Genomic DNA, 57,671 nt, shown 5'->3' with positions numbered 1-57,671 from the left:
TTGACGGCTGTGCTGGGCGTGGTGTTGGCCCACACGATTACGCATCCAATCAAAGTGATGACACGGCATGCGACGGAGGTCGCTGAGGGCAAGTTTGACCAGCAGATGCCAGTGTTTGGCGAAGATGAAATCGGCAGGCTGAGCGTGGCCTTTAACTATATGACAGGACGTCTACGTGAGGCTCTGTCGCAGAATGAGGAGGAGAAGGAAAAGCTCTCCTCCATCTTGACCAATATGAGCGACGGTGTGGTCGCTACCGACGATCATGGCCGGGTCATTCTGGTCAACCGCCGGGCCAGCGCCATGCTGGGCGTGAATGAGAATGAAATGACCGGTAGACATATCGCGGTACTGCTGGGGATCGACCCGGAGGAAACCGAGGCCCTGTACAGCGGATCGTCCGCTTCTACGCTCTTGCAGCTGGAGCCGGCCGGTCAGGATGAACCCATCGTCATCCGCGTGACCTTTACACCCATTCATCGGCGGGAATTTGGCATTACGGGCACGATTGCTGTGCTTCAGGACGTGACGGAGCAGGAGGAGATGGAGACGACGCGGCGGGAATTCGTCGCTAATGTATCTCATGAGCTGCGCACACCGCTGACGACGATCCGTAGCTACGCTGAAGCGCTGGATGACGGCGCGATGGCTGAGCCGCAGCTCGCAGAGCGTTTTGTAGGTGTCATCCGTAACGAGACGGAGCGTATGATCCGGCTGGTTACGGATTTGCTGCATCTGTCGCGGCTCGATTCCAATGAGGCGCCTCTGCGGATGCAGCCTGCCGATGTGATGGAGATGCTGGATGAGGTCGCGGATCGGTTTTCTTTTCAAATGAAGCAAAAACACATTCGCTCAGGCATGTTCGTAGAGCAGGGGATTGGCAAGGTCGTGATCGACCGCGATCAGATTGATCAAGTGCTGGACAATTTGATGTCCAATGCGTTGAAATATACGCCGGAAGGTGGAAGTATTCGGATCGAGGCTCGCCGCAACCATGAGGGGATGCTGGCTATTTCGGTGCAGGATACCGGAATTGGTATTCCCAAAAAAGATCTGGACCGGATTTTTGAACGGTTTTATCGTGTGGACAAAGCGAGATCGCGCAATATGGGTGGCACAGGACTGGGGCTGTCGATTGCCCGGGAAATTGTAAAGGCCCATGGAGGTCAGATTTTCCTGGAGTCTGAATATGGTCAGGGAACTTGTACAACCTTTACGCTACCTATGTCGGGTGAAGGGAGGGAAGCACAGTGAAGGAACGTTTGAAGTCCTGGACGCTTGTTTTGCTGGTGGCTTCCAGTCTGGTTCAGACTTATTTTTTGATCTACCGTCTTCCGGGCAGTGATTCTGTACTCACTTCAGAAACGAACTATGTCAAAACTGAAAGCATGGGGCAGGAGAAAAAGATTGAAAATCTTGTATTCCCTGATAGGATGCTAATTCATCAAGGTGAGAAGAAACATACCGTTTTTTATCCGGGGGTTACTTTTTACGATTTGATTTATACACGGCTGGAAAGCCGAAGCTTTAACAATTTCCAACGTCGGAGTATCCAGTCAGCGGACTGGGCACGGATTCGCAGTGAGAATGAGGGGATCGAATTATCATTTTCCGGCGGGGTTCCGGTTTCATTACTGGAGCGGGTCATGCGTCTGACGCCGGATTCAGTATTTCAGGGGGAGACGATTAACCGCATCTGGATCTATATCGACGAAAAGAATGCCAAGCCGCACGCACTCTTTTTCAGTGCCAGAGGTGATGTGGTGTATGAGGCGAACCAGTTCGATATGACGGTAGAAGACATTCGGCAGCATGTGAATTTTGGAAAAAATGCCCCGTTGTACAAGCTGGTGAATAATCAGTATTACATTCCCGTGGATGACCTGGAGACTGTACAGCCTGTGGTATATGCCGGGTTGTTTACGACAGAACAGATGCAGCGGAATTTATTTTTCGATCCGGGCATTACGCGCAATATTCAGGAAAAAGATGGTTCCCAGATTTATACAGATAGCAAGCGTAGCTTACAGATCAAGCAGGATCAACGTTGGATGAGCTATACCGATCCTAGTGCACCGGGAGCGGATGGAAGCAGCCCAATTAGGGACGTGTTGGCCGCAGTTGATTTTGTAAATCAGCATGGCGGTTGGGATGCTGCGTATCAGATGAAATTGAGAAGCAGCGATGAAAATCGCACAAGTGTGATGTTCCAGCAGTATTATGGCGCTTATCCGGTGCTGGACACGCCATCGTTCCGCTTTGGTACGATCTCCTTGCAAATCCAGCAGGAAACGGCATCTGTCTATGATCGTTCGTTGCTGTATCTCAAGGGTGGGGAGCAATCCTCGAAGAAAGTGATGCTGCCAGGTGGTGAGACCTTGGAGAAGCAACTGCAAACGGTAGGCGACGGCAAGTCGATTAGAGATCTAACTCCTGTATATCAGCCAGAGCTGATCAATGACGGATTGAAGCTCATCCCAGAGTGGCGTGTTACGTTCAGCGACGGTTCTGTTGCAGAGATTCATGCTGTTCCTGTAACGACAGCATCCAATACAACATTAAAAAAGTCAGACCAAGAGACAAAGTGATAATAGGAAGGGGGAACGGGAATGGATTGGAGCCGCGCTAAAAACGTACTGATCTGTACATTTTTGCTGCTCAATGTGGTATTGGGTTATCAACTGTGGCATGATGCGCAGGAAACGGCCGGGCCGAATCTGGATTTTACTTCACTGGATGAAAACACGCAGCGTTTAATGGAAGAGAAAAGCATTCAGGTGCTGGCTCCGATTCCCGGAGATACCCCGCAGCTGCCCAAGCTGTCTTACACCTATGTCCATAGTGGAGAGAAAGATGAACTTGTGCAGCTGCTGAGACCGGTGGACAGCAAGCTGGTATTCACTCATGATGCGCTAGTGGAGGCTTTGGAGCCGCAAATCAAGGATATCGATAGCTATCAGTATGATCCGCTGGATGTCCAGGAGGAGTTCGTATCCGGACAGGCAGATGCTTTTGTACTGCATCCGTTGGTACAGGGCAAGTGGCCGCTCTTTAATGTGAAGCTAGCTCTGTTTTACAGCAATCAGAAGATTACAGGGTATCGCAAAATTCAAGTGGAGCTCCAGCCCTCGGATGAGGCAAAGAAAATGCTGCCTGCGTCCAAAGCCTTGGCGAGGCTGATCGATGGCTATTTGCCGCGTGACTCCGTAGTGAAGGATATCCGGCTCGGATATTACGGACAGACCTTTAACTCCGATAGCCAGGTGGCTGCTCCGGTGTGGCGGTTTATGCTGGACAACGGAAAAGGCGTGTATTATGTACAGATGAACGGAGATGTCATTAGTCCAAAGACAGAACATACAGAAGGGTCTTGAACAGATATGGGGATTTCTTTTACCGTGCTGTCGAGCGGTTCGACCGGCAACGCTACCGTTGTACGGAACGAAGACACGACATTGCTCATCGATGCAGGTCTCAGCGCAAAGCGTATTGACGAATTGCTGAAAGAACGCGATCTGAGCGGAGAAGAGTTGGATGGTATTTTGGTCACGCATGAGCATTCCGATCATGTTAAAGGACTAGGCGCCATGGCGCGTAAATATAATTTACCTATATATGCTAACGAGAAGACATGGTTTGCCATCAGCAACGCTGTTGGGCAAATCGCGGATGATAACCGCAGAATATTGGAGACAGGCGCGACACGGGAATTTGAGTCATTGCGTGTAGAGTCTTTTGGCATCTCCCATGATGCGGCTGAGCCCGTAGGATACAGCTTTTATGATGGGGCAGAGAAGCTTAGCGTAGCGACCGATCTCGGCTATGTCAGCGATAAGGTAAAACAAGCGATATCAGATGCAGATGTATTGGTGCTAGAGGCTAACCATGATGTAGAAATGCTGCGTATGGGCCGCTATCCTTGGAACATCAAGCGCCGTATACTCAGTGATATCGGCCACTTATCCAATGAGATGGCAGGTGCGATTCTTAGCGAGCTGTTGACCGGACGGACAAAGCGGACGTATCTGGCACATTTGAGCCGCGACCACAATATGATGGAGCTTGCGAAGCTGACCGTACGCGGGGCAATGGAAGACCGCGGCTGTTTTTACAAGGATAGTGAGTTTCGATTGTGTGATACGTATTATGATCGTCCTACACCTTGGGATAAGGTAAGTGAGCCATAAAGCTGTCCAACTCGGCGGCTTTGCGCTCGACCTCTTCACGGGTCACTATGCCTTTGTCCACCAGTAGCTCAATCAATGTACTTAGCGCCAGTGTATTACGGTAGTGCTCGTCTTTCAAATCCGCAAGCTTGGCTGCCATGCGAACTTCATCCATAGCGGAACGATGGGAATTCATCCTATATTCCTCCTGTAAAAATATTTTTAAAATGGCGTGCAATAAGCTTGGTTCTGCCTGTGGTTTTGCCAAGTGCTGTGATACAATAAAGCTAACAACAGAAAGCTTTCTGAAGGAAGGCTCTCATCGAAAGTATAGGCTGCTTTAAGCGGACGGGAACAAGCCAGAACGTCTCTATGAGACGATCATTTTGTAATAGAATAGAAGACTTGTTACTATTGTAGTCCATTGGTTTGGAAATCATTCCTCTTTTTTCCTCTATTCGGGGTCAGATTCGGCGTGTATGCTAATTTATGAGATTTGGTTGCTTAGGAAGGTTCCATTTGTGGTGATTAATAAGTAGACCGGAACGATTAGTTGCTGAATTCCGATGGTAGGGGATATTCAATCCATTTGAGATGTTCAACGGAGCAGGTTCTCTGTAGCATAGGTTGGCGCAAGCCCGAATAGCCCTAATTTTTTAGTGAGTGTCGGTGCATGACAACGAAGGGGAGAGGATTAGCATGGGCTTGTTTGATGATGATTTTTATTCAACGAAGGTGTCCACACGTGCGGCTAAAAAAACGGCATTTAAGGCGCGTCGCGGAGGACGAGGACGTTGGCCGCACAGGAATCGTCGGGTAAGTCCGGTGCAGGCTGCTGTCATTAGCGGTGCGGTGAGTGCAGTGGTTTCCGTGCTGCTGTTCAGCTTTGTTACAGGTCTGCCCTCCACTACAGCGGTAACCGGAGCAAGTCATTATCCCTTGCGGCAAGCAGCGGGCGATCCGTATGATCGGATTGTGCAGGCGGCAGCCAAGGTACGCCCAGCCGTCGTCAGCATCGTAAACCTGAAGGGGGAAGACGGTAAAAGTACGGAACAATCCGCGCTTGGATCGGGCGTCATTTTCCGTGTGAGCTCAGGCAAAGCCTTTATTATGACAAACAACCATGTCATTGAAGGATCGGATGATCTGGATATTGTAACCGTAGACGGTGTCAGAAAAGAGGCGAAGCTGGTCGGAAAGGATCGCATTAGTGATATCGCCGTACTGGCCGTTGATGATAAAGGCATTAGCACAGTGGCGGATATCGGGGACTCCAACAAACTTCGTCTGGGCGAGACGGTCATTGCGATTGGCAACCCGCTCGGATTGGGAGACACCCTGACCTCCGGCATTGTGAGCTATACGAATCGCATCATTCCGATCTCCATTAATCAGGATGGTGTATATGACTGGGAACAGCATGTGATTCAGACTGATGCGGCGATTAATGAAGGAAACAGCGGCGGAGCGCTGGTCGATCTGGACGGACGGGTGATTGGCATCAATACGATGAAAATCGCCGATACAGGTGTTGAAGGACTGGGCTTCGCCATTCCTGCCAATGAGGTAATGAAGACGGTGAATGAACTGGTTGAGGATGGCAAGATTACCCGCCCTTATTTGGGGGTGTACACGGTGGACCTCAATAATGAATATGCACCGCTGGATGAAACTCAGCGCAAGGAACTCAAGCTGCCTGACAGCGTCAAGGATGGAGCCGTTGTTCTGGAGGCCCATGGTCCTGCCAAGGAGGGCGGCTTGAAGCTGAACGATGTCATTACAGCGTTTGATAGCGAACCGATTAACTCTACGCTTGATTTGCGTCGCTACCTGTACGATAACAAGAAGATTGGCGATGAGCTGAAAGTTACCTTTTACCGGGCAGGCAAGGAAGAGTCAGTGACGTTAAAATTAACAGATAAGCCGGAAGGCTAAGGTTGAATGATAGACTTAACTATAAAGAAGGCGCTCTCCGGCTTATTTCCGGGAACGCCTTTTTTTTGATTTCTGCAGTGCCTTGGATTAAGATGTCGTACCCGTCACGCGGGTTCCGCTCTTGGTGATTTTGTATGTCACTACATCGCCGCTCCAGAAGTGGAACTTCAACGTGACTTCACCATCCTTCACACTGTTGAAAAATTCAGGCAACAGCTTGATGCCATTCGTATCATAGGCAGGGGCAAAAGTATTGCCAAACTCTTTATAAGGTGTCCAATCCTGTGGACCGGCATTGCCTCCATTCGTATACACGGCTTCCATCGTCGCAAGCTGGCTACCACGGAAGTCTGTTGGAATGGTAAAGGCTTGTGTAGTCCCTTCGACGGCACTTAATTTCGGTGTATCATACACGACGACTCTAAAATTCCAATCTGCCCCCTTATTAAACTTGGCGGTAATGACGGCATTCTCACCATATTTACCGGAAGTAATTAGGCTGGTGAGCAAGCTGGCTTTGAAGGTTAATGTATCTCCACTCAGCGTATAGTCGGTGCCCTGTTTCAGCTGCTTGCTGTTGGCATTGAGCGATTTCAACTGGTTGCCGTTCAGGTTTAGAGTGATCTTGGTATCCTGAACAGAAGAGCCTTTCTTCAAGTGAATGAGATCACTAGCTGCATTGGAGGAACGTCCTTTCAGGCTGGCCTTAATGACATTAAAGAGTTCAGGATCAGACCACTTGTAAGTGCCCCGATTCAAATGCTGGCCGTTATCCCAGAGCATGCCTGTTACTTTCTTCTCTTTCATGTAATAAGTCAAAAATTCAAAAAACTTCAGCTTTTCGCCCTGTTCAATAACACCTGTATGTTTATCAAAACCGAGCAGGCCATATTCACCGACAATAACCGGGATTCCCTTGGCTACAAAGGTGTTATAGACATTATCAAAGGTTTGAACAATATCGTTTTGGGCAGCTTTATCAAATGTTGTATTCCCGGCAATGTTTACACTGAAAGGCCAAAAGCCATAATAGTGAACGGTTGCAATCAGGTTGGGATCGTTCAGCTTGGTTATCGTGTTATACAGTTCGTTGATTTTGGCCTGAGCAGGTGAAGTATCTAATCCAGGCAGAACAAGGGGACGAGTGGCATTCTTACCACCGGAGGCGCGAACGATTTTGTGGAAGGATACATTTAGCTCATGAAGCATCTGATTCATTTTCGCTTCATCCGTGGTTCCCCCTTCAGAAAACCGGGGCTCGTTAATACTTTCAAACATCAACTTGTTGGGCTGATTTTTAAAGCGGTCGGCAATTTGTGTCCATAATGCGTTATAGCGTGCTAACACTTCATCATGCTTGGGCTCCATACTGCTTACCCACGTCCATGAATCATGATGGACATTGATCATGACGTACAGATTGGCATCCAGTGCCCAGCGAACAACCTCTTCCACACGGTTCATGTAAGTAGATTCAACGGTATAATGGGGTGCGGCTCCAATATGCTTATCCCAGGTGACGGGAATCCGAATACTTTTGTACCCTTGGGCAGCAATTTGCTGGATCAAAGCTTGGGTAATGCGCGGATTGCCCCAGGCGGTCTCATCTGTCCCGACAGCATCCAGCGAATTTCCTAAATTCCATCCAGGCTGCATGGCTTCCACATATGACTGCATATTGCTTGTGGCAGCAGCTGGCTGTGCTTGTCCGTCCGTTTCAGCAGCAGCGGCAACGGATGCGAACGTGGATAACAATAGGGTGATGGCAAGCGTCAACGACAGCAATGAAATGGGTCTTCGTTTTAACATAACAGGCCCCTTTACAAAGTTATTTTTGAAAGCGCTTTCTAATAAAACACTATCATACTAATGCAATATGGAATACCTGCATAATTCAAGTAAAAATCATGTGTGAATTAGTTATTTTACAATTGTAAGCGTTATTATTGAAAAAATACAGAAATGAGTGTAGAATCTATGACCCTACGCGAAAGATGGATTCGCAAAGGGCTAATGAGTACGGAAGGGAGATGGAGCTAAATATGGGGACATGGAACACCGAAGAGGCCATTCGACGCTGGAATATGCATGCAGAAAATTTTACTGCTAAGTACACTGAAGAAGGGGATCGGTCTCGTGAAGTGCTGCTAAATCCTGCTTTGCAAGAGTGTATGGGACTGATCGCAGGCAAAAGGGTGCTGGATGCCGGCTGTGGCGAAGGTTATCTGAGCCGGAAAATGGCCAGGGCGGGTGCTTTGGTGGAGGCTGTCGATTACTCGACAGAGATGCTGAGGCTAGCCAAAGAGCGAACACCATCAGCGTTGGGAATTACATATCACCATGGCAATCTGGAGAAGCTGGAGATGTTCGGGGACCAGAGCTTTGATCTGATCGTGTCCAATATGGTCATACAGGACTTGGCTCATTATGAGCAGGCGATTGCCGAAATGCGGCGATTATTAGTTCCAGGAGGCCGCTTTATTTTTTCTATTCTGCATCCATGTTTCCTGACGCCGCAGAGTGGGTGGGTGAAGGATGAGACAGGGAAAAAGCTGTATTGGAAAGTAGATCAATATTTCAACGAAGGCCCTTTGGAGCAAGCGATTCCTTATGATCAGGAGGAAAAGCTTTTGTATTTTCACCGTACGCTAGGCAGCTATGTACAGGCCATTGTGGAGTCGGGTTTGTTGTTGGAAGGGATGATCGAACCGAAGCCGTCTGCTGATATGCTTGAGAAATATCCCCATTTCCGTGAAGACCTGAACGTCAGTAATTTCCTCATTTTTAAGACCAAACGTCAGGGATAGTGGGCAAGCCCTTTCCTTTCCGCGTCAAGTGTGGTAGAACAAAAGAAGGCGGTTTTGACACACCTACAACAGGAAGAGCTTCAAACGGAAAGGGATGCAACTGGAATGTACGTGGTATGTAAAGAGCATGTGGAACTGGCAATTGATATGTTCGTCGATGAATACGAGGATGCACCGGATGTCGTCGATCTCAAAGAAACGAAATTTTCGGATTGGGACCCTCCAGTGAAGTGCAAGGAATGTGAGAAAAAAGCAGAGTTTTTGGTCGTCTAAACAACAAGCACGGGCGTTTCGGGCAGAAACGTCCTTTTTGTATATATCCCCACCACGTACTGAGACAGGAGTGAACGTTGGATGGACCCTTTGCTGCATTCACTGTTTCGTCCGCTTCAGGTCAATGGAAGTGATCCCTATGCATATTATATTGAACAAAAGCCGTCTGCTGCGCTGAGAGCTTACGTAGCCTGCTATTGGGAGTCGGGTCCAGCTACTAGAGAAGTTTCCGAACGGAATGTGGCAGTATCGGATAGAGGCGAAGCTTCATTAGGCTGGCTGGAGGAAGAAGAGGCAGTGGACCGGGTATTACCTGATGGTTGTACGGATATTCTATTAGAATACGACCCGGTGGGTAAGCGTCAGGAACTCTCATACTGTGGGACATTTACGAATCCGTTCGTGTCTACCAGACAAGCAGGGTCCGAAACACGTATTTTTGCAGTGCGATTTTTTCCCGGTGGAGCACACTATTTTCACGGCATGCCGACTCATTTGTTTACAGGCGGTAATTATCGCTTGGAAGAGATATGGCCCGAGAATGTCGAGATCATAGGTGAGCGCATTTTGGAGGCACGAGACTTTAATGAACGGGTGCGCATAATGGATCAGTATCTCAACCAGCTTCTACTGCGTCGTAGGACAAGCGATTGTGACCTGATGAAAAATCTGCTGCATCGCATCTTTGTGAGCGGCGGGAGTGTGGGGGTTAAGGAGCTTGCCGAGCGCGAGGCGATCAGTGAAAGACAGCTCAACCGCAAATTTGGACAATGGATCGGGATCAGCCCCAAAAAGTTCAGTGAAGTCGTCCGCTTCCAGAGCGTTCTGCACAGTATTCAGAATGGTGATTCTGTCGATTCGATGGAGTTGGCATTGAAGCATAACTTTTTTGACCAAGCGCATCTAATCCGTGTTTTTCGCAGATTTTATGGAGCTTCCCCGCTTACTGCGGCTAAGGACTTTCGGAAGTTGTCCGATTTTTACAATACACGTTCGGAACCCTCGGCTATACTCAAAATAGGAAGAAGAATGGCAAAGGAGAGATGAGAATATGAGTGGAACACTGCAAGTTCGCAATCATCTGCTGAATGAGTTGGAGACTGGAGTACGGACAGGGGAAGCTTTGATTCGTAAAATACGTCCAGAGGATTGGAGCTTTCGCCCACAGGACAATTTCCGCTCATTGCTGGAGTTAGTGCACCACTTTGTGCTTATTCCAGCTTCGGATCTTGCGATTATGCAGGAGAAGTCCGAGGCAGAAGTAGGAAGCATTGAAAATAGCCTCTCCGGAGTGGAAGATCCCGAGCGCTTGGCTGAGACTTTTAGGCAGAATTTTGAGGCATATAAGGCTTACATTCTTTCGCTTAGTGAAGACGATTATCTGAATCGTTCGACAAAGGCCTTTTATATGGAGCATGGGCATTTGCAGGTTCAATGGCAGATTGAGACTGTGACCCATGTGTTCCATCACCGTTCGCAGATCTACAATTATCTGAAGCAACTGGGGCATGAAGTGAGCTTTTTTATGTTGTACGCTTGAGTATTTTTATGGAGATTTATGAGGGCACCTGTGCGGTGCTCTTTTTTGGTTTTATTTTAGGCTTTTTAGGGTGGAATGACCTAGTCGAACGCGCGTGAAATTTCTTTACTAACACGTCTAAGAATCCCGATTTGTTCTTTATTTAATCTGCTGGTGAGCGCAACAAACTCATCTATCGCCTCTTGCCGAATCATTTCGTCTGTAGTCATATGTTCTTTGGAAAGCATTAATTCACTGATAGACACGTTTAAGGCGGTTAGCACTTTCTCCAGGGTATCAATCGAAAAGTTCCTTTCGCCACGCTCTAGTGATCCGATATATGCATCATCTAATCCTGAAAGCTCCGCAAGTTGTTGCTGTGTTAATCCCTTAGCCTTCCGAATTGCTCTAATTCTTTCCCCAACCGAATTTCGTAATTTTGTTATATTAACCACCTCATAACAAGCTTATGGAAGATGAAGTGTAAAAGTCAGGTAGAAGGGAATAGTTCAAATCTTTTTATGCTGTAACTCAACTAAACCAACAATGTTTTTAGTAATAGTAGTAAGAATTTCGAGTTCTGGTGTTTCTCTTGAATTTATGAGTAACATAAGTTCATTTATGATTTGTTTTCGATCCGTAGGTTCATCGAATTGAAAAAGTTCAAAGGCTGGAACTTTTAGCGCTAAAATAATTTTTTCCAACGTCTCCAATGAAATATTTCGATCTCCACGTTCAACTCCGCCAATATAACTGTAATGAAGTCCTGCGGCTTCTGCCAGTTGTTCCTGTGTCCATCCTTTAGCCTTTCTTAGCTCCCGTATCCGGTTTCCGACACTTTCTGGTAAACTCATGTGATCACCTCCACTTAAGGTTAGAAGAGGAGAGAATATCGTTACAGACCATCTTATGCAAAATAAAAACACTTAAAATTGTACTCTTAAGTACTTTTTATATTGACCTCCTATTCCAATTTCTATACAATTGGCTGTACATGGGAATATGAGGAGAGGCTACTCTTGGAAACTTCTATCCTGAAATCACTCAAACCGGACATCATTGTTGAAATTTTGGAGATGGCTGTGGCTTTTGAAAATTGGAAAAAGGTGATGGAGACGGCGGATATTTTGTATCAATGTGTCCAGCGTATCTACGAAGAGCGGCAGTATCATAAAGCAATGAAATTACCCATCCCGCATGTGAATCTAGAACGTCCGTTGGTATATTATTTTGGGCTCAGTCACCTGATGTGCGGAATGGCTCACCAGCACCAGGGTGCATATGAGCAGGCAAGGGAGTGCATCTATAAGTATGCTGAGCTAGGGTGGATGGAGGATTTAGAGGAAGAAGACAATCAAGTTGTCGAGGAATTCAGGTTTTTAGCCAAAACTAATTTATATGCAGTGAATATTTTGTCTGGCAATATAGGGCTGATCGAGGAGTACGTAGCCTTTTTGCAGGATAATCTAGAGGAAATATTACCGGGGCTCAATACCATATTACAGGCAGCGCTTATGTATCATTTGGATGTGGCAGATATTTTACATACGTTTGCAGAGCAGATTAATGAATTCGAGAGTTATGAAGACGCAGAGAACATATCTTACTATTATAGCTACTGCTATTACTTGGCCTTGTACTATCGGAAGTATGGCCGATTACAGGATGCAGTGGGACTTACTGTGCAGGCGATGCAATTAGCCGATCAGTCGGGTAACGATCGAAATTTCAAGAAATGTACAGTATTGTTCGAATCACTGCGCGGGTCAGCGACAGCGGAGCAAATCAGCGAATATCAACAGATGCTAATACGGTGTCTTGATGAATACGGAACTGAAAGCATTCCATTGTGATGAGGCCTAAATGAATGATCCGCTATAACCTGAACAGGGGATAGGCTCGTAACAGAGAGGAAATAGATAGGTAAGAGACGTTTCAGGTGCTAAAATAACTATGTTACAGGTATGTTTTTAAGTTAAGGATCGTAAATACGATTTTACATTATTATTCGACATAGATAGGGGTATGGAATTTGTTTATTCAGCTTATAGGTGTGGGCAAGTTAAAAGAGAAATATTTGGTCATGGGCATTCAGGAATACGCTAAACGGCTGGGGCCATACATCAAGTTTCAAATGATCGAGGTAGCGGATGAAAAGGCCCCAGACACACTAAGCGAGGCGGAAGTCCGACAGGTTAAGGAGCGAGAGGGCGAGCGCATCCTTGCTCATGTGAAAAGTGAAGCACACGTCATTGTGCTTGCCATCGACGGCAAACTGTGGAGCTCGGAGGAACTCGCAGAGGAATTGGACAAGCTCGGCACCTACGGTACAAGCCATGTTATCTTCGTTATTGGCGGCAGTCATGGTCTCTCTGACGAAGTTCTCCGCCGTGCCCAGCAGAAGCTGAGCTTCGGACGGATGACCTTGCCACATCAGCTGATGCGATTGGTGCTGGTGGAACAGATTTATCGGGCGGTGAAGATTAATCGAGGGGAACCTTATCATAAATAGTGGCAAGAAAGGTTGTAAATAAGGGGGGAGTTCGTTTGTTGAAACGGATAAATTAAGAGGGATATTATCTAATTTATCCGTTTTACGATACAATAAGTGCAGAAGTGTAAAAGTTTTTGAGATGTTTATTTCTGAAAAGTCAAATTCGAGTTCAACCTTATCGACTTTACGTGATTCTCCCTCACGATGCTTGATTAGAATATGGCGAATTAATAGTTGAAGTAACTGTTTTTGTTTCTCCCGTGGCGACTGTTCGTATAATATAAGAAATTGCTCCAGAAGTATTTTAATAAGATCAGGTTCAATAATTTTTGAATCACCAGAATTTCGGGTCGAACTTAAATTAATACTTTTTGTTCTAATTGCTCCTTTTCAGTTTCAACTTTCTGCATCCGTTCTTGTAATACATTCATGGAAAGTGTCCTTTTCTCAAATGCATCTAAATATCGTTCTCGTAACTCTTGTATTTCTGATAGGCGATCGACATTTTGTTTTAGCAATTCCGTAATGGAAAAATGGCGGTTTCATTTTGTGCGGTATCCCTTCTTATTTAAGTGGTTCGCAATAGCTTTCAACCCCATGTTATTCTCATATGAAAAATAAGTTTGACTATATCCGCTTCGTTCTGATTTATGACAAGTTTCTTTTCGATTAAATCGTAACCCAAGATAATACCACCATTCTACGACCCTTCTAATGCCCTTTGTTTCATACCTAATTTAATATTTTCCGATAACGTGTTTCGTTCCATTTCTGCTATAGAGGTCATTATTTGAACGACTAAGCGCCCGATCGGGCTTACTGTGTCAAAGTTTTCCGAATAGGAAATGAATTTCACATTGTATTCTTCAAACTTATCTAACAAACATATTGCGAGAGAGACGAGAGATTTTCCAAACAAGAACCGTATCAAACTCTTTCTTTTCAATATCAGCCACAAGCCGCTACATTGCAGGACGACCCTTTATGTATTTTCCACTAATGCCTTCATTGATGTATTCTTCAACAATTTTCCAATCGTAAAGTTGTGTGAATTGGCGTAAGGTATCTATTTGAGCGGATATACTGTATCCCTCGGCAGCTTGTTCTTCTGTGGAAACACGAATGTACAGTCAAACTCTCCTTATTTCTACCATAGTAATAACCTCCTTTTCATATTAATAATTATGCACAATAAAAAAAGGAAAGGACGGGTCCTTTCCAGAAAACTACAAGGCTATTAATTTGGGTATATAGAAATTTGTTCGAAAATCCATCTCTATTCATAAATAAATGGAATAATAATAATTAAAAAATAATTAACTTAAACTTAAGGAATATTTCGATTACCGGTTAGTATAACCGCCTGTCTCTAATAGTTCATCAAACTTATATACTGTAATGTTTAGTTTTCTAAGAAATTACTTCATTAAAGTGACTCTTCTTAAATAATAGATCATTTGAATGAAACATAGGGTTCGTTGTGTGAAAAGGTAATTTGAATAAGTAAACAACTCTTAATAATGCATTATAAGTGTTAATACTCCATCCAACAGATTACACACGAACACTATTTCCCAAGCTCATTTGTTTCCCCAATTTTAACACATGGAATAGTAGAAAATCTATTTTTAGTAGCAGCAATTCTTTCATATGATACCTTATCTGCTTTGTAGCAATACCATAGTGTGTTTTTCTTTCTTTTTAAGTAGTGCTACTATATAATCAGGGCATTTTGACTATAGGTAAAATGTACTACTTAGAGGGGTGGGTTCTATTTGTCTGCAAATACTGACCAATTCGAACGTGATATTGCGAAATCTATTAAGGGCGTTAGGATAATACCATTTGATATTCCACAGTGGATGAGGGATATAGGTATTCGTCCTGGCGCAAAAATTATTGGTATTGAGTGGGTAGGGAGCTCTGGAGCGAAAACTGATATTTTGATTCGTTTAGAAAACTCTGAACCAATTAAAATTTCGGCGAAATTAAGTAGTGCTGATTATTTTGGTAATTGGTATTCTCATGGTCGAGTTATTGAAGAGTTTGGAGCAGATGCGTTTTATAGACTTGTATCTGATTGTACGAAATGGTCTAATCGGTGGAAGACAAATCCGTCTGCATCTTTATTTGTTGGCGTGAGTATTTGTTTTGGAAGACGGAGCGGAAATACAGCAAGGGAGTTTACTGATGTATTTACATATAATGATATAGTGAAAATTGTGGCGGGATATGGTTCAGGCGATCATATTGCCAATTGTTTGTATGTCTCCTCAAGTGTTCCAAGAAGTATTAATGATTTGGTTTTAAAATTAAAGCCTATTGATAAAGAAACTATATTTCAATTAAGTAGTAACTTCAAAATTGCTTATCGACCTATCAATCCTATGACTGAGGGAACTAATAGAGGAAAAGCTATTTATACTCAGTTTAAACCGTACCAACGTCTGTCACAGAAGACTACTATTAAAACACTTTCTCAATTGATACAGCTTGGTGAGTATGTTGAAGTTGAGCCAAATAGTTTAAATCATAATCGTTTATTAAATGAGTTAGAAAGTAATTATAATATTTTTATACCACGTAAATAAATCATATTAGAGCCTTTTGATATAAAAAGGCTCTAATATTGAATTTTCTTTTTTTATCTATTTTCGTAAATCCATTTGGCAATCGGTTGAGAAATGATCCTGGCTAATTGAACTGGAACTGCATTTCCAATTTGTTTATAAATCTTGTCTAAACGACCATTTTTAGACATTCCCTCATTCTTTCCATCACTAAAATTATACCAATCAGGGAAAGTTTGAATGCGTGCGATTTCCTTTACCGATAGTCTGCGATTATTTTCTTCTCCGTCTGGGAAAATCCACTTGTTCTTATCGACCTTCTCCATTGGAAGTCCACCTGGATGAATGGGAGCTTGTCTACCACTTGCTTGAATAGTAAAACTCTGTTCATTCCAATTTTTTTTGCGATTTCGGCTCATAAAGATGGTGGAATATGAACCTGTGAAATATTCGCCAGGGTTTTCTTCTAAGTCTCCTATTGCTTCCGTTAAAGTTATATAAGGATTCAGGAATAAACCATCGCCATGGGAAGGTTCAGGGAATTCATATTTGAATTTAATATCTTCTCGAACACCTACTAAGAATACCCTTTCCCGAAGTTGTGGAACACCATAATCCCTTGCATTTACAAGTTTGTGATACACACGGTATCCTGCAGCTTCAAAATCTTGACGGATTTGATGGAAAACTTCTCCTTTACCAAGAGTCAGCATCCCTTTTACATTTTCCATAATAAAGAATTTTGGTTGTACTTGCATTAAACAACGAATATAGTGGATATATAAAAAATTTCGAGGGTCATCAACCAATCGTGGTCCAGCCTCGCTAAATCCAGGGCATGGGGGTCCCCCTACGACAACATCAGCTTTTGGAAACTCCTTCACTTTTCGGATGTCTTTATTGTGTATAAAAACAGAATTAGGAAAGTTCTGTTTATAGGTTTCTAGGGCTTCTTTAAAGATATCGTTGGAATAGAGATGATGAAAAATACTCTCTTCTCGAATTGAGTTGAAAGTATCTTTATTTTTAAAAAGTTCGTTGGTTCTTTCTTCCCCAATAATTACATCTAATCCGGCTAATTCGAGACCTAGGTCAAGCCCTCCTGCCCCACAAAATAGACCTAAAACATTAGCTTTGTCAGTTTTAAAAAAAAGATTTTCCATATCGTAATCTTGCGGTTCGTCTATATTTAGATGAGTTTCCTCTTCAATTTTTTTTATAAGGAGATTTTTAACATCATTAATGTCATAATTGGGTGCTGGTTTGAATTTACCCCGCCCTCGTTCTTCCAGTTTTAACATGTTTCATCTTTCCTCCTGATTACAAACTAAAATCCTTTAGTGTATCCTCAATTTCATCCTGCGGAACACCAATATATTTTTTGGTGATACTTGGAGTTGAATGGGAAAAAAATTCTTGTAAGATTGCTAAATTTTTATATTTTTTATAGTGATGATATCCGAAAGTTTTCCGAAGTGTTCTGGAACCAACATGTTTGATTCCCGATATTTCAGCGGCCTTTTGTAGTGTACGGTATGCTTGGGTAAGGGTGATGTATCCATCACCTTTTCTCGAAGGAAATAGAAGATTTTCAGGCTCCATAGAAGCTGTATATTTGTCTATTTCATTTCGTAAGTATTCATTCAAATAGATGGTACGAAATTTACCTGTTTTTTGCTCTTTTATACGAATATGAGTCTTATCTCGAATATCCTGAACCCGAAGGGGAAGAATATCGGACATTCTCAATCCAACATTAATTCCAAAAACAAAAAGAAAATAATCTCTATAAGAACAATAACGAATCAAAGAGTTTTTCATTTGCTGAATTTCTTCTAATGAACGTATGGGTTGTACGTTCTTTTCTTTTGTCATTTTTTTCACCACAAATAAATAATATGATACATTAAATGTATCATATTATTTATTAACCGTCTATATTACGGTGTATTTCTATTATATTAAGATGTTTAATGTACCAATACATATAAGTTCATACATTCATTAAAATAGAAAAAATCATCTGTTAGCCATAAGTTGGATTCATGAGTGCAAAAGGGGAAAGAGATATTCAAAAGTAAATTGAATTAATTATTAAAGACTTTCCTTCATCTAATTTCAATTAAAATAGGGGGTCTATCTCAATTTTGATTACAATTGTTTGCCTCTGTTAATGTTAGGGTGAACCGTACCATAAGTAGCGGCAAGTTTCTTTGGGTTTCGATAAAGGGTTTTATATTTGAGAATTTATAAACTTGCCGTTACAGACAAAGCTGAGAACCATATTACATATTTTGGAGGGTAATTTTACCACTGATACTCAACTAATGGGCTAAGGTTCAGTGAAATGGCTGTTTAATATCGTTTTCTATTTACTTAGCCAGAGTAACACATCCGCTTAGCCTAAAATATGAGAGTCTAGAAATCAAATGAGGTGAGCAAATGGCAGTTGTAAAATGCAGGAAACAGGATATCGATATGTTGGCAAGGTTGCTTCGAGCTGAGGCTGAGGCCGAAGGCGAAATGGGCATGCTCCTTGTTGGAGCTGTTGGCATTAACCGAATAAGAGCGAATTGTTCCGTTTTTAAAGGAATCCGGACAATTCCCCAAATGATTAACCAGCCGCATGCGTTCGAAGCGCTACAACATGGTATGTACTATTAAAGAGCAAGAGATAGAGAACGCCGTCTGGCACAACGGGTTGTGAATGGGGAGCGGAATTGGCCAGCCAAATACTCGCTATGGTACTTCCGCCCAGGATCGTATGAAAACCCCGGACCATGTCCGCCAACTTGGTATAATCAGCCGTTTGTAGGTCGATGGAAGAAACATTGTTTTTATGAACCGACTGCGATTGAATGGGAAAATGTATATAGTACGTTTTAAAATCTGCATAATTGCATCAGACCAAGTTTTATTTCGGCGGGACTCATGCATGACTTTGTAGGTAAGGAATACCTGAATCACAACGCTCCGCCAACCTTACTAAAAACGAACATAACATACTTAGTGGGTGGTTTTTCAGTAACAGTTTGGTTTAATTAGTAAAAAGACAGTTAGGGCACATTGAGTAGCCTTAACTGTCCTTTTATTCATGACTCCAAACAGATTGTAGAAATCGTTAGAAATGACGCCAGCCGCTGTTGACAGCGCCTTGCAAAGAGCCAGAGAACGATAGGGCGAAACTCCGTTCAGAAGAATAATGGATACGATAGCTAACCAGAACTTTCATACAACAGGTCTGCACCGGATGGCATACAGGATGTTCATTCGTGCACCTGCGAAATTTTACCAAAGCGATGGAGAGTGAGTTTTTTTGATTTCGCCGTTGAATTCGAAAATAATATTATGGAATGGTTTGAAGGTGAAAAAATATAAAAGTACCGTAATCAGCTCTTGCGTAGTCTGAAATTTCAAATCTCTATGTTTGTCTCCAAAAACTCAAGATATTTTGGGTCGTCTTCCATAAAAATCTCAATACCGGCGCCCATGTAAGCCCGGGTTAACTCGTCAACCGCCTTTTCAAAGTTTTCCTGTTCATAATATAATTGCCCCAGCCGAAGGTGAATATACGGATTACCCAACCCCTTCGGACACTGTACGGCATTAAAAAAGCACTTGAAGGCCTTATCGTAATTCTTCATACGATAGTGGACATCCCCAATAGCTACATATATCCAAGTAGCGGCTTCCCATTCTTGATGATTTTCAGGCAATAAACGGAGGGCGGCAATATAATTTTGCTTGGCGGCATCAAGATCGCCTGCCTTCACTAAGTCATCGCCTTGTTTACATAGAGCCCTAATTGCGGAATAAGTGGAATCTGAGAGCTGCAAAGTGATCTCTCCTGTTCTATTGGATTAAGGAGTTTTAGCCAATGATCGTTTGTTGGCTTTCATCAAAAATGGTGGCGTCCAGTATTGCCGATAAATAGCCTATCGCCCAAATGATATGATCTGTAAATTCTTCTCCATGATCAGGCGGGAATATGAAGCGAATGCGCTCGACACAGTCTTTGACTTCAGGCAATCATATGAAGAGTCTACCAAATTTTTAAGCCTATTCATAGATTGAAAGCGCATTCTAGTTTATGTGAGTACTATTTTCAAAGGGGCCATGCATGGCATGTAGTATTTTAAATGGCTTGATATAATTTAGAAGAAAGGATGATAGAGATGCCAAATGATAAACAACAGCTTCACAAGGAATCGATTAAGTACCTAACGACTGCCCCCCTTCGCGAAAATGATCCTAAGTTTAGCTGCGTAATAAGTGATGTAGCCTATGAGCTTTTAACCACAGATGAAGTAGGTCTGATAGAGCAACTGTATTTTAAAATGAAGAATATTGCCCTACGAAATAAGATTCTGTATGGTTTAATCCGGTGCAGGAATTTGGAACTGAAGGATTTCTTTCAGAAAGCCTATAAAAAAGAACGATATTTGAATATGAGGCTGCTCGCGATCCATGGATTAGTACAGTATGCGCCAGAAGAAGAGATCGAAAAGGTCACGGACCATTTTCTTAAGATCTTGATAAAGAGGCCGGAGACTACTCCTTATAACTACTATGAATATGAGTTTCTAAGGTCTGCTTTCGGGTTTCCTCTTCTAATTAAAAAATACGGGTATTCCTGTTTTGAAAAGGTATATCAACAAGTCGAGAAACAATATCAGGATATGCCAGAAGCATTTAAGGGGCATTTGACCTTTGATGAAAATGGAAACCAAGTTTCGTTGAGAACTCCGATGAAAATAAAGCAAATGATAGATCGTTTTTATGAATCACGAAATCTTCGATAAGCTGAGTCCAAGAAGTTAAAAAGCAGCGACGACTATAACAATGATGAGGTTTGTTGAAAGGAGAATAGAGATGACCGTAAAGTTTACTTTGAATTATACGGATGGAGATTTCATCGAAACCATAGAAGTTCCAATTTATAAAGCGTATCGCAAGGGTACTTCTTTTCAACTGTATCATTTAAGTCGCAACCCTACTCGTATTGAACACAAGGAATTGTTGGTTATCGATGAATCGGGGATTGCCCCAGAGTGTATGTTTAAAAGTGTTACTGAATTTTGTGAAAAAATTATCCCTTATTTATTGAATAGGAAAAATGAGTCATTGTTTTTATTCGGGGAGTACTATGATGCAGAGAAAGATAAGATGATGGACATTGATGATATTGAGATTCCCTGTTTAATAGGCGGGGCAGCCACCTTACAAGAAGAGGAAAAGTAGTCTGGGACCTACAGAGGTAGTCGCTGAGGAACCTGAATCAATAGATTTTTTAATTAGGATAGTAGTGGTTGTAATATGATATGAAAACATAGCAAATTTCCTTGTGCAGCTTGGACGGTACCTCATTAAGTTTCTTGAAGGAGAGTTGTAGAATCTCTTTGGACAATAAAATGAAAGTTTTAGTTTAGCCAATAGACAGTATTCTTCATTATGCCGATGATGGCTAAATTTTTGGCTAAACTTATTAAATCTATAAGCCTCATTGTTTAGAGAATCTAATACAGTGCACCATTTTTTAACCGCTGACCCTTCTGCAATCCATGCAGAGGGGTCCTTTGCTGTCAAAATGAAGCGAAGGATTAAGGGTCAGAGTATTTCGATTGTGATTTAAAAATTAAGTATTCCCGCCCTAGGGAGCATGGGGTTTGGAAACGTAATCCCATGTGCGTGACTCTTGGTTTCTAACAATTTTACAATTTCCCCATAACTCTGATGTATAGAAAGAGGTGTTTGGCAAACGATGTTGAATAAGTACATCGTGTTACCTCGAGAGGGACTAGATGGGAGTGAGGCATAATGAGAGGTAAGAAGTTCACGATGACGATCAGGAACAAGGTAATTCTAACGATCGTCGTTACTGTAATCACTAGCCTTGTGATCGGAGGCGTTGGGATTTACAATCTGAAGCGGGTACAATCCTCGCTTGAGGAGAGCCTTAGTATTAGGGCGGAAGTCATTGATCTCATTCGTACAGCAGATATCGACCTATATCAGATGCTGTTGGCAGAGCGATCGCTGTACAGTTATGAAGCAGGGTCGGAACAATTTTCGAAACAACTGGAGGATTACGAAAAACAAAAGGAGTCAGCAAAGAAGAAACTTAATAAGTATAAGTCATTTGGAACAATTTTTGATAATGAGGAAAAGTTAATTCAAGACTACGAAGCAACGGTTGAAGCGTATGAATTGGTCTCCAAGAAAGTGATTGACGGATTATCGTCAAAGGATTCAACTGTGCGTGAAAGGGCGAATCTTCTTTCTTATCAGGAGGGCAGCGAAAAGTTTGACCAGATGGAAGACGCTTTGGATCACATAGGCGATCTGTACTACGATGATAACCAAATCATGTTGGACAGCACACAAAAACAATATAGCTTCCTGCGATTGATCAGTATCCTTTTAACATTAGCAGGCTTGATCGCTTCATCGTTGCTTGGTTATTTGATCATCCGATCCATCCATCATCCGATCCGTTATTTGCGCGGACGTGTGCGAGAGATTGCGGAGGGCAATCTGGCCGTCGATATACGTACTTTCTCCCAGGATGAGCTTGGGCAATTAACCGCTGATTTTAATATAATGGTATCTCGTATGAAAGAACTCATTTCGACAGTAAGCCAATCGATTGGCCATGTAAATACTTCTGCTCATGAACTTACCTTTATTGCGGAACAAACAACGGCAACCGGCGAGGAAATGACGTCAGGCATTAATGAAATTGCAGTTGGTGCTTCTGAGCAAGCATCCTTGACAGAGGCAACGAGCCGTGAAACGATGGCGCTATCGGACACGATTGAAAAGGTAAATGTAAGGAATAAAAAAATGACCAGCTTGTCTTCGGAGGCTGAAATCGTCTTAAGAGGCGGCATGGATAAAGTAAAGAAATTACAGGATCACAATCTCCAAACGACAGAAGCAAACCAACTGGTCGTACAACATATTGAAGGTCTGGCAGAACAGATGCTTACGATTTCCACAATCGTACAAACGATTAATGAAGTATCTGAGCAAACGAAGCTCCTCGCATTAAATGCGAGCATAGAAGCGGCGCGTGCCGGCGATTCCGGAAAAGGATTTGCAGTCGTCGCTACAGAGATTCGCAAGCTGTCGACCATGACTTATGAATCAACAGAGAGAATTAACACAACTATTGCACGCCTCAAGGCAGAAGTTTCTCAAACGTTGCAGGTCATGAATCAGACAGATGTGATTATCTCCGAACAATCTCTTATTGTTCAGGAGTCGGGAACGGTATTTGAATCGATTATGGATATGCTAAAGGAAATCATCAGTTCGATTCAAGAGATGGATGGGGATATAGGGCAGATGAATGTTAGCAGGGAACAGGTCATCTCATCCATTATCAAGATATCCGATGTAGCTCGAGACGCAGCTTCTGCCACAGAAGAGATAAGTTCGGCTTCTAACGATCAGAGTCAAGCGTATTCCCATCTGCATAGTGCAGCTGAACAATTGAAACAATCAAGCCAACAAGTGAGCGAAATGATTAGCAGATTTCGAATTGTACAAGAATAATTCGTACTGAGAATAAGAAAAGGAGCTATCCCACTAGGGATGGCTCCTTTTCTGCCCTCGTTGATGAAAAGCGTGCGTATCGTCTCACCTCTAGGTGTAACCCCTCAGACGGAAAGCGAATCGGCACTTTAGATAAATGACCATGTCTTAGTTCATAGTGGTTTGAACTATTTTACGATTCACACTGGGTGTGTGCCGTTACTAGGCCAGGTGTCTCTACATAGAAATAAGCTGAAGAGAAAGGCTTATGTCATGAACGGGGATGGTGTAAAGTAGATGGCACAAAAGTTGCAAAAGAAAAGTACGCGATTAACCGGAAGGATCGTAATTCCGGGGAATCCGTCATACAATATGGCCAGAATGGAGTTCAATAGGCGTTTTTCCAAATTTCCAAGGGTCATTGTTTTTTGCCAACGAACTCAGGATGTGATCAACGCAGTCAAATGGGCTCGTGAGCGGGGCATACGGTTGCGAGTGCGCAGCGGACGGCATAGCTATGAAGGATTCTCAACTGTAAATGGCGGTATTATTATCGATGTGAGCGAGATGAATAAGGTTACAGTTGATCGAAAAAATGGAGTGGCCATTGTCCAAACAGGAAATCCACTTGCCCGTGTGTACAAGAAGCTGTGGAATAAGCGTGTGGCCATTCCGGCGGGGACTGCACCCGACGTAGGCGTAGCTGGGCTCACCCTGGGAGGAGGCATTGGACTTCTTTCCCGCAAATATGGACTTACGTGCGATAACCTGAAACAAGTGAAGATGGTCGTAGCTTCGGGGCGGTATGGGGCAAAGACGATTGTGGCAAACAGCAAGAAACATTCCGATCTATTGTGGGCATCGCGAGGCGGAGGGGGAGGGAACTTTGGTGTTGCTACCGAGTTTATATTTCGAGTTAGACCGATTTCGAAGGTTTCTATATACAGTATTACGTGGAAATGGAGCGATCTTGAGAAGGTATTACCGGCTTGGCAACGCTGGGCCCCATCGGTCACAAACCGCTTAACCTCAACCATTGAGGTGGCTGCCAAGCAGGTGGGAACCATTGTATCTACCGGGCAATTGCTTGGCGGTGCAGAGGAGCTGCGTCGATTGATTAGACCGCTCTTGCGAGCAGGCACCCCGGTGAAGGTGATGGTGAAGACAGTACCTTTTATTGAAGCAACCCATTTTTTTGCCGAATCGGACCTGAATTTGGAACCAAAGTTTAAAATAACTGGGGCCTACGGGTTCCAACCTTTACCGCCTGAAGGAGTACGAATTATACGCGACTTTTTAGCCAAAGCACCCAACAGGCATTCTAGCGTGTGGAGTCAGAGCTTAGGTGGTGCAGGAAGCGCGGTAAGTCGAGTATCGCCTACTGCAACGGCCTATCCTCATCGGAAGGCTGAGACAATTTACGAACTGTCAGCCCGCTGGAGAAACAATGGGGAGCAGGAGCGGAATATTCAGTGGGTGGAAAGGTTCCGTAAAGCGTTACGTCCCTTTGTTAAAGGGGATTATGTGAATTTTCCCGATCTGCAGATTAAGAACTGGCCCAAGGCGTATTATGGCGTGAACTTTGGCAGATTGAAGCAAGTGAAACGAAAGTACGACCCTCATAATGTATTTCATTTTGCTCAGAGCATTCCAGTGGGTAAACAGGACAGAAAATGACAATACGTACACCTGTAAACTTTCCCTCACGGGGCCATCCAAATTAAAGAATTAGTATAAAAAGAATCTACCACACTCTCTCTTTATTTATCAAAATTAATTGGGGTTTTCATTATATATCGCCACCATTTTATTTAAATAATTTCGAAATTCTTCAATATATGTTTTGGGCTCTACGACTTCTAGATTTGTACCGAAGCTTGCTAAAAATTGAAATCCAATACTGTTTTGAGGAACATGGATGGTGGCTAAGAAATAATCAGAACTATAGTTTTCAATACTCTTTCGGCCGTACCTTTCTATAAATTGATCTTTTATGCTAGGCGAAATTAATGCCTTAATAGAGACTGATTCCGATTGATAACTTGCTTCATGTTCTTGTCCCAATGAATCAACTCTAGGGTTAAATGTGATTTCCTCCATAAGAAGATGATCGATCCTGGATAATTTAAATGTTCTATATCCCTGACGATGTAAACAGAATCCCTTCAAATACCAACTCATTTCGCTAAAATGGAGCTGATATGGCTCGACAATTCTATTCGTCGCGGTGCCATTTTTATCTATATAATCAAATGAGACCAACTTTCTCTTTGATATCGATTCTTGGCATATCTTCAAGGTTTGAAGAATCTCAGACCGACCCTCCCAATCATAAAATGACAGTTGGATTGAACCTTTTGGAGACAATGGGCTAACCATGGCTTCTATTTTTTTAATAGTCACTTCAACTTCTTCACTAATTAGAATTTGTCCTAATCCGCCGAGCGCAGTCAATATATTCTCCAAGTCGGAGTTGCTTAAAAGACGTTTATCAACCTTGTATTCATCCATAATGCCATAGCCGCCATGAATTCCATGAATAGAATAGATCGGGATGTTTGATAAACTCAGAGTTTCCATATCCCGAAGGATCGTTCTTTTGGAAACGTTAAATAATTGTGCGAATTCTTTTGTTGTAACGATGTCTTTTTTCAGCAATATCATGATGATGGATATTAACCTCTCGACCTTTTCCATAGGTTCTCCTTCTTTTTTTGTACTATATCTATAAATGGTGACATACATCTGTCACCTCTTATTCATTATACTGCATGTATAACACGAAGGAGGTTTTACTTTATGTCAGCTATTGTATATTTAAACTTTGATGGAGTTGCAGAACAAGCGATTGATTTTTATTCGAAGGCTTTAAACGCGAAAGAAGTTAAAAAAGTTAAATTTAAGGATTTCCCGCAAGATCCAAACTATCCATTATCGGAGAATGAATTAAATATGATCATGGAGTCCTCAGTCGAGTTTGCAGGCGGAAAAATCATGATGTCGGATATTTTGCCTTCCATGATGGCGGTAACAGGGGAAATAGTGAAAGGAAATAACGTATTTATTAGTCTAGTTAATGATGATAAACAAACATTAGAAGAATACTTTAAACATTTGTCTGTTGGCGGCCATGTTGTGATGCCGTTAACAAATACACCTTGGTCTTCGTGCTTTGGAATGCTAGTTGATAAGTTTGGGATCTCCTGGAAATTTAATAGTGACGCAGTTCAGTTTCTCGATAATGTTATTTCAAACAAACAGTAACTCAGACCCATTTCTGACAATACTCGCTTTCGGCATTAATTGAAGAGTTATTTTACTTTCCGATATCTTATGTTTGCTTTCCAGCAAGTTGTGAGCGCAAACCAACTTCTACCCACTCTCCCGAATTCTATGCTTTAATAAAATGAGTAGTATTAACAAGAAGCGTTGAAAGTGGGATTCTATGAAGCGACTAACGATTGGCCTGTTCGCCCATGTGGATGCAGGTAAGACAACTTTTGCGGAACAGCTGCTGTACCATACGAACAGTATCCGGTCGCGTGGGCGGGTGGATCATCAGGATGCGTTTCTGGACAGCCACGACATCGAGCGGGCAAGGGGCATTACGGTGTTCGCAGATCAGGCGGTAATGGAATATAAAGGAGACAGTTATTATTTAATAGACACGCCCGGACACGTCGATTTCTCTCCAGAGATGGAGCGAGCGATTCAGGTCATTGATTATGCCATCCTGATTGTAAGCGCAGTTGAAGGTGTCCAGGGCCATACGGAGACGGTTTGGCAGCTGCTACGCAAACATCGGATTCCGACGTTCTTCTTTATCAACAAAACGGATCGGATTGGCGCGGATGTAGGCAGAACCGAGGCTGACATCCGACAGCAGTTGACGGGGGACGTATGCTGCATTACACAGAGCTTGGCTGACGGCATAGTCGGCGAGCCGCTGCGGGAGGCCATGGCGGAGCGAGACGAAGCATTGCTGGAAGCATTCCTGGAGGGGAGAGAGGATTCCGGCTTCTGGCTGGAGGCCTTGCAGAGGATGATAGTGGCGGGTCTTCTCTTCCCCTGTGCTTACGGCTCTGCGCTTCAGGATACAGGCGTCGTTGAATTTCTGGATCAGCTGCATCTGCTGACGACAACCACTTATGACGAGAATGCTTCGTTCCAGGGGCGGGTTTATAAAATTCGGCACGATGCAGGCGGAGTGAGACTCACGTTCATTAAGGCGCTGGGTGGTCGGCTGAAGGTGAGGGAACAGCTTAGTTACGAGAGCGGCGGGGTTCAATATGACGAGAAAGTTACGCGGATCTTCTTGTTTAACGGACTTAAGTCGCAGCCGGTGGAACAAGTGGAGGCCGGCGATTTGTTTGCGGTTGCCGGATTGTCCGCCGCCGAGGCCGGACAAGGTCTGGGGTCGATATCGGACAAGTTAGCTTACGATTCGGAGCCGACATTACAATCTAAGGTATTATTCGACAATTCGATACATGTACAGAAGGTGCTCGGTGCTTTTCGCACACTGGAGGCGGAGGAGCCGTCTCTAAACGTCGTTTGGGATGAGAAATTGCAGGAGATTTCTATCCGCGTCATGGGATTGATTCAACTGGAAGTGCTGGTGCAGCTTGTTAGAGAGCGGTTTGGCTTTGCTATCTCTTTTGGACAACCGGAAATCTTGTATAAGGAAACGATTCAATCGGCTGTGAAAGGGTACGGCCACTTCGAACCGCTCAGGCATTATGCGGAAGTGCATCTGCTGATTGAACCGGGAGAAAGGGGCAGCGGCATTATGTTCGATAGCAGATGTCATGCCGATGATCTGAATGTCAGCTATCAGAATCTGATTCGGAATCATCTCTATGAACGGGAGCATCACGGACTGCTGACCGGCATGCCGGTTACCGACGTGAACATTACGCTGCTGAGGGGGCGCGCGCATAAAGAACATACCCATGGTGGCGATTTTCGTGAGGCTGCTTTTCGAGCACTACGGCAGGGGCTGGAGAAGGCGGACAATCTGCTGCTGGAGCCCTATTACGATTTCAAAATCAAGGTCGCTATCGATGAAATGGGCAGGGTGCTGTCCGATATTCAGCGTGCTTCGGGTATTTTTAATCCACCGCAGACAACCGGAACGCAAGCGGTGGTCACGGGCAGGGTGCCCGTGTCGACTTTCATGAACTACAGTACCGAATTTGCATCCTTTACGCATGGACGAGGCAGTATCCGTTGCGTGTTCAGCGGCTACGATCGCTGTCATAATACGGAGGAAGTCATAGAACGGATGGGCTACCGCAAAGGGGCAGACCCACTGTATACATCCTCCTCTATCTTTTGCGCCAAAGGGGCGGGTTACTCAGTGCCATGGGATGAGGCGGAAGCCAAGATGCACCTCGAATTAGAACCTTAATCGTACACATTTCCAGGATTCAGGCGAAAAGTAGGTAGATTTAGGACGAACAATTTTTATAATGGAAATAAGATATATATTTTATAGGGCTAAGGGGCGATTGTCATGGAACCGACGCATGAAATACAGGCGCTGGCGGCAGAAATTGCTGATGTGGCTAGGACGTCCTTTCGCACTCTTTTTGAAAATGGTGAACGTTACTATTACTGCACGCTATTTACTACTGGAGAGGGACATGCGCCAAGCATCTCCGCCTGGTCATGGGAGGCCTTGGAGAGGGAAGCGGCCAGGCAAGGAGAAGAAAGTGACACGCCGGGGTCAACGATTGCGGAACTCATCAAATGGTCTTATGCCGATTCACCCTATTGTTGCTACGAGGATGAGGACTTCGATGATGTTAAACAATTATTTATGGAACGTCCTTCCATTGCGGAGCTTGAAGCTGATGAATGGAATCGTGAATTTGATTCGAGGCTGAAGGCCATGGAGCTGGCGATGAAAATGCTCGATGATGAAGGCGTGTTTGCCTTGAATCAACCGCGAGAGTCTGTATGTGTCCTCGTCGAGAACATGCCGCCAGATGAGATCAATACCGAAATCGCCCTGCGTTTGAATCGGGCAGAGTCGCCAGCTATGCAAGCATGGCTGGCGGAAGCAGCGGAGTAAGGGGGTTCGCGTTTCTTGAGGGAGAGTTGTAAAATGCCTAATGAATATCAAATGAATATTTTAGCTGAGAGAACGGAATGTATTCTTTATTATGCGGGGTCGATCCTATCGAACGAGCATAGTGCGGGCTGGATCGGCGGGAATGCGCCCGAATTTTTTGATAATCAATCGGACCTCATCCACGAAGATAACCAAAAATATGTTTTTTACTTGAGCCTCGTCCATCCCTTTAAACCGGCGAGCATGATTTCGATCTTCATCCCTGAAGACTATGAGGAGTATTTAGAAAACAACATTTATCCTAATTGCTCGGTCAAGGTGATTGAGCATCCCACTTCAACTGAAAGTGTCAAAGATATGTTTACTAACCCAGGGCTTGTAAAGCATGCAATTTCAGATGGGAAATTAAGCCATGACAAAAAATCAATGGATCAGCCTTTTTTGATCAAAGTAGGCGGAAACCCGAGACTTATTCAAAATGAAGACTATTATTTTACGAAGCTGAAGGAGGAATCCTTTTCCTTTTTATTGCAGGTAGATGAAGATGGTTATCCTGAAACGTTACTTCAGGAGGATTACAATTATCCCTTTGGTTTTGGATCACTATATGTTTTTGCCAAAATGGGGGCGACTGAGATACACCATCCAGCAGCAGGTTTTTGGCAATTCTCTTGATTTGGAGTGGGGCTAACGAGCACGTCAGGCGATTTTTGGCGTGCGTATGCCCCATTCGCACAAGCAGGAAGCCCGCCCCTGGCGTAAACTGAATTATAATCAGTGAGCGAGGTGAACTTCCATGGCACAATCGAAAGAGATGCGTGCACGGGCTAAGAAGTTTCAAGGCCGTCCGGTCTGTGTCACCCTGCACAGCGGAGAGACTTATGTCGGCTACATCACCGACGTTAATCGCGGCGGGTTGGTACTTTCCAGTGCTGGGGCTCCCCCGCGTGCTCCTTCCAGGAAACAAGACTCCCGACCTCTCGAACGCAGAGCCAGTTCGCATGCCCCGGGCGTCCGTCTCGGCAACCGGAAAAGCGGTGTACGTAAACCGTCTAGCCGTTCGCGCTCTCGCAAGCCGGACGCCAAGGTGTCGGCATTCCTGCCGATGATGGGCTCGCTGTTAGGCGGCCTTGGCGGCTCCACTGCAGGCGCAGGAGGGCTTGGCGGTATGCTCGGCGGCGGCTTGCGACTGTTCGGCATGATCCAGAAATTTGTCCCGGTTGTGAAGATGGGCTACGGCATGATCAAGTCTATTCGCCCGTTTCTCGGCGCTGTTAAAGGCTTGATGCCCTCGGCTAGTCCGACTACGCCGAATAACGAATAATCGTACCCTGTGGACTTTAAGCCCCCTTTGAGTGGTCAGGTCAAAGGGGGCTAGCCCACAAGCCATTAGGACTACCACTGTCTAATCCAAATTGGATTTAGCTCGGAATAGCCCATCTCCTTTAATAAATCCCAGGCATTATCCAGAACCTGAGGTTTCCCCTGGGTCCAAAGCTCTTGTCGTTTTGCCATCAAGTAAGAGATAATTTCAGCGATATGCTTGGGTTTACCCAGATGGAGGACAGTTTCCATGTTATTATTTTGTGCTGAAATATCATAAAAGGCCCAATAAGTACGAGGCTCTTCATCGGGAGGATCTGCCTGGAAGATGAGCGTGACTTTGATGTTTTTATTCTCTTTGGGAGATAGGTTTAAGACGAAGCGGGACCCGCCTGAATACCAATAAACGAATGCATAACCGTCGACCGTAATATTTCTTAATTGGCTTTTCATTATTTTCTCCCTCACTCTATGTTGTTTAAAATGAACTGCGTTTAATGAGTTTAATTAAATAATTATGTCGTTAATTTCCGAGAAATGAGGAGTGGCTTACATGAATAACAAGGTGATTATAGTCTAATCCACATATAGATTCCATTCATATGGATTTTTCCTGTGGTACTCTAGATACATATCATTTTAAAGAGGTACGACCCATAGAAAAAACAATAAAATTGCTGGATAAGTAAACAAGGAAACCTGGCTATGGTCAACAGGAGGGTTCAAATATGTGGTTTAGGAAGAAAGAAACGCAACTGGATCGAATAAAAAACAAACTGAGTCAAGCCATGCGCAAAGACGCGGACTTCTCGGTGTTTGGAGCATCCTCACATCAATATAGGGTTAAAGAGAAGCTTACAGCAAAAGAGCTAGAGGACTGGCAAGCCCACAATCAGGTCACACTTCCTGAGCCTTACGCCCAGTTTTTAATGAACGTCGGCAACGGAGGCGCCGGACCCTACTATGGAATTTATTCACTTGGAAAGGCAACTTCCTACACCGAGCGCCAGGTGCTCCTTGCAAAATCCGTTCTGCATCCCGGGATGACCAAAGAGGAATGGAACCATCTGATTGAGCCCCTGACCAGGGACGAGGACATTCCCGATGAGGAATACGACGACACCTGTAATAAGGTGTTGGGCGGCATGTTGTGCATAGGTACCCAAGGCTGCGAATACGACATGTATCTCGTACTTGAAGGGAAATATAGGGGGAGAATTGTGTACACCTCCGATTTTCATCCCGATCATCCTTTTTTCTTTGTCTATGAAGGTAGCTTTCTGGATTGGTATGAGCGCTGGCTGGATGAAATTATTCTGGATTATGATATCGGGTGGTTTGGCAGTCGAATGCCGGGTGATGAGAATGCACTGATCCAGATTTATCAGAGCGCTCCAAACGAAGAAATCCAAGCCAAAGCGCTTGATGGATTGTTCAAGTTTAAGAAGGTCTCTCAGCTAACCCTTGCTTTTTTGAAAAATATTGCGGAACAAAGCCCCAAAAATCGGACCACAGCCATTAGGCTTATCTGCAAAACTTCCTTTGACACGGGTAGAAAATATCTTCTGGAGCTGTTGCAATCGGATGAACATGAGGATTTTCTTCAAGCTTTACAGATTCTGCACGCTTCCAGTAAAACTGAGGATTTAACGGAGTTTATTCCAGCGATCTTGCAAAGGCTTGACAGGGTTCACGACCCGGAAACGTTGCGTTATGCGGGATATATCCTGGAGGATTACGGTGCGATTACGCTCCAGAACTTTGCGCCTTTCTTGTGTGACGCCGATCCGAAAATGCAAACCACTGCCATCTATGCCGCACGCAGTTGCGAAAACAAGCTGGGAAGCTGGCAGATCATTGAACAGATGCTGATGGGGGGCGGCCCGCAGGTTCTGAATAACTTGATTTTATACTGGGGCATTATCCCACATGAGAAGTTGCTACCTTACTATAAGGCGGTATGGCCGGAATATAAAAGCAATCCGAATTTCAAAGGAAAATTTATCAGCTGTTTGCGAGAACTGCATTTGCCAAATGATTATTTCGACAGAGACGAATCGTGAGGAAGGCGTGTATGAATTATTCATAAAAAGTCGACGGATAAGTTTAGATTATCAGCCTTCAGATGGTAGGCACCTTCGAGCTCACCTTCGTGATGTTTCATTAATATCTCGTACACAACTTTATTGTCCGTTTAAATAACAACTGGAGGTATATCCATGCAAATACTTGAAACCAACCGATTGATCCTGCGGAATTTTGCCGCAACCGACGCTGCCGGATTGTTGGAGTATACAGCTAATCCAAGAGTTAACTGCTTTATGGATCACCAGATTTCGACGTTGGAGGAAGCTACAGAGGAGGTCGAAAAAAGAAGCAGTGACGACTCCCATATCGCGGTATGCCTGAAAGACAGCAACGAACTGATCGGAGAACTATTTGGTATGAAGGAAGAACGAGATTCGGATACGTATGGTATTGGATGGAATTTTAATGCCAGATTTGAAGGGAAAGGGTACGCAAGTGAGAGCGCCAACGCCTTCATAGAATATCTCTTTACGCAACAAGAAGTAAGGAGACTGTACGCCTATGTTGAGGACGATAACTTCCGTTCCCAGAAGCTGTGTGATAAACTGGGCTTTCGCCAGGAAGGCTGCTTCATGGAATTCGTTTCATTTGTTAAATACGAAGACGGCACGCCGAAATACGAGAATACGTATCAATATGCATTACTGAAAAAAGAATGGCTCTCTCAACGTGCTAATCAGAAATAAAAAACAAGAGATTAAACTCATTTTTAAAACTAAGAAACGTTACATAACAAATACGGCGACTTCTCTTTAGTGGATTCCAGAGAAAAGTCCTTTTGCTTTTAAGTTTCGATATAGGGTCTGGTTTAGCTACCCCAAAACGGCTTTGCAATCTGCTGACCTTGATCGATCTTCGTCCTTACTCAGCTTCACAGGTTGTTTCCGCAAGCTTCCAGTCACTCACAAGTTACTATAAGTTAGAACACAACTTTATTGTTTAGTACATAACTTTATTGACTATAGACAACGAGGAAGCCAAAAAAATGCTAAAACGCTACTGACATCCCGTTGTCAGTAGCGTTTTTGTATATTAGGAGTATGCGAATATCGCAGTGCCTTGAGAGGGAGCGACCCTTCTCAAAATCTTATTATAGAGGTGGAACTTATTCATGGAAAATATCAAGTGGGAAGTTGATCCGGACCACAGCTCCGTTGAGTTTTCGGTAACGCATTTAATGATTAATAGAATCAAAGGAGTATTCGAGCATTTCCAAGCGATCTTGAGTTTTGATCCTAATGATTTAGCAACCATGGGTATTCAGGCTTCCATAGATGCAAATAGTATCACAACTCGCCAATCGCAACGAGATGAGCACCTGAAGAGCGACGACTTCCTTCATGCAGACAAGTATCCAACCATTACGTTTGAAAGCACCAGCTGCGTCCTTGCTGGCGAAAGGCAATATGAACTTACGGGCAATCTAACTCTGCATGGAGTAACAAAACCCATCACTTTTCATACCGTTTTTGAAGGACTTAACAAAGACCCTCGCGGCCGGGAACGTGTAGGATTTCATTCTACAGCCAGTATTGAACGCAATGAATTCGGCTTGACATTCAACTCCCATCTGGAAAAAGGCGGGATTGTTGTCGCGAATGAAGTGAGAATTGAACTTTATATCGAGGCAATTAAAATAGAGTAGCGATCCTATACATGATTTAATCTGTGCCTAGTAATGAATTAATTATGTTCAGATGGCTTTTTTATAAACCAACCCAGCACTATAATAAGTATTGCAAGAATAAATTCAATCCAAAAAACTGTTTGTAGACCGGAAACCATGCTTTGTGTCTTCTCATGCATTGCAGTGGGATTGAGCGAATGATGAAGATAACGATTGGCTCCAGACGACATGATGCCGACGAACAATGCGATGCCAATTCCACCTGTAATCTGTTGGAGCGTATTGTATATGGCTGTGCCATGAGGAACCAGGTGACGTGGAAGTTGATTCAATCCTGTTGTCTGAGCCGGCATGACGACGAATGACATGCCTAAGAATAAGAGGATATGATTGAACAGAACGGAACCTTGTGTTGTATCACTGTCGATGCCGGTAAACAGCCACAACGATATGGCGATCAGGAATAGTCCGGGCACAATGACGGGTCTCGGCCCAAATTTATCGAGTAACTTACCCGATACCGGCATCAGCATCCCGTTCAAAATGCTACCTGGCATTTAGAAGTAAGCCTGTCGCAAATGCTGTCAACTTCATCACATCCTGCATATAGAACGGCAGCAATGTTGTTGTGGCGAATAGAACCATCATCAGAATTACAATCAATACCGCAACCAGAGAAAAAGTGTAATGCCGGAATACGGAAAGATCGATCAACGGCTCTTTGATCTTAAGCTGGCGCCATACAAGCAAGAGCAAGAAAAGGCTGCCTATTGCAATCGATCCGTAACCTTCAGGCTCAAGTGAGGCACTTGTTTGGCTGAAGCCATAGGTGACGCAGCCGAAACCGACGGTTGACATCACAATGGATACAAGATCGACCCTTGGCTTGGTCAGTTCTGTCACATTCTTTAAGTACACCAATGCATAAATCATCGAAAACAGTGCGATAGGAATCACCATGTAGAACAGCCATTGCCATTGAAAGGTATCGATAATCAAGCCAGACAAAGCTGGCCCGATGACAGGGGCGACCATGATGACCAGCCCCATGAGACCCATGGCGGCACCCCGGCGTTCTGGAGGATAGAGGGCGAGAATCGTATTCATCATCAACAAAATCAATAATCCTGTTCCGCAAGCCTGAACAACCCTGCCCATCAGCAAGATTCCGAATCCCGGGGATACTGCACACAAGCAGGTACCTGCCAAAAATAACGCCATCGCAGACATAAACATCTGGCGAGTCGTGAACCATTGCTGTAGTAATGCGGTCACCGGCACCAGTACGCCGATCACGAGCATATAACCGGTCGATAACCATTGTATGGTCGAAGCAGCAACGTTAAATTCTCTCATCAATGCAGGAAACGCATTGGTAAGTAAATTTTCGTTAAGAAATGCGACAAATGTACCGATGAGTAGAGCGGTTAATATTGCCCCTCTCTTCATTTCTCTTGCATCTTGAGCCTGATTGTCCATCTTCTACCTCCCGATTGTTCATGACGTTCCGTCTATTGTTTGTATATCGCTTATCCCGCAACGCCTGAAAATCATTTTACGTGGAGTGGGATGAATTGGAAAAAGCGAAATTGCTCATCATACTCGGAAATTCATTCATATTTCGAAAGCAAAAGGGGGTCCGCCACGGTGTCGCTCATTCGCGCATTATTTCTTGACAGGATGAGGTTAGGGGACTATGATAACGTGCCGGTCAACTCTATAAGGCAAATAAAATCAAAAAGGCTGATTTTTCGTAGTGCCTTGGCACCGGAATCGTCAGCCTATCGTGCAGATTATCCTACACCATCACTTTCTAACAAAGAATAAAAATTATCACGGTCTTGGTCATCAAATTTGCCAAGTGCCCTTACCCTAACAAATTCATGTCCGCCATACATGTCTATTTCCTCACCGTACCTATTGTAGAGCGCGATCATATTGCCATCCTGATTCAACTCCAAGTACCCGTAATATTTTGCTTCAGGCACTTCACCGTAAAAAAGCGTGAATCTGATCTTGATCACTCTGTGCATGCAGATCCTCCTCTACTGCCTTTCGTATTGGCTTTGAATATATACAGTATTCCCCACAAAATGTCAACAGATTTAGTTTTCAGGTGATAATGGTGGATAAGTTATTTCGCTTCGCATCTGGCAAGGAATCCAAAAAAGGCCAAAACGCTACTGACATTCCGTTGTCAGTAGCGTTTTGTATATTACGAGTATGTGAATATCACAAATTTCCCCCTTCACTTCAATTTCTTCTTTACCGTCTCTCCTTCAATTAACACGGGCTGATAATAGGTTTGGTTGCTTAGATCCTTCTTCCCTTGTAGTTTCTTAATAACCCAGTCGGCGGCATCACGGCCCATTTGTTCCTGTGGGTGTGTCAATGTTGTTAGTTTGATGTTTGCATTTTTGGAAATATAGGAATTGTCTTGGCCAATAATGGACAAATCTTCGGGAACGGATATACCAAGTTGTCTGCATACATGTACAACTTCTAGTCCGACCTCGTCGTTATAGCAGACAATTGCGGTTAAATCGTCTCTTTGTTCGGTCAAGAATTTCTTCAAATTGGTGGACAGATCCTGCTTCGTTTCTGTATAGAATGAGAGCACTTGCTCGGGGTGAAAGCGTAATTTGGCTTCTCCAAGCGCTTTGATATAACCCTTCATTCGATACTTCCCTTGTAAATCGTCCATTTTGGCAATGATGCCAATCTGTGTGTGTCCGTTAGCGATCAATTCTTTGGTTGCCAGATAGCTGGATTGTACGTCATCGAGACAGAAGTAAGGAACCTCCAACTCTTCATAATAGGCATTAATCATGATGAATGGAACATCCTGTTCCTTGAACGTCAGATAGTAAGCGATATTGGGATTATATAGATTGCTCTTCGTAGGCTCAATGATCAAACCATCGACACCAAAGGACAGCATCATCTCCAAAGCTTTCTTTTCCTGTGCGACATCATTATTGGTACTGGCTAATAGTAATGAATAATTATCTTCGTTCAATCTGGCTTCAATCCCGCGAATAATAGAGGGAAAGATGTAATCAGAGATGTAGGTTGTGATGACTCCGATGGTTTTATTGCTGGAATTGCCACCGGTTTTTGAACGAAATTGGTTGCTGACATAGGTGCCAGATCCTTTTTCACTTCTTAAAAAACCTTCGTTAGATAGTTCCAAAATAGCCTTTCGGACCGTCTGGCGACTAACTTTATACTTATCCTGCAAAGCGAATTCCGTTGGGATTTGTTCTCCTACGCTGTATGCCCCTGAAAGAATGTTGCTTTTTATATCCTCAAGGATGACCTGATACTTTGGTTTCACTTTATTCCTTCTTTCCAAGTTGTTCTAATACTAATTAATGTATCTATAATATTTGTATGTACATATTTTAGCATAATTATGAGTTTATTATAATCTATTGTCCTATCTGTATAAATACTAAAGTTAAAATAGAAAAACACTCGGTTCGTCAAAGTATTTGTAAGTATAACTATGGTTTTGTATTGACAAATGTACGCACAAAAAATATACTAAGGCTGTAAACAAAAGAAAGCGCCTTCTTTCAATTATTGCGATTATAACAGTTGTTCAGAGAGAGGAGTAACGTGAGCATGGATCAAGACATTAAACAAGCGATTACTAAGGGAGAAACCTCACTTGGTATCGAATTTGGATCCACACGTATCAAGGCAGTGCTGATTGATCATCGTTTTGAAACAATCGCATCTGGAAGCTATGAGTGGGAAAACCTCTTGGTAGATGGATATTGGACGTACAACTTAGAGAGCATTATTACAGGTCTACAAGAGGCTTATCGTGAAATGAAACAAGAGGTTGAACAAAAATACGGAATCACCCTTCATACGGTTGGTTCTATAGGATTCTCTGCAATGATGCATGGCTATATGGCTTTTGACAGCAAAGGTGAATTACTTGTTCCGTTCCGGACTTGGCGGAATGCGACGACCGGTGCTGCAGCAAAAGCTTTAACTGATAAATTCCAATTCAACATTCCTGAGCGATGGAGTATTGCTCACTTGTATCAAGCGATATTGAACGAAGAACAACATGTTCCTCATATTGATTTTATTACGACGTTGGCTGGATATATTCACTGGCTGCTGACTGGCAACAAAGCCATTGGCATCGGAGACGCTTCGGGGATCTTCCCAATTGATGAGACTACACATGATTATAACGAGTCGATGGTTAAGCAATTTGATGAACTCATTGCAGCCAAAGGATACGATTGGAAATTACAAGACATTATTCCTAAAGTTCATATCTCAGGCGAGCAGGCAGGTGTACTAACCGCAGCGGGAGCCAAAATCTTAGATAAATCCGGAGATTTGCAATCAGGTATTCCGCTTTGTCCTCCAGAAGGTGATGCGGGAACAGGAATGGTCGCTACGAATAGTGTGAGAAAACGTACTGGCAACGTGTCTGTGGGAACCTCAGTTTTTGCCATGATCGTATTAGAGAAGGATCTTTCGGCGGTATATCCGGAAATTGATCTGGTGACCACACCGAATGGTAATCCGGTCGGAATGGTTCATGCCAACAACTGCTCAAGTGATCTCAATGCTTGGCTGGGCTTGTTCCGTGAGTTCTATGAGGCCATGGGGCAAAAGGCGGACCCGAATCAATTATTCAGCGTGTTGCTGAATAAGGCCCTGGAAGCAGATCCAGATGGCGGCGGCTTACTTAGCTACGGCTATTTGTCAGGAGAAAACATCACCGGAATAGAGAAAGGCCGGCCATTGTTTGTCCGCTCCCCTGAGAGCCGTTTCAATTTGGCCAATTTCATGCGCACTCATCTGTTCACTGCATTTGCTGCTTTGAAAATCGGGATGGATATTTTGACGAAGAGAGAAAATGTCGCAATTGACAGCATTCTGGCTCACGGCGGTTTATTCAAAACCCCTATTGTCGGACAAAAAATTGTCGCGGCAGCTATGGATGTTCCGGTGTCCGTGATGGCAACAGCTGGAGAAGGCGGAGCGTGGGGTATGGCTATTCTGGCTTCTTACATGATGAACAAGGATCAGCAAGAAAGTCTGGAAGACTTCCTCGACCAAAAAGTATTCAGAGATGTTGAGGGACAAGAAATTCATCCCGACGGTTCCGATGTTAAGGGATTCGAAACATTCTTGGAACGCTACACACAAGGCCTGGCAATTGAGCAGGCTGCTGTAGATAATCTAGTGGAAAACTGGAGGAATTGACGTGTTAGAGCAGCTGAAAGAAGAAGTATTTCAAGCCAATCTGGATTTGCCTAAACATGGACTCGTGAAATACACCTGGGGTAACGTAAGTGCTGTTGATCGTGAGCGCAGCTTATTCGTTATCAAACCGAGTGGTGTTAGCTATGACACGATGAAACCTAGCGATATGGTAGTTGTTGATTTTGACGGCAATGTTGTTGAAGGAGAGATGAGACCTTCATCGGATACACCGACTCATGCCGTACTTTACAAGCACTACGCAGAAATCGGCGGTATTGTGCACACGCATTCGACCTGGGCGACCGTTTGGGCTCAAGCCGGCCTGGATGTACCTGTAATGGGGACTACTCATGCAGACACCTTCTATGGTTCTGTTCCTTGCGCTCGTTTCCTGACACAAGACGAGATTGATCGTGGTTACGAAGCCGAAACAGGCCGTGTCATCATCGAAACTTTTGAGCAGCGTGGGCTGGATATTTTAGCAGTGCCAGGTGTCCTGCTTAAAGGTCATGCTCCCTTCACTTGGGGAAAAGATGCGAAATCCGCAGTTATGAATAGCGTCGTGTTGGAAGAAGTTTCGAAAATGAACCTATTCGCACGGGAATTGAATCATTTTGCTGAAGAATTGCCGCAGCGTATTCTAGATAAACACTATTTGCGCAAACATGGGAAAGACGCTTACTACGGGCAAAAATAAGACAACTATACTAACAAACAAAGAAAAGAGGATGAATGTTATGTCAACAGTAGGTACAAAACAGTTCTGGTTTGTCGTAGGTTCACAACATCTGTATGGGGAAGAAGCATTAGCAGAAGTGAAAGCACACGCACAAGAAATGACCGATGCCTTAAATAAAAGCGGTGTGTTGCCTTATCCGCTCGTATTGCAGGATCTGGCAGTTAGTGCAGACAAAATCACCAGCCTCATGAAAGAAGTCAACTATCGTGACGAGGTTGCTGGTGTCATCACTTGGATGCATACTTTCTCACCTGCAAAAATGTGGATTCGCGGTACTAAATTGTTGCAAAAACCGCTGCTTCATTTGGCTACTCAGTATAATGAAAGCATTCCTTGGGCTACAATTGACATGGACTTTATGAACCTCAACCAGGCAGCTCATGGTGACCGTGAATATGGATTTATCAATGCCCGTCTGAAGAAACAGAATAAAGTGGTTGTAGGATATTGGGAACGTGCGGAAGTGCAAAAGCAAATCGCAGAATGGATGGATGTAGCGGTTGCTTATAACGAAAGCTTCAATATCAAAGTTGCCCGTTTTGGCGACAACATGCGTAACGTTGGTGTTACGGAAGGGGATAAAGTCGAGGCCCAAATCCAATTTGGATGGACCGTTGACTACTTCGGAATTGGCGACCTTGTTCAGTACGTCAATGCTGTGAAGGAAGAAGAAATTGATGCTTTGTTCGCAGAATACTCCGAACTGTATGAATTTGATTATGGTACTTACAGCAAGGAAGCTTGGGAATCCAGCGTAAGAGTGCAAGCAAGCTATGAAATTGCTATTAAACGATTCCTGGATGATGGTGGTTATACTGCCTTCACTACAAACTTTGAAGATCTCTACGGTATGAAACAGCTTCCTGGTCTTGCCGTTCAACGTTTGATGGCACAAGGATACGGCTTCGCTGGTGAAGGAGACTGGAAGACTGCAGCGCTCGATCGTCTGCTTAAAGTCATGAGCCATAATCAATCCACTGGCTTTATGGAAGACTACACCTATGAATTAGCAGCTGGTCAGGAATCGATCCTTCAATCGCATATGCTTGAAGTTGATCCAACGTTGGCAAGCAACAAGCCTAAAATTATCGTTTCTCCGTTAGGTATCGGCGATCGTGAAGACCCAGCCCGTCTGGTGTTTGATGGTAAGGCAGGAGATGGTGTAGTGGTTTCCATGGCTGACTTTGGCACACATTATAAACTGCTGATCAATGAGGTTACTGCATTTGAACCAACAGTTCCTGCTCCCAAACTTCCAGTGGCCCGTGTACTGTGGAACGTGAAGCCGAACTTCCAAGATGGAGTTAAAGCATGGATTGAGAACGGCGGCGGTCACCATACTGTAGTTTCCTTGAATCTAACTACAGACCAAATTGTTGCTTATGCAAAACTGGTTAACCTGGAATACGTAATTATTAAGTAATTATAGTTCATCTTTAGAAGCATTGGGTCAGTCTTCAAGACCCAATGCTTTTTATTGTTTGCCAGAGGAAGTTTAGATAAGGGAAGTTGAAGTGGGCGGATAGGGAGGTGGGCGATCTAACGAGACAATTGGATTCTTCTTTAAGGTAGTCATCTAATTCATGAGGATGTGATACTATGGCGAATTTACCATCTGCAAAAACAAAATTGGTTATGGTTGAAGGGATACCTGGCTCTGGAAAATCTACATTATCTAGATACATACAGGACATCTTACACCAGCATAAAATAGAGGCGGGACTTTTTTTAGAAGGGAATTTACGGCATCCGGCTGATTATGAATCAGTGGCTTGCATGCCGAATGAGGAACTTGATAGGCTCCGGTCTAGCTATGCTGATGTATTTCATGATATTGATCCATTTGTATCGCTAAGCGGTAACGACTCATTAATCGCCTATGCACTTGCGCAGAAATCAGCTCAAAATGGAATTCCTTCTAGTTTGTATGAGGAAATCCAGCGCTATGAAATCTACGATGGAATACCTGTAGAAAAATATTGCGAGTTGATGGTTCGACGTTGGAGTTCTTTTGCTAAGAATCAGCGAGAAAAGGATAAGCTGGTCATACTCGAATGCTGTTTTTTACAGAACCCAGGGTGTGCATTACTCGCTCGACATGATGCTGGAAATGATCGATTTGTTCAGCATGTATTACAGATTGCGGAGCAAATTCAGGACCTTAATCCAATTTTGTTTTATTTGAAGCAACCTAGTGTCCGTGAGACGATTGAGCGAGTGAAAACGATGAGGCCTCAAGAGTGGCTAGATTTTGTGATTTGGTACCATACGGAGCAGGATTATGGAAAAAATAAGGGGTTGCACGGGTACGATGGATATATACAGTTCCTTGAACATCGACGAGAGCTAGAATTGCACATTATTGAGCAGCTTCCTTTTCAAACTTTTATAATGGATAACTCCGATTATGATTGGGAAAATCAACAGCGGACTGTTTCGAACATCATGATGAAGTATTTATAATATGTCATCGTCTTCTGCGCCGCAAGAAGCCGACGATGATGCCGTTGGACGAAACTATAGTCATGGATGTAGGAAAATTTGATGTGGAGCTTATCGCTGAAAGAAGGGAATGGCACCAAAAGCTTCATCAATCCGTCGAGGGTTTATCTGACAAGTTAAAACTGGCGGTTCAGCTGTACTATTTTCAAGGGTATTCAATCGGTGAAATATCAAGCTATCTATGTGTATCTCCATCCGTGCTGAAAAAACGATTGTTCGATGCCCGCAATAAGCTGAGAGCCTCGCTGCTTGTCAGCGACTTTGTATCCATGTTTAACGATATTTACGAAGGAGGAGAATCGGTGCTACATATAGTCAACGGAGACCATGTTGGTGACAAGCTGAGGAAAGGGAACATTCGCGGAGATATCCTGGTCTGGAGAGAGGTGTATCCGGTAGGTCCGGTTTTCCTTGAAATGGGCGAGCCCTCATCTAGAGCAGCAAGAGTGGAATATTTGGAGAGAACTCTCGGGATTCCAGCAGAAGAATATGTATCCAATTGCAAGGCTCAGGAGCAGACTCTGCATAACTTTCATAAGTACGACGAAGTCGTGCTATGGTTTGAGCACGATTTGTTCGACCAGCTGATGCTAAGTTACTTGTTGTACTGGTTTTCAATGCAAACTCTAGGCCAAACCAAACTGAGCTTGCTGTGTATCGGCAACTACCCAGGTATTGAACCGTTTAGGGGCTTGGGACAGCTTACAACGAAGCAGTTAGAAAAATTGTCAGGCACGTGGCAGCAGATTGGCCAGCAGGAGCTTGAGATGGGCAAAAGAATCTGGGAAGCATATACCTCCCCGGATATAACGCGGCATATTGATATTTTGCACGAAGACACATCTGCCCTGCCTTTTGCTCATGCGGCACTTGAACTGCACCTATCTCGTCTACCTTCTACCGCCAATGGGCTGGGCATCGTAGAGCAGACAACTTTGGAACTCATCCAGCAAGAAGTAAATACTCCACATGAATTGTTTAAGCAGATCGGGAACCGAATAAGTGGTCTAGGAATGGGTGATTTGGAATTTTGGTACCGTTTGAGGAATATGTCGGAGCAACCATATGCACTATTGGAGATTCAAGGTCGCCACTCATTTTCTGATCATCAAAAGAAAACAACCCCATCCTTTGACCAATGCGTTGTTGCATTATCGGAAGTAGGGAGGAATACAGTGGCGGAAGTACATGACTGGGTGAAGATAAAGGGAATAGACGAGTGCTATGGTGGTTTATGGCTACAAGGTGATTTGGCATGGCGTTGGGATTCAGAGGGAAAGCAGTTGGTGTATACGTAACTTATCCTAAATAACAGCAAGTTCTCTATAAAGTGACTAAGAGTGAGGCATGAAAAATGAGGTGTCTTTCCATAACAAATAGGCCATTCCTTCGGGGAAGGCCTTTTGCTTGATTTAGAATGTGGAACAGGCTTAGTTCATATCAAAAGTCCAGTCACATCCTGATACCCCATACTAACCAACAATTCATTACCATTTAGCTCATGCACTTTCTTCACTGTCACATCTAACTCCATATCAAGTATATACTGCAACACTTCAGCAACATACTTAGGTTGGTTCAGATTAATAGAATATTGTTTACCCTCTTTCATCACCCGTAATCCCTCATTCAAAGGGCTACCAGTGACAATTGTATCTTTAGTAGTAAACTGAATTATAAATTTTATATCTCTATTTTCAGAAATAATAGTCAACTTGGATCTACAGTAAATATCTCTGACTGTTTTATAACTCCACAAGTACGTATTCCCACTAACTACTATTTTCCTCATAGCACTCTAGTCCCCATTCCTACAAGGTTTACAGAATCATTACAGATTCTGCTTCTTCAGCATTTCAGTCCGAAAACCGTTCTTCCCTGACAAAAGAAAATATTCCAACAATAGTCCAGGTCATGGGGGATCTTCGCCTTATGTCCCTTATTTTACTTGATTTCTATGCATTGTACAGTTTGCGTACAGTCCCAAGATGGATCGCGCATTAATTCTTGAAATCCTACATAACAATTCCTGGTTATTCATATACATAAACTGTTGATTTAATTATTGGGAAGCTGTATTTCACGAGAGTAACAAAATCAGCTATGTTTCTTATAAAAGGCTGAGTTCAATTTTTATTTTCGCAAGAAAATTCTCACCTTTTAGCAGAAATGATTTATAATTATCAGATAAAAGTAGATATAATTTTTAAATGATTATATTTAAGTTATAATGGAGATAGAAAAGGTATGTTCCTGAGTGGAGCCTTGCTTCTTGAGTCAGTTAAGCAGGAGGGCCTGCTCTTTTTTGCAAATATAAGAGATAAGGAAGGTTTTTATGAATAGTATTCAGAAAAATACAGACGTTATCTTAATTGGTGCCGGAGTCATGAGCGCGACTCTGGGATCATTGCTGAAAGAGTTAGCACCGGAATGGGAAATTAAAGTGTTTGAGAAACTGGCAAGTGCAGGAGAAGAAAGCTCTAACGAATGGAATAATGCAGGCACGGGTCATGCTGCACTGTGCGAGCTGAACTACACATCCGAAAAAGCGGACGGATCTGTAGATATTCGTAAAGCGGTTAATATCAACGAACAGTTTCAGCTCTCAAGACAGTTTTGGTCTTTTCTTGTCAACAGTAATTTGATTCGTAATCCACAGGACTTTATCAGGCCCATACCCCATATGAGTTTGGTAATGGGTGAAAAAAACGTATCTTTTTTAAAAAAGCGCTTTAAAGCGCTTTCAAGTGTTTCGCTATTTCAAGGCATGGAATTTTCCGATGACCCTGAAAAGCTAAAGGAATGGATTCCGCTAATTATGGAAGGTCGTACATTGAATGAACCGATTGCGGCAACCAAAATCGACTCTGGAACAGATGTCAACTTTGGTGCTTTAACACGCATGTTGTTTGACCATTTAAAAAGCAAAAACGTCGAGATTAAATACAAGCATAGTGTAAAGGATATTAAACGTGCGAGCGATGGCTCGTGGAAAGTCAAAGTGCATAATCTGGATAACGGAAAAATCGAATATCATACTGCCAAATTCGTTTTTATCGGTGGTGGGGGCGGAAGTCTACCTTTACTCCAAAGAACTGGCATTCCTGAGTCCAAATATATCGGGGGATTCCCGGTAAGTGGACTATTTATGGTATGTAACAATTCTAAAGTGGTCGCCCAGCATCATGCAAAAGTATACGGTAAAGCGAAGGTCGGTGCTCCTCCTATGTCTGTCCCGCATCTGGATACTAGATACATCGGTAACCAAAAAGCGCTGCTGTTTGGACCGTTTGCCGGCTTCTCACCAAAGTTCCTGAAAACGGGTTCAAATCTGGACCTGATTGGTTCCGTAAAACCCAATAACCTCATCACGATGTTGGCGGCAGGGGCAAAAGAGATGGCATTGACCAAATACCTGATTCAGCAAGTGATGTTATCGAATGAAAAGCGCCTGGAGGAATTACGCGAGTTTATTCCCAACGCCAAAATTGAGGACTGGGATATCGTGGTAGCAGGTCAGCGTGTGCAGGTGATCAAAGATACAGAGGGCGGTAAAGGAACCCTTCAATTTGGTACGGAAGTGGTTAGTTCCGCTGACGGCTCGGTGGCTGCATTGCTCGGTGCTTCTCCGGGGGCTTCTACTGCTGTTCACGTTATGCTGGAGGTATTAGAGAAATGCTTCCCACAACATATGGAAAAATGGGAACCAAAAATAAAAGAGATGATTCCTTCTTATGGATTGTCGTTAGCGGAAAACTCAGAGCTTTACCAACAGATCCACAATACCACTACAGAGGTGCTGGGTCTGGGCGAAAAAGAACCGCTGCATCGTTAATTTTACATGGCTAGTAACTCGATCATCCAAATATTTTAATAAAATACAAAGTAATCTTACAATACGTATTCAGTCGCATAAGCAACAACGTGAAGCGGTGGGGAGCTCCCACCGCTAAAATGCTTGCTTACGAGTGCGAAACTTTGTAATCCTTCTGTGTTTATTGGTGTTTGCTAAAGCGATTACAGTAATCATGGAGCGGGCTATAAAGGAGGAAAAGTAATTCTTTACCGATCGTTCCCGATATGTTAGGATAAAGCCAGACAGAGAAGAAAGACATATCAGCGACCAATGTAGAACGATCGTTTCCAAAAGGTCATGCAAATTAATCCAAACCTATTCTAAGTGGTCAGGGGGTAGCTACGATGGCCAGGAGCAAAGAATTTGAGGAAAACGTTGTTCTGGAAAAAGCTATGAGGCTGTTCTGGGAGCAGGGGTATGAGAAAACCTCGATGAATGATCTTGTCGAGCACATGGGGATCCATCGAAGAAGTATCTATGATACTTTTACCGACAAGCACACCCTGTTTCTTAAAGTGATGGACCGATTCGGAGAGCGAGTTAGTGGTAGATGGTCGGCAGGGATCAAGCAATCCCAGACGGCTAAGCAGGCACTTCAGTTCATTTTCGACTTTATCATTAATGGTGAAGAGGACGTACCGCCCGGTTGCATGTTCGTGAATTCGGCTGTCGAATTAGCAGCTCGGGATGAGGAGATTGATGCGATAGCGACGAAGGCCTTTGCAAAATCGGAGGAGCTGCTTGCAGAAATCGTAACGTGGGGACAGCAAAACGGCGAATTCACACAGCAGTACGAAGCGAAGGAATTGGCTGAGTATCTGCAAAATGCCTTAGCGGGACTGAGGGTGATGGTGCGGACTTCCGTTCCGAAAGAAAAGCTGCAACGGATAGCCGAGTTAAATCTACGTATTTTAGAGACATAGACGATACACGAAAACAAATTTTTTTCATGTTATTAGAACGATCATTCTCAATTTTATAAAAATGAGGAGGAAATAAATCATGACAAACAAAATCGCGTTAATTACCGGAGCAAGCAAAGGAATCGGACTGGAGGTTGCCAGACAATTGGGGCGGCAAGGCATAACGGTATTGGTTGCTGCGCGTACGAAAACAGCAGCAGATGAAGCAGCGGCCGGGCTATTGCAAGAAGGCATTCAGGCAGTCGGCGTGAAGCTTGAGGTGACGAATTCTGCACATATGGCGGAATTGGCCCAATTCATCGAGGATACTTACGGACGGCTGGACATTTTGGTCAACAATGCAGGCATTTTGGCAGAAAAAGCGGGTTATGACGGGGATGCTTTCAGAGATACTTTTGAGGTGAACACATTCGCACCCTATTTGATTACAGAAGCACTGTTGCCATTACTGTTAAAGAGCGAAGCAGGCAGAATCGTCAACCAAAGCAGCGCTATAGGCTCGATTCAGTTCCAACTTTCCAATGAACGGGTGCAGCGGCTTGCTACCCCGGCTTATGCCGCATCTAAAGCAGCTTTGAATATGCTGACGGCCTACTGGGCGCAAAAAAACAGTGGGACGCATCTGAAGGTTAACTCCGTACACCCCGGCTTGGTCAAAACGCAGATGGGTGGGGAAAAGGCGGAACTGTCGGTGGAGGATGGAGCAAAAACGGCGGTCCGACTGGCGACCCTGCCAGAGGATGGTCCAACAGGCGGATTCTATTACATGGATGATCAGCTTCCGTGGTAAAGCATTATGCATGAAAGAAAAAGATAATATATGACATCGTAACAGCAATTATCAGTTCGTGTATGGTGAGTGCAGACTGGATTGGTCATACCGAAAGATTTGCTCTAAAATTATAACCAATGGGCCGTTTCAGGAATCACGAGAGCAAAACGATATCCTTTAAGGAGGCTATTTTGGAAACTTTCATTTACATGGTGAGACATGGCGAATCACCGAAGACGGAAGGAAATGAAAGAACTAGAGGGTTGACGGATAAAGGGAAGTCAGATGCCTATCGAATAACGGAATTACTGAAAGGAGAGGGGATCGGGGTCTTCGTTTCAAGTCCATATCAACGAGCAATCCTAACCATCCAAGAATTAGCCCGATGTTCAGGACAAGAAGTTTTGGTATTCGAGGATCTTAAAGAAAGAATTTTTTTGAATGAAGAATATCGACTACCCGATGAGGAATTATTCCCTTTATTATACAAGTCATTTTCTGATCCAAACTTTGCTTTACAGGGAGGAGAGTCTAATACGGTTTGTCAGAACCGAAGTATAGCAGTTCTAAAAGAATTGTTAAAAACCTATCGAGGACAGAAAGTTGCATTAGGCACTCATGGGGCAGTTATGACTTTAATGATGGGGTATTATGACAAGCAGTACGACTTGGATTTTCTACTACACACATCCAAACCAGATGTATACAGAATGAAGTTCAACGATCAGGAGTTAGTCGAGGTAAAAAGATTATGGTGTATGCGGTAGTGGTTTGTGAGGAAATGGTATAGGGACTATTCTTTAAAAAGAGACTACCCTTGGCGAAGGGCAGTCTCTTTTTAAATCTTACCGTTGCAGCTATTGTGGTGAACCATTAAGCAAATCTTCGGCTATTTTAACCAAATCTTCTTTGGTCAGCGGGCTGTCTTGGTTATCGGATATGTTGTAGTGTAAATGTCTTTTTTCATCGAGCCATCCCAGTCGGTTTTTTCCTGCTTCCAAGGGCTTGCTTGCTTCACTTGCCCTGATGTAATAGACCTTGGTTCCTTTGATTGTCACTTGCTCAGCCGAATCCTGTTCATTTTGCATGATGGTCGTCTTTGTGACTTCAGGAGTGTATTTGGTGACGGTAATGTTTACATAGTCGTTTCCTCTCGCATACCGGGCAAAGGAGGAGTCTGACTTGTCCCAGCTTAGCTTTTGAATAAACAGGTTTTCACCCTCCGGTGCAGCTTTGGCCTGTTGCATCAGTTGATCGGTTAAAGCGCGATATTCCTTTTTGTCCATCATTCCAGGATATGCAGCGACTGGATAGACGTATCCAAATTCAAACTGATAGCCATCCGGTAGGTGAGTGGGGTTGTTGAATAAAGGAGCCTCAGTCCGCTTGATTTCATCTTGTAAGCTGTTGAAACTTGAAAGTTCAGCCGGTTTGTACGCAAACAGGGCCGGATTAGATAGGTTTTTTTGATTCATAGAATCGTCCTTGACGTAATAGGCAGCATACTCTCCTGGCTGCAAACGGCCTTTCACCTCTTTGTCCCACTGTGCGTAGGTCGAGGTATATGCTTTGGAGGCGTCCGTTTCGGTAGGGGTTTTGGCGGTATTTAATACGACATTACCCGTGCTGTTGCGGAACTCAAGATATTGTGAAGCTGCGTATCCGGTCACAGAGGCCCCTACTACAAAAAGCAAAATCATGATGGGGACAGTCAAGCGAGGCTGAAAATGGATTTTTCCGATATTTCCTTTTTTGGGCATCTCCTTTTGGTAGACCTGTTCCATCACTTTGTCAGAGACGTCAAAAGCCTGAATTTTCAAAGCGTTCTCTGGCTCGGTTAGCTTGTCCATGTTTTTGAATCCCCTGTCTTGCAGATCGGTGTATTTCAGGCTTTGTTTTTGAATTCTGTCTTGTAACTCACGCATTTGTGGTCCTCCTTTAGGGGCTCCATTATTTTTTTGAGCTTTGTTTTTGTCCTGCCGTATTTTTTCTTGATAGCGTCCTCGCTTTTGTTCATGATTTCCCCGATTTCTCCAAATGTTTTTTCTTCAAAAATGCGCAGCACCAGCAGGTTACGCTCCTCCGCGTTCAGTTGGTCCAACGCCCGGCTCAGCGGTTCACTGAAAAGCTGACGTTCCATAACCTGCGCTGGACTGTCTGAAGTCATGTCAGCTGAGGTGAACAGGGTAAGTTTAAATTTGCGCTGTAGATTCTTCCTGCGAATTAGGTTCAGGCAGTGATGATAGGCCATTTTATACAGCCAGGAGGAGAAGCCCACTGTCGGCTTGTACCTACTGATTTTCTCAAAAGCATTGACGAAAATATCCTGCACAGCCTCTTCTGCCTCCTGCTCACTTCCTAATAGCCTCCAGCAGTACACAAAAATCTGACGCTGGTACCCCTTTACAATGTAGGCGTAATCCTGGATTTCGCCGGCTTGAACTCGTTTGATTCTGTATTCGATGTCCTCATTCAAGGATTTAGGCACCCCCTCTGATCAAAAAGCAAACTATATCTGTATAACAAACGAAGATGACCAAAAGGGACACCTTGTCTAAAATTTTTTTAAGTGTGCTATCAACTCTTTAAGAGAATACGATAAAGCAGAACAATTATCACCCACGTAGTTAGTTTTATAGAGTTAAAGGTATATTGTGGAAGTGGGGGGATGGTAAAATGAAATTAAGAATTGGTAAGAAGGAGGTCTACGGTTTCTAATGAATGAAAGTGCTAGGAAATATAATTTTGATCATGTGATGCTTTACCTTCATGATCAAATGAAGCTGCTGCCTAACCTGGAATCAAAATACATTGGATTAACCATGCCATTTCCTCGACAAGCTGCACTACGGAATAGGATGATTGAGAGTATTGAGACATTGATAGCACACGATGAGGACGTTTGTATTGCTGTTCATTTTAATCAATCTGATGCTGGGGCTATTGAATATGAGAAAATAATTTTTATAGGAACGGATTACTTGCACCTCAAGAGAATCGCTGATTTTATGAAAAGACAAGATATAAACCTGAATATCAAAGACACCTGCATACTTTATAGAGAATGTACTGCTGACTTAAACATAAATTTGAAAGGCAATCATTCCAGAATAACAAGTTTGAATGACTTATTTGCAGGAGTCGAAATTCATATTGATCGTTTAGAGGCTGGAATGGGATATCAATATGAAAATAAACAAGTAAATGAGGATATTATTCATTATTGCTGTCATAAAGATGATGAGGAAGGTAAGGAGCTTGGATACCAATTATTCGTAAAATCGTTAGACTACTTTTCCAGGAAATTGCTAGCCGAAGGATTTCTATTAGGATATCCTGCTGTAGATTCAAAAATTAAAATAATGAGGGCTTCTTGTTCAATGTGTTTTTATCGAGATTATTATTACACTAGTGGAGCACATATATCACTCAAAACCGCCATGCAGCAAGCGGATTGGCAAATATGCGAACCATTGATGCAGGTCCATATGATCTGTAACAAGCTATATTTTGAAGAGAACTCCTTTTTTAGAGGGGTAGAAAATCTATGTATACTCGAGGACGAAGATGATTATAAGTTATCGTTTAAATCTAGACTTTCCACAATCATTGATATTCTAGAAGAGATGTATAACCATAAAAAAGATATTTCGGACTTCCATATAGAATTGGACAGCTATGTGCCAGTTGAAGGTGTTACTCAGTTAAAAGAGAAATTCAAAGTCATTTATAATATCGCTAAATGGAAAGATGAATTAGAGGAGCAAGAGATGAACTTGGCCATCCCGCCTGTATAGCTTACGAAAACCTTTGGCTGTTCTGGACGGGATGGCCTCACTCTTTTTATGCAGCGTACCTTCTACTTATGCCCTTTGCGTACCTTTAACAGCTTGCCCTTTACGGTCGTATTCTTCATAATTTCAAGCACCAGTGGGCCCTTGCCATTCAGAATCTCAACATCTGTCACATTATCCAGAATCGTAATGATGCCGATATCATCTGCCGTTACCCCGTCAAGCTTAGCGATGGTACCCACAAAGTCGACAGCTCTAAGTTTTTTCTTCTTACCGCCGTTAAAATTGAGCTTCATAATCTGTTGGTTTAATTGCTCGCGCTTGTCGTTTTTGAGCACAGTTTTTACATGTAGGTTCCGCTCGAAATCTTCTCTGCGGAGATCTACAGCCTCTTCTGAGGGGGCTTTTACTTGCGGAATTGCAAATCCAATATATGCTTCAATATCAGCTAATCGGTTGCTGTCTTTAGGAGTGATTAGAGTAATGGCTTTCCCCGTTTTGCCAGCACGTCCTGTACGGCCTGTACGATGAACATAGCTTTCCTTTTCAAGGGGAATATCGTAGTTGATGACATGGGTGATATTTGTGATATCAATCCCTCTGGCGGCTACATCCGTTGCGATCAAGTAACGGAATTGTCCCCTTCTGAATGCGTTCATTACCTCAAATCGCTCATCCTGCTCCATGCCGCCATGAATGCGATCACATGGATATTCGAGGTCAGCCAATGCTCTGAATAGTGTATCTACATGCTCTTGCGTACGGCAGAAAATGATGCAGCTGTCAGGGTTCTCAACAATGAGCAGATCCTGGAGCAGAGCCAGTTTGTCCGCCTCTCGCACCTGAATAAGAGAGTGATCAATTGTAGCAGTCGTTACACCTGTTGCCTTAATCTCAATTTCCACAGGATCGTTCATATATTTACGTGATAATTTGGCTACATCTTCGGGATAAGTAGCGGAAAACAACATCGTAACCCGGTCACTAGGCAACGCCTGAATAATCGACTGAACCTGCTCGATAAAGCCCATATTCAGCATCTCATCAGCTTCATCAATCACGAGATAGGCAATTCGATTTAAGGATAGCGTGCCTCGTTCAATGTGATCCAGTACACGTCCAGGCGTACCTACAGCCACATGTGTTCTTTGTTTTAGCTCGGCCTTTTGTATATGAAAAGGATGTTTCCCATAAAGGGGCGTTGCTTTGATCCGCTTAAAGCGTCCAATATTCGTGATGTCTTCAGTAACCTGTAATGCGAGTTCACGAGTTGGTGTCAGGATTAAAGCTTGGGGCTTATTCTCATTCCAATCTACTAGCTCACAAAGTGGAATACCATATGCTGCTGTTTTGCCGCTGCCTGTTTGCGATTTGGCCACAAGATCCTTCTTCGCAAGCGCAACGGGAATAACCTCCGTTTGAATCTCTGTTGGCGTCTCATAGCCCAAGCTATTCAGAGCCCTCACAATTTCTTCACTTAATGGATAATCTGCAAAATGCTTCTGACTCATTCTCAACCTCTTCTGCGCTGTATTTAAGTACCATTACATATATCATGTCATCGTGTACCGAACTTATACTCATCTAGTATACTCTATATCTAGGTTCACTCTAATACATATCAGCGATTAACTTGCTGTTTTCCAGTAAGGCAACTATACTTTTTCTGAGACGAAAAAACACAGTCTGGTTGGTAGTCCAGACGCATGGACGACTCTATATTAGCAAGAGTGCCATGTCAGTAACCTTCCCCCTCGGGATGTCCATCGTTTCGATTTAAAATGAGGGGGATTCAAATGAAGCTTACGATTTATCATGATGGACAGTATTGGGTTGGAGTCGTGGAGGAGCAGGACCAAGGGAAATTGAAGGCAGCCAGGTACATTTTTGGTACAGAGCCTAAAGACGAAGAAATTCTCCATTTTATCCGAGAGGAAATGTGTGAACTTGTTAGTCGGCTGTCACAAGAGGTGGCTGTAAAGGGGTCTGAAACGAAGAAGATCAATCCAAAGCGGCTAGCAAGGCAGGCAGCGTATGAATTAAGGCGAAAGGGAGTCTCCTCCAACGCACAAGAGGCCTTAAAGTTAGAGTATGAGAAGCGTAAGTTGGAGAAACGTACTTACTCTAAACAGCAAAAGGAATCTATGAAGGCACGGATAAGGGAGTTAAAGGAGAAAAAAGCGAAAGAAAAACATCGTGGACATTAATAAAACCTCCATCCTTATCCGCAATTGTAATGCATGTTTTATATCAACATATGTGAAAACATGTGTTACGCACAAAGGGCACCCGACTGGGTGCCCTTTAAACTGTCTTATAGAGATTGTTATCCGCTAAAAGAATCCATTCAACTTACTTAAGCAGTGTCAGTGTTACTTCTATTGTATTATCAATAAATGATCGTTCTGGACGAGACTTTATCATGACGGTCAGACCAATTAACGATACAACTAGTGCCTGTGATACAGCCTTCGCATCTAGTTCGATCTCAAGCTCACCTAATTGTATACCTCGTTCAATGGTTTCTTGAAAAATGACCGCTAGGTACATTTGATGCTCCCTTGTAAGAATTTCAAACTTCTCATCATGGGGCGCAAGTTCAACCATTGTATTAATGCAAAAGCATCCTTTTCTAGGATTTTCCGCATACTCCTCTTCAACTACACCCTCAAAAAAAGTACGAAATGCTTCTTTTACAGATGGAATACTTTGAAGTTTGGTTCGGATCAGAGAAGCACGGGACATCGTGTATTTGCGTAGCGCGGCTTCGAACAATTCTTTTTTGCCCCCAAAAGTGGAATATATACTGGGGCGTTGAATTTCCATTCTTGAAGTTAAATCACTTAATGAGGTGGCTTCATATCCCTTTTCCCAAAATATTTGCATAGCTGCATCTAAAACTTTCTCTTCGTCAAATTCGCGGATTCGTCCCATAACAATACCTCTCGTTACTCATGATTTTATTCTTAATGGCTCCATGTATCTGATTATAATGTTCAGTGACATTTATTTGATTACCAATCGGTACGTTATTATCTTATAATTAGTCCTTGAAATTGTCAAATGAAGGTTGGTCTTTCCCGAAAAGGGGAGGTAAATATGAAAGAAAATCAAAGTGGATTTACTATGATTGTTGACAGTATTCTTTTTTGTGAGTTATATTTACTGGGAAAAATAACTTACCGATTGGTACGATATTTTATTGTTATTCAATTGGCACACAAAGAAAGCTATTAGAACGGGAGAGATGGACCATGGAGATAGGTATTACCTCGTTTGTAGAGACAAAGCCTGATGTTCAGACAGGCGAAGTGATAAGTCACGCACAGCGGTTGCGTGAAGTTGTCGAGGAAATTATCCTTGCTGATCAAGTGGGACTTGATGTGTTTGGTATAGGTGAGCATCATCGAAAGGATTATTCGGCATCTTCACCAGCAATGGTGCTGTCCGCGGCTGCAGCGCAGACGCAACGGATTCGGCTAACCAGTGCAGTGACGGTGCTTTCTTCAGCTGATCCGGTGCGCGTTTTTCAAGACTTTGCTACGCTGGATGGTATTTCAAATGGACGTGCCGAGATTATGGCGGGTCGGGGTTCTTTTATTGAATCTTTTCCTCTGTTCGGCTATGACTTGGATGACTATGATGAGCTGTTTGAACAACATTTGGAACTTCTCCTTAAAATACGGGAGTCCGAAAAGGTAATCTGGAAGGGCGGTCATCGGCCAGCCATTAACAATTTGGGCGTGTATCCACGGCCAGTTCAGAACCCTTTACCAATATGGGTAGGCAGCGGGGGAAGGCAGGATTCTGCTATTCGTGCAGGTCTGTTAGGACTGCCCTTGATGCTGGCGATCATTGGAGGAAACCCGATAAATTTTGCACCGCTTGTCCAGCTTTATAAGAAAGCAGCAGCGCACGCTGGTCATGATGAATCGCAGCTTAGGGTTGGGTCGCACTCGATAGGATTTGTCGGAGAGAATAATGAGCAAGCGGCAGATACATATTTCCCTTCTACGATGGCAGGTATGAATAGATTGGGTAGGGAGCGAGGCTGGGCGCATTATGATCGTTCCAGCTACGATGCCGCGCGCAGCTTTGAAGGTGCGCTGTATGTTGGCGATCCCGAGACGGTTGCCCAGAAGATCATTCATCTTCGCAAGCATGTAGGTGTTACACGCTTTATGCTGTATGTTCCGTTAAGCACGATGCCGCATGCCGAGGTGATGAGAGCCATTGAGCTACTTGGAACAGAGGTAGCACCGCGAGTGCGGAAGGAAATAGCCGAGTGGGAAGCGGAGACGGAAAAAAGACTATAAAATAACCTAACATAGGAGTGATTCGCATGGATTTTGAAAATCGTTTATTACCAGAACTAAGGTCAGTAATTGCACAATTCCCCGGTTTCCAACTGGAGGAGAATTTAGAACTGAGCAGAAGTTATTTGTCGAGTCCGCCTATTGAGCAGTCGGAACACGTACGCACGACAAGCCGGATGATTCCGAGCGTTGCAGGCGAGATATTAGTCAAAATCTACGAACCTGCCCAGCGAACTGATGTTAAGCTTCCGGCCATGCTGTGGATTCACGGGGGAGGCTATGTAATGGGGCATCCTGATATGGACGATGCTTTGTGCGAACGCTTCGTGCAGGCGGCTAATTGCGTCGTCGTATCGGTCGATTATCGACTTGCTCCCGAGCACCCCTACCCAGCTGCCATCGATGACTGTTATGCCGCTTTGACGTGGATGACCGATGAAGCTGAGCTGCTGGGCATCGACTTGGACCGGGTCGCAATTGCTGGTGCAAGCGGGGGTGGCGGTCTAACCGCAGCACTTGCTTTAATGGCTCGTGACAAAGGCGGACCAGCCCTTATCTTCCAAATGCCGCTATATCCGATGATCGACGACCGCAATGTTACGGCATCAAGTCATGAAATTACGGCCGATAATGCACCATGGAGCCGGAAGAACAACTTGACGGCCTGGAACATGTACTTGGGTAATCGTACCGAAGATAGCGAGGTTTCCCCATATGCGGTGCCGTCGAGAGCAGAAAGCTTGGCTGGTCTGCCGCCGACCTACACGTGCGTAGGGCAGCTCGATCTATTCCGAGATGAGACGATCGAATATGTGGCACGCCTTGCCCAAGCGGGCGTTGACGTCGAATTTCATCTGTATCCCGGCACATTCCACAATTTTGAAGGGATGGTTCCTCAAGCAGAAGTAAGTCAACGCGCCAGCCAAAGTTATGTAGACGCGATTGCAAGAGCGCTTAATCCTTAAATAATTAAGGAGCGGTCTTCAGGTGATATGCTCCCAAGAAGATAGACAGGTTGAATAATAAAACCTACTACTGTGAAGGGAGTATATCACTTTTCGCAGCAGCCTTTTGTTATCGTTTCAGAGTTGTTTGGGATTCGTGTTGTGGCTGT

Annotated in this window: 54 protein-coding genes and 3 pseudogenes (1 of these 57 running past the window's edge); 38 read left to right on the top strand and 19 right to left on the bottom strand. The window is 43.7% G+C overall.

The genetic code is table 11. The features are described 5' to 3' along the window. The 4 genes in view from walK to HFD99_RS11100 are tightly spaced (at most 21 nt apart) and all read left to right on the top strand, a layout consistent with a single transcriptional unit that may run on beyond the window. On the top strand, nt 1-1,254 hold the 3' portion of the coding sequence (gene walK / locus HFD99_RS11115; protein WP_025366252.1) for a cell wall metabolism sensor histidine kinase WalK. 576 nt of this gene lie to the left of the window's left edge; 1,254 of the gene's 1,830 nt are visible here — the last part of the coding sequence; its start codon lies off the left edge, out of view; the stop codon is at nt 1,252-1,254. Continuing rightward, nucleotides 1,251-2,588 (top strand): YycH family regulatory protein, encoded by a 1,338-nt coding sequence (locus HFD99_RS11110; protein WP_019689082.1) that lies wholly within the window; start codon nt 1,251-1,253, stop codon nt 2,586-2,588. Before walK ends, HFD99_RS11110 begins: the two co-directional genes overlap by 4 nt. A 21-nt stretch (nt 2,589-2,609) precedes the next feature. Continuing rightward, on the top strand, nt 2,610-3,374 hold the full coding sequence (gene yycI / locus HFD99_RS11105; RefSeq protein ID WP_016822470.1) for a two-component system regulatory protein YycI: 765 nt from the start codon (nt 2,610-2,612) through the stop codon (nt 3,372-3,374). Between the two features lie 6 nt (nt 3,375-3,380). Next, the gene (locus tag HFD99_RS11100) at nt 3,381-4,187 is read left to right on the top strand and encodes an MBL fold metallo-hydrolase (protein ID WP_016822471.1); all 807 of its coding nucleotides are present in this window, start codon (nt 3,381-3,383) and stop codon (nt 4,185-4,187) included. Here HFD99_RS11100 and HFD99_RS11095 read toward each other — a convergent pair. After that, nucleotides 4,156-4,362 carry a hypothetical protein gene (locus tag HFD99_RS11095; RefSeq protein WP_013373883.1) on the bottom strand — a complete coding sequence of 69 codons (207 nt, stop codon included), beginning with the start codon at nt 4,360-4,362 and terminating at the stop codon, nt 4,156-4,158. The two genes, HFD99_RS11100 and HFD99_RS11095, sit on opposite strands and share 32 nt — an antisense overlap. A gap of 503 nt (nt 4,363-4,865) precedes the next feature. Between HFD99_RS11095 and HFD99_RS11090 the strand changes: the two genes are divergently transcribed. After that, nucleotides 4,866-6,101 (top strand): S1C family serine protease, encoded by a 1,236-nt coding sequence (locus HFD99_RS11090; protein ID WP_025366251.1) that lies wholly within the window; start codon nt 4,866-4,868, stop codon nt 6,099-6,101. A gap of 87 nt (nt 6,102-6,188) precedes the next feature. On the opposite strand, the gene HFD99_RS11085 is transcribed toward HFD99_RS11090, so the two are convergent. Then, complete coding sequence (locus HFD99_RS11085) at nt 6,189-7,910, bottom strand: cellulase family glycosylhydrolase (RefSeq protein ID WP_123797861.1); 1,722 nt, start codon at nt 7,908-7,910, stop codon at nt 6,189-6,191. A 233-nt stretch (nt 7,911-8,143) separates the two neighbouring features. On the opposite strand from HFD99_RS11085, the gene HFD99_RS11080 reads away from it, so the two are divergent. From HFD99_RS11080 to HFD99_RS11065, 4 genes are all read left to right on the top strand, one after another. Then, entirely contained in the window at nt 8,144-8,908 is a 765-nt protein-coding gene (locus HFD99_RS11080; RefSeq protein ID WP_123797860.1) for a class I SAM-dependent methyltransferase, read from the top strand. A 105-nt stretch (nt 8,909-9,013) separates the two neighbouring features. Then, nucleotides 9,014-9,181 carry a CxxH/CxxC protein gene (locus HFD99_RS11075; protein WP_013373879.1) on the top strand — a complete coding sequence of 56 codons (168 nt, stop codon included), beginning with the start codon at nt 9,014-9,016 and terminating at the stop codon, nt 9,179-9,181. An 81-nt stretch (nt 9,182-9,262) separates the two neighbouring features. Further along, nucleotides 9,263-10,228 (top strand): helix-turn-helix domain-containing protein, encoded by a 966-nt coding sequence (locus tag HFD99_RS11070; protein WP_123797859.1) that lies wholly within the window; start codon nt 9,263-9,265, stop codon nt 10,226-10,228. A gap of 4 nt (nt 10,229-10,232) precedes the next feature. Continuing rightward, entirely contained in the window at nt 10,233-10,721 is a 489-nt protein-coding gene (locus tag HFD99_RS11065) for a DinB family protein (protein ID WP_123797858.1), read from the top strand. A gap of 80 nt (nt 10,722-10,801) precedes the next feature. On the opposite strand, the gene HFD99_RS11060 is transcribed toward HFD99_RS11065, so the two are convergent. Beyond that, nucleotides 10,802-11,155, bottom strand: a complete 354-nt coding sequence (locus tag HFD99_RS11060) for a helix-turn-helix domain-containing protein (protein WP_123797857.1) — start codon at nt 11,153-11,155, stop codon at nt 10,802-10,804. Nucleotides 11,156-11,209: 54 nt separating this feature from the next. After that, nucleotides 11,210-11,554: a helix-turn-helix domain-containing protein gene (locus HFD99_RS11055; protein WP_167440901.1), complete on the bottom strand. Its 345-nt coding sequence runs from the start codon at nt 11,552-11,554 to the stop codon at nt 11,210-11,212. Nucleotides 11,555-11,719: 165 nt separating this feature from the next. Here HFD99_RS11055 and HFD99_RS11050 point away from each other — a divergent pair, with 165 nt between their 5' ends. Both HFD99_RS11050 and rlmH read left to right on the top strand, forming a co-directional pair. Continuing rightward, on the top strand, nt 11,720-12,553 hold the full coding sequence (locus HFD99_RS11050) for a DNA-binding protein (RefSeq protein ID WP_167440900.1): 834 nt from the start codon (nt 11,720-11,722) through the stop codon (nt 12,551-12,553). Between the two features lie 179 nt (nt 12,554-12,732). Next, nucleotides 12,733-13,212, top strand: a complete 480-nt coding sequence (gene rlmH, locus HFD99_RS11045) for a 23S rRNA (pseudouridine(1915)-N(3))-methyltransferase RlmH (RefSeq protein ID WP_044786744.1) — start codon at nt 12,733-12,735, stop codon at nt 13,210-13,212. A gap of 682 nt (nt 13,213-13,894) precedes the next feature. Here the strand turns inward: rlmH and HFD99_RS25670 are convergent. Beyond that, nucleotides 13,895-14,264: pseudogene (locus HFD99_RS25670) on the bottom strand (recombinase family protein). A gap of 705 nt (nt 14,265-14,969) precedes the next feature. On the opposite strand from HFD99_RS25670, the gene HFD99_RS11035 reads away from it, so the two are divergent. Beyond that, nucleotides 14,970-15,785, top strand: a complete 816-nt coding sequence (locus tag HFD99_RS11035; RefSeq protein ID WP_167440899.1) for a hypothetical protein — start codon at nt 14,970-14,972, stop codon at nt 15,783-15,785. A 53-nt stretch (nt 15,786-15,838) separates the two neighbouring features. Here the strand turns inward: HFD99_RS11035 and HFD99_RS11030 are convergent, their stop codons facing one another. Both HFD99_RS11030 and HFD99_RS11025 read right to left on the bottom strand, forming a co-directional pair. Then, nucleotides 15,839-17,065, bottom strand: coding sequence for a DNA cytosine methyltransferase (locus HFD99_RS11030; protein WP_167440898.1), 1,227 nt, complete (start codon nt 17,063-17,065; stop codon nt 15,839-15,841). A gap of 19 nt (nt 17,066-17,084) precedes the next feature. Continuing rightward, entirely contained in the window at nt 17,085-17,639 is a 555-nt protein-coding gene (locus tag HFD99_RS11025) for a site-specific integrase (protein WP_167440897.1), read from the bottom strand. Between the two features lie 567 nt (nt 17,640-18,206). On the opposite strand from HFD99_RS11025, the pseudogene HFD99_RS11020 reads away from it, so the two are divergent. After that, nucleotides 18,207-18,650, top strand: a pseudogene (locus tag HFD99_RS11020) (cell wall hydrolase). Between the two features lie 527 nt (nt 18,651-19,177). Here the strand turns inward: HFD99_RS11020 and HFD99_RS11015 are convergent. Both HFD99_RS11015 and HFD99_RS11010 read right to left on the bottom strand, forming a co-directional pair. After that, the gene (locus HFD99_RS11015; protein WP_090737553.1) at nt 19,178-19,600 is read right to left on the bottom strand and encodes a tetratricopeptide repeat protein; all 423 of its coding nucleotides are present in this window, start codon (nt 19,598-19,600) and stop codon (nt 19,178-19,180) included. 34 nt (nt 19,601-19,634) lie between these two features. Continuing rightward, nucleotides 19,635-19,793 carry a hypothetical protein gene (locus HFD99_RS11010; RefSeq protein ID WP_165082207.1) on the bottom strand — a complete coding sequence of 53 codons (159 nt, stop codon included), beginning with the start codon at nt 19,791-19,793 and terminating at the stop codon, nt 19,635-19,637. A gap of 146 nt (nt 19,794-19,939) precedes the next feature. Between HFD99_RS11010 and HFD99_RS11005 the strand changes: the two genes are divergently transcribed. The 4 genes from HFD99_RS11005 (at nt 19,940) to HFD99_RS10990 (ending at nt 24,977) form a co-directional block, all read left to right on the top strand. After that, entirely contained in the window at nt 19,940-20,566 is a 627-nt protein-coding gene (locus HFD99_RS11005) for a hypothetical protein (protein ID WP_167440896.1), read from the top strand. 70 nt (nt 20,567-20,636) lie between these two features. Continuing rightward, nucleotides 20,637-21,005, top strand: a complete 369-nt coding sequence (locus HFD99_RS11000) for a hypothetical protein (protein WP_167440861.1) — start codon at nt 20,637-20,639, stop codon at nt 21,003-21,005. A 576-nt stretch (nt 21,006-21,581) separates the two neighbouring features. Next, entirely contained in the window at nt 21,582-23,321 is a 1,740-nt protein-coding gene (locus tag HFD99_RS10995) for a methyl-accepting chemotaxis protein (protein ID WP_225164829.1), read from the top strand. A gap of 276 nt (nt 23,322-23,597) precedes the next feature. After that, complete coding sequence (locus HFD99_RS10990; protein WP_167440895.1) at nt 23,598-24,977, top strand: FAD-binding oxidoreductase; 1,380 nt, start codon at nt 23,598-23,600, stop codon at nt 24,975-24,977. Between the two features lie 96 nt (nt 24,978-25,073). Here HFD99_RS10990 and HFD99_RS10985 read toward each other — a convergent pair whose 3' ends face one another. Then, a complete protein-coding gene (locus HFD99_RS10985; protein WP_167440894.1) occupies nt 25,074-25,997 on the bottom strand; it encodes a helix-turn-helix transcriptional regulator in 924 nt (307 codons plus the stop codon). Between the two features lie 102 nt (nt 25,998-26,099). On the opposite strand from HFD99_RS10985, the gene HFD99_RS10980 reads away from it, so the two are divergent. The 5 genes from HFD99_RS10980 (at nt 26,100) to HFD99_RS10960 (ending at nt 30,700) form a co-directional block, all read left to right on the top strand. Beyond that, nucleotides 26,100-26,564 carry a VOC family protein gene (locus tag HFD99_RS10980; protein ID WP_167440893.1) on the top strand — a complete coding sequence of 155 codons (465 nt, stop codon included), beginning with the start codon at nt 26,100-26,102 and terminating at the stop codon, nt 26,562-26,564. Nucleotides 26,565-26,745: 181 nt separating this feature from the next. Then, nucleotides 26,746-28,710 (top strand): elongation factor G, encoded by a 1,965-nt coding sequence (locus HFD99_RS10975; RefSeq protein WP_167440892.1) that lies wholly within the window; start codon nt 26,746-26,748, stop codon nt 28,708-28,710. 105 nt (nt 28,711-28,815) lie between these two features. Next, nucleotides 28,816-29,376 carry a DUF4303 domain-containing protein gene (locus HFD99_RS10970; RefSeq protein ID WP_025366240.1) on the top strand — a complete coding sequence of 187 codons (561 nt, stop codon included), beginning with the start codon at nt 28,816-28,818 and terminating at the stop codon, nt 29,374-29,376. 33 nt (nt 29,377-29,409) lie between these two features. After that, entirely contained in the window at nt 29,410-30,051 is a 642-nt protein-coding gene (locus tag HFD99_RS10965; protein ID WP_167440891.1) for a hypothetical protein, read from the top strand. A gap of 121 nt (nt 30,052-30,172) precedes the next feature. Continuing rightward, the gene (locus tag HFD99_RS10960) at nt 30,173-30,700 is read left to right on the top strand and encodes a hypothetical protein (RefSeq protein ID WP_167440890.1); all 528 of its coding nucleotides are present in this window, start codon (nt 30,173-30,175) and stop codon (nt 30,698-30,700) included. 71 nt (nt 30,701-30,771) lie between these two features. Here the strand turns inward: HFD99_RS10960 and HFD99_RS10955 are convergent, their stop codons facing one another. Then, nucleotides 30,772-31,152, bottom strand: coding sequence for a hypothetical protein (locus tag HFD99_RS10955; protein WP_115293088.1), 381 nt, complete (start codon nt 31,150-31,152; stop codon nt 30,772-30,774). A gap of 275 nt (nt 31,153-31,427) precedes the next feature. Here HFD99_RS10955 and HFD99_RS10950 point away from each other — a divergent pair, with 275 nt between their 5' ends. The 3 genes from HFD99_RS10950 to HFD99_RS10940 all read left to right on the top strand — a co-directional run bounded on the left by HFD99_RS10950 (nt 31,428) and on the right by HFD99_RS10940 (nt 34,432). After that, on the top strand, nt 31,428-32,762 hold the full coding sequence (locus HFD99_RS10950; protein WP_123797849.1) for an SMI1/KNR4 family protein: 1,335 nt from the start codon (nt 31,428-31,430) through the stop codon (nt 32,760-32,762). Between the two features lie 156 nt (nt 32,763-32,918). Then, nucleotides 32,919-33,473, top strand: a complete 555-nt coding sequence (locus tag HFD99_RS10945; RefSeq protein WP_019689056.1) for a GNAT family N-acetyltransferase — start codon at nt 32,919-32,921, stop codon at nt 33,471-33,473. A gap of 425 nt (nt 33,474-33,898) precedes the next feature. Continuing rightward, entirely contained in the window at nt 33,899-34,432 is a 534-nt protein-coding gene (locus tag HFD99_RS10940) for a YceI family protein (RefSeq protein WP_017426023.1), read from the top strand. A 38-nt stretch (nt 34,433-34,470) separates the two neighbouring features. On the opposite strand, the pseudogene HFD99_RS10935 reads toward HFD99_RS10940, so the two are convergent. From HFD99_RS10935 to HFD99_RS10925, 3 genes and pseudogenes are all read right to left on the bottom strand, one after another. Next, nucleotides 34,471-35,893: pseudogene (locus tag HFD99_RS10935) on the bottom strand (MDR family MFS transporter). A gap of 314 nt (nt 35,894-36,207) precedes the next feature. Then, complete coding sequence (locus tag HFD99_RS10930; RefSeq protein ID WP_123797848.1) at nt 36,208-36,447, bottom strand: hypothetical protein; 240 nt, start codon at nt 36,445-36,447, stop codon at nt 36,208-36,210. A gap of 215 nt (nt 36,448-36,662) precedes the next feature. Further along, a complete protein-coding gene (locus HFD99_RS10925; protein ID WP_016822495.1) occupies nt 36,663-37,751 on the bottom strand; it encodes a GntR family transcriptional regulator in 1,089 nt (362 codons plus the stop codon). A gap of 290 nt (nt 37,752-38,041) precedes the next feature. Here HFD99_RS10925 and HFD99_RS10920 point away from each other — a divergent pair, with 290 nt between their 5' ends. The 5 genes from HFD99_RS10920 to HFD99_RS10900 all read left to right on the top strand — a co-directional run bounded on the left by HFD99_RS10920 (nt 38,042) and on the right by HFD99_RS10900 (nt 44,194). Beyond that, nucleotides 38,042-39,655 (top strand): xylulokinase, encoded by a 1,614-nt coding sequence (locus HFD99_RS10920; RefSeq protein ID WP_017426026.1) that lies wholly within the window; start codon nt 38,042-38,044, stop codon nt 39,653-39,655. Between the two features lies 1 nt (nt 39,656). Further along, the gene (locus HFD99_RS10915; RefSeq protein WP_031462514.1) at nt 39,657-40,352 is read left to right on the top strand and encodes an L-ribulose-5-phosphate 4-epimerase; all 696 of its coding nucleotides are present in this window, start codon (nt 39,657-39,659) and stop codon (nt 40,350-40,352) included. A gap of 40 nt (nt 40,353-40,392) precedes the next feature. Beyond that, complete coding sequence (gene araA / locus HFD99_RS10910; RefSeq protein ID WP_016822498.1) at nt 40,393-41,817, top strand: L-arabinose isomerase; 1,425 nt, start codon at nt 40,393-40,395, stop codon at nt 41,815-41,817. A gap of 176 nt (nt 41,818-41,993) precedes the next feature. Further along, nucleotides 41,994-42,857, top strand: coding sequence for a hypothetical protein (locus HFD99_RS10905; RefSeq protein WP_123797847.1), 864 nt, complete (start codon nt 41,994-41,996; stop codon nt 42,855-42,857). A gap of 35 nt (nt 42,858-42,892) precedes the next feature. Next, a complete protein-coding gene (locus HFD99_RS10900; protein WP_225164828.1) occupies nt 42,893-44,194 on the top strand; it encodes a DUF1835 domain-containing protein in 1,302 nt (433 codons plus the stop codon). A 137-nt stretch (nt 44,195-44,331) separates the two neighbouring features. On the opposite strand, the gene HFD99_RS10895 is transcribed toward HFD99_RS10900, so the two are convergent. Continuing rightward, entirely contained in the window at nt 44,332-44,688 is a 357-nt protein-coding gene (locus tag HFD99_RS10895; protein WP_031462511.1) for a hypothetical protein, read from the bottom strand. Between the two features lie 543 nt (nt 44,689-45,231). Here HFD99_RS10895 and HFD99_RS10890 point away from each other — a divergent pair. The 4 genes from HFD99_RS10890 to HFD99_RS10875 all read left to right on the top strand — a co-directional run bounded on the left by HFD99_RS10890 (nt 45,232) and on the right by HFD99_RS10875 (nt 49,214). After that, entirely contained in the window at nt 45,232-46,731 is a 1,500-nt protein-coding gene (locus HFD99_RS10890; RefSeq protein ID WP_016822503.1) for a malate:quinone oxidoreductase, read from the top strand. A gap of 365 nt (nt 46,732-47,096) precedes the next feature. Next, the gene (locus tag HFD99_RS10885) at nt 47,097-47,675 is read left to right on the top strand and encodes a TetR/AcrR family transcriptional regulator (protein WP_123797846.1); all 579 of its coding nucleotides are present in this window, start codon (nt 47,097-47,099) and stop codon (nt 47,673-47,675) included. 79 nt (nt 47,676-47,754) lie between these two features. Further along, nucleotides 47,755-48,465: an SDR family oxidoreductase gene (locus HFD99_RS10880; RefSeq protein WP_123797845.1), complete on the top strand. Its 711-nt coding sequence runs from the start codon at nt 47,755-47,757 to the stop codon at nt 48,463-48,465. A gap of 173 nt (nt 48,466-48,638) precedes the next feature. Continuing rightward, nucleotides 48,639-49,214: a histidine phosphatase family protein gene (locus HFD99_RS10875; RefSeq protein ID WP_123797844.1), complete on the top strand. Its 576-nt coding sequence runs from the start codon at nt 48,639-48,641 to the stop codon at nt 49,212-49,214. A gap of 90 nt (nt 49,215-49,304) precedes the next feature. Here the strand turns inward: HFD99_RS10875 and HFD99_RS10870 are convergent, their stop codons facing one another. Further along, the gene (locus tag HFD99_RS10870; RefSeq protein ID WP_031462507.1) at nt 49,305-50,372 is read right to left on the bottom strand and encodes a DUF4367 domain-containing protein; all 1,068 of its coding nucleotides are present in this window, start codon (nt 50,370-50,372) and stop codon (nt 49,305-49,307) included. After that, nucleotides 50,333-50,923 carry an RNA polymerase sigma factor gene (locus tag HFD99_RS10865; protein ID WP_123797843.1) on the bottom strand — a complete coding sequence of 197 codons (591 nt, stop codon included), beginning with the start codon at nt 50,921-50,923 and terminating at the stop codon, nt 50,333-50,335. Before HFD99_RS10865 ends, HFD99_RS10870 begins: the two co-directional genes overlap by 40 nt. Nucleotides 50,924-51,164: 241 nt before the next feature. Here HFD99_RS10865 and HFD99_RS10860 point away from each other — a divergent pair, with 241 nt between their 5' ends. After that, nucleotides 51,165-52,244, top strand: a complete 1,080-nt coding sequence (locus tag HFD99_RS10860) for an elongation factor G (RefSeq protein ID WP_225164827.1) — start codon at nt 51,165-51,167, stop codon at nt 52,242-52,244. A gap of 62 nt (nt 52,245-52,306) precedes the next feature. Here the strand turns inward: HFD99_RS10860 and HFD99_RS10855 are convergent, their stop codons facing one another. Further along, entirely contained in the window at nt 52,307-53,752 is a 1,446-nt protein-coding gene (locus HFD99_RS10855; protein ID WP_123797842.1) for a DEAD/DEAH box helicase, read from the bottom strand. Nucleotides 53,753-54,037: 285 nt separating this feature from the next. Between HFD99_RS10855 and HFD99_RS10850 the strand changes: the two genes are divergently transcribed. Beyond that, nucleotides 54,038-54,448 (top strand): YjdF family protein, encoded by a 411-nt coding sequence (locus HFD99_RS10850; RefSeq protein ID WP_016822512.1) that lies wholly within the window; start codon nt 54,038-54,040, stop codon nt 54,446-54,448. A gap of 145 nt (nt 54,449-54,593) precedes the next feature. Here the strand turns inward: HFD99_RS10850 and HFD99_RS10845 are convergent, their stop codons facing one another. Next, nucleotides 54,594-55,175 carry a TetR/AcrR family transcriptional regulator gene (locus HFD99_RS10845; protein ID WP_025366224.1) on the bottom strand — a complete coding sequence of 194 codons (582 nt, stop codon included), beginning with the start codon at nt 55,173-55,175 and terminating at the stop codon, nt 54,594-54,596. A 320-nt stretch (nt 55,176-55,495) separates the two neighbouring features. On the opposite strand from HFD99_RS10845, the gene HFD99_RS10840 reads away from it, so the two are divergent. Together HFD99_RS10840 and HFD99_RS10835 are read left to right on the top strand one after the other, a co-directional pair. Further along, nucleotides 55,496-56,557 carry an LLM class flavin-dependent oxidoreductase gene (locus HFD99_RS10840; protein ID WP_123797841.1) on the top strand — a complete coding sequence of 354 codons (1,062 nt, stop codon included), beginning with the start codon at nt 55,496-55,498 and terminating at the stop codon, nt 56,555-56,557. 26 nt (nt 56,558-56,583) lie between these two features. Beyond that, a complete protein-coding gene (locus HFD99_RS10835; RefSeq protein WP_016324913.1) occupies nt 56,584-57,522 on the top strand; it encodes an alpha/beta hydrolase in 939 nt (312 codons plus the stop codon). Nucleotides 57,523-57,671 lie beyond the last annotated feature (149 nt).

Source organism: Paenibacillus sp. EKM301P (genome assembly GCF_011800295.1).
Classification (GTDB): domain Bacteria; phylum Bacillota; class Bacilli; order Paenibacillales; family Paenibacillaceae; genus Paenibacillus; species Paenibacillus polymyxa.
This window is presented reverse-complemented; position numbering and strand designations above follow the sequence as displayed.

Excerpts from the sequence above, each read along its gene's own strand:
- yycI (WP_016822470.1), top strand. The coding sequence starts at position 2,610 with ATGGATTGGAGCCGCGCTAAAAACGTACTGATCTGTACATTTTTGCTG.
- HFD99_RS11100 (WP_016822471.1), top strand. The coding sequence starts at position 3,381 with ATGGGGATTTCTTTTACCGTGCTGTCGAGCGGTTCGACCGGCAACGCT.
- HFD99_RS11095 (WP_013373883.1), bottom strand. The coding sequence starts at position 4,362 with ATGAATTCCCATCGTTCCGCTATGGATGAAGTTCGCATGGCAGCCAAG.
- HFD99_RS11090 (WP_025366251.1), top strand. The coding sequence starts at position 4,866 with ATGGGCTTGTTTGATGATGATTTTTATTCAACGAAGGTGTCCACACGT.
- HFD99_RS11085 (WP_123797861.1), bottom strand. The coding sequence starts at position 7,910 with ATGTTAAAACGAAGACCCATTTCATTGCTGTCGTTGACGCTTGCCATC.
- HFD99_RS11080 (WP_123797860.1), top strand. The coding sequence starts at position 8,144 with ATGGGGACATGGAACACCGAAGAGGCCATTCGACGCTGGAATATGCAT.
- HFD99_RS11075 (WP_013373879.1), top strand. The coding sequence starts at position 9,014 with ATGTACGTGGTATGTAAAGAGCATGTGGAACTGGCAATTGATATGTTC.
- HFD99_RS11070 (WP_123797859.1), top strand. The coding sequence starts at position 9,263 with ATGGACCCTTTGCTGCATTCACTGTTTCGTCCGCTTCAGGTCAATGGA.
- HFD99_RS11065 (WP_123797858.1), top strand. The coding sequence starts at position 10,233 with ATGAGTGGAACACTGCAAGTTCGCAATCATCTGCTGAATGAGTTGGAG.
- HFD99_RS11055 (WP_167440901.1), bottom strand. The coding sequence starts at position 11,554 with ATGAGTTTACCAGAAAGTGTCGGAAACCGGATACGGGAGCTAAGAAAG.
- HFD99_RS11030 (WP_167440898.1), bottom strand. The coding sequence starts at position 17,065 with ATGTTAAAACTGGAAGAACGAGGGCGGGGTAAATTCAAACCAGCACCC.
- HFD99_RS11025 (WP_167440897.1), bottom strand. The coding sequence starts at position 17,639 with ATGACAAAAGAAAAGAACGTACAACCCATACGTTCATTAGAAGAAATT.
- HFD99_RS11005 (WP_167440896.1), top strand. The coding sequence starts at position 19,940 with ATGCCAAATGATAAACAACAGCTTCACAAGGAATCGATTAAGTACCTA.
- HFD99_RS11000 (WP_167440861.1), top strand. The coding sequence starts at position 20,637 with ATGACCGTAAAGTTTACTTTGAATTATACGGATGGAGATTTCATCGAA.
- HFD99_RS10995 (WP_225164829.1), top strand. The coding sequence starts at position 21,582 with ATGAGAGGTAAGAAGTTCACGATGACGATCAGGAACAAGGTAATTCTA.
- HFD99_RS10990 (WP_167440895.1), top strand. The coding sequence starts at position 23,598 with ATGGCACAAAAGTTGCAAAAGAAAAGTACGCGATTAACCGGAAGGATC.
- HFD99_RS10985 (WP_167440894.1), bottom strand. The coding sequence starts at position 25,997 with ATGGAAAAGGTCGAGAGGTTAATATCCATCATCATGATATTGCTGAAA.
- HFD99_RS10980 (WP_167440893.1), top strand. The coding sequence starts at position 26,100 with ATGTCAGCTATTGTATATTTAAACTTTGATGGAGTTGCAGAACAAGCG.
- HFD99_RS10975 (WP_167440892.1), top strand. The coding sequence starts at position 26,746 with ATGAAGCGACTAACGATTGGCCTGTTCGCCCATGTGGATGCAGGTAAG.
- HFD99_RS10970 (WP_025366240.1), top strand. The coding sequence starts at position 28,816 with ATGGAACCGACGCATGAAATACAGGCGCTGGCGGCAGAAATTGCTGAT.
- HFD99_RS10965 (WP_167440891.1), top strand. The coding sequence starts at position 29,410 with ATGCCTAATGAATATCAAATGAATATTTTAGCTGAGAGAACGGAATGT.
- HFD99_RS10960 (WP_167440890.1), top strand. The coding sequence starts at position 30,173 with ATGGCACAATCGAAAGAGATGCGTGCACGGGCTAAGAAGTTTCAAGGC.
- HFD99_RS10955 (WP_115293088.1), bottom strand. The coding sequence starts at position 31,152 with ATGAAAAGCCAATTAAGAAATATTACGGTCGACGGTTATGCATTCGTT.
- HFD99_RS10950 (WP_123797849.1), top strand. The coding sequence starts at position 31,428 with ATGTGGTTTAGGAAGAAAGAAACGCAACTGGATCGAATAAAAAACAAA.
- HFD99_RS10945 (WP_019689056.1), top strand. The coding sequence starts at position 32,919 with ATGCAAATACTTGAAACCAACCGATTGATCCTGCGGAATTTTGCCGCA.
- HFD99_RS10940 (WP_017426023.1), top strand. The coding sequence starts at position 33,899 with ATGGAAAATATCAAGTGGGAAGTTGATCCGGACCACAGCTCCGTTGAG.
- HFD99_RS10930 (WP_123797848.1), bottom strand. The coding sequence starts at position 36,447 with ATGCACAGAGTGATCAAGATCAGATTCACGCTTTTTTACGGTGAAGTG.
- HFD99_RS10920 (WP_017426026.1), top strand. The coding sequence starts at position 38,042 with ATGGATCAAGACATTAAACAAGCGATTACTAAGGGAGAAACCTCACTT.
- araA (WP_016822498.1), top strand. The coding sequence starts at position 40,393 with ATGTCAACAGTAGGTACAAAACAGTTCTGGTTTGTCGTAGGTTCACAA.
- HFD99_RS10905 (WP_123797847.1), top strand. The coding sequence starts at position 41,994 with ATGGCGAATTTACCATCTGCAAAAACAAAATTGGTTATGGTTGAAGGG.
- HFD99_RS10900 (WP_225164828.1), top strand. The coding sequence starts at position 42,893 with ATGATGCCGTTGGACGAAACTATAGTCATGGATGTAGGAAAATTTGAT.
- HFD99_RS10895 (WP_031462511.1), bottom strand. The coding sequence starts at position 44,688 with ATGAGGAAAATAGTAGTTAGTGGGAATACGTACTTGTGGAGTTATAAA.
- HFD99_RS10890 (WP_016822503.1), top strand. The coding sequence starts at position 45,232 with ATGAATAGTATTCAGAAAAATACAGACGTTATCTTAATTGGTGCCGGA.
- HFD99_RS10885 (WP_123797846.1), top strand. The coding sequence starts at position 47,097 with ATGGCCAGGAGCAAAGAATTTGAGGAAAACGTTGTTCTGGAAAAAGCT.
- HFD99_RS10880 (WP_123797845.1), top strand. The coding sequence starts at position 47,755 with ATGACAAACAAAATCGCGTTAATTACCGGAGCAAGCAAAGGAATCGGA.
- HFD99_RS10870 (WP_031462507.1), bottom strand. The coding sequence starts at position 50,372 with ATGCGTGAGTTACAAGACAGAATTCAAAAACAAAGCCTGAAATACACC.
- HFD99_RS10860 (WP_225164827.1), top strand. The coding sequence starts at position 51,165 with ATGAATGAAAGTGCTAGGAAATATAATTTTGATCATGTGATGCTTTAC.
- HFD99_RS10855 (WP_123797842.1), bottom strand. The coding sequence starts at position 53,752 with ATGAGTCAGAAGCATTTTGCAGATTATCCATTAAGTGAAGAAATTGTG.
- HFD99_RS10850 (WP_016822512.1), top strand. The coding sequence starts at position 54,038 with ATGAAGCTTACGATTTATCATGATGGACAGTATTGGGTTGGAGTCGTG.
- HFD99_RS10845 (WP_025366224.1), bottom strand. The coding sequence starts at position 55,175 with ATGGGACGAATCCGCGAATTTGACGAAGAGAAAGTTTTAGATGCAGCT.
- HFD99_RS10840 (WP_123797841.1), top strand. The coding sequence starts at position 55,496 with ATGGAGATAGGTATTACCTCGTTTGTAGAGACAAAGCCTGATGTTCAG.
- HFD99_RS10835 (WP_016324913.1), top strand. The coding sequence starts at position 56,584 with ATGGATTTTGAAAATCGTTTATTACCAGAACTAAGGTCAGTAATTGCA.